At 67.8% G+C, this 44,479-nt stretch carries 50 protein-coding genes; 24 read left to right on the top strand and 26 right to left on the bottom strand.

Annotation, left to right across the window (positions count from 1 at the left end):
* The 4 genes from AC1DXX_RS23885 to AC1DXX_RS23870 all read right to left on the bottom strand — a co-directional run.
* Positions 1-163: beta-ketoacyl synthase N-terminal-like domain-containing protein (locus AC1DXX_RS23885; protein ID WP_478136694.1), on the bottom strand; the 163-nt coding region annotated here is incomplete at its 3' end.
* Positions 160-402 carry an acyl carrier protein gene (locus AC1DXX_RS23880; RefSeq protein ID WP_478136691.1) on the bottom strand — a complete coding sequence of 81 codons (243 nt, stop codon included), beginning with the start codon at positions 400-402 and terminating at the stop codon, positions 160-162. The genes AC1DXX_RS23885 and AC1DXX_RS23880, both read right to left, overlap by 4 nt.
* Before the next feature lie 96 nt (positions 403-498).
* On the bottom strand, positions 499-1,209 hold the full coding sequence (locus tag AC1DXX_RS23875) for a phosphatase PAP2 family protein (protein WP_478136690.1): 711 nt from the start codon (positions 1,207-1,209) through the stop codon (positions 499-501).
* Positions 1,210-1,281: 72 nt separating this feature from the next.
* On the bottom strand, positions 1,282-2,121 hold the full coding sequence (locus AC1DXX_RS23870; protein WP_478136689.1) for an AraC family transcriptional regulator: 840 nt from the start codon (positions 2,119-2,121) through the stop codon (positions 1,282-1,284).
* A gap of 89 nt (positions 2,122-2,210) precedes the next feature.
* Between AC1DXX_RS23870 and AC1DXX_RS23865 the strand changes: the two genes are divergently transcribed.
* Positions 2,211-3,461 (top strand): MFS transporter, encoded by a 1,251-nt coding sequence (locus AC1DXX_RS23865; protein ID WP_478136688.1) that lies wholly within the window; start codon positions 2,211-2,213, stop codon positions 3,459-3,461.
* Positions 3,462-3,515: 54 nt separating this feature from the next.
* Entirely contained in the window at positions 3,516-4,265 is a 750-nt protein-coding gene (locus tag AC1DXX_RS23860; RefSeq protein ID WP_478136687.1) for a sulfite exporter TauE/SafE family protein, read from the top strand.
* Between the two features lies 1 nt (position 4,266).
* Here AC1DXX_RS23860 and AC1DXX_RS23855 read toward each other — a convergent pair whose 3' ends face one another.
* Positions 4,267-5,184 carry an AEC family transporter gene (locus AC1DXX_RS23855; RefSeq protein WP_478136686.1) on the bottom strand — a complete coding sequence of 306 codons (918 nt, stop codon included), beginning with the start codon at positions 5,182-5,184 and terminating at the stop codon, positions 4,267-4,269.
* Between the two features lie 107 nt (positions 5,185-5,291).
* Here AC1DXX_RS23855 and AC1DXX_RS23850 point away from each other — a divergent pair, with 107 nt between their 5' ends.
* The 6 genes from AC1DXX_RS23850 to AC1DXX_RS23825 all read left to right on the top strand — a co-directional run bounded on the left by AC1DXX_RS23850 (position 5,292) and on the right by AC1DXX_RS23825 (position 10,624).
* Positions 5,292-6,266 carry a tripartite tricarboxylate transporter substrate binding protein BugE gene (locus tag AC1DXX_RS23850; protein WP_478136685.1) on the top strand — a complete coding sequence of 325 codons (975 nt, stop codon included), beginning with the start codon at positions 5,292-5,294 and terminating at the stop codon, positions 6,264-6,266.
* A gap of 67 nt (positions 6,267-6,333) precedes the next feature.
* Complete coding sequence (gene xerD, locus AC1DXX_RS23845) at positions 6,334-7,245, top strand: site-specific tyrosine recombinase XerD (protein ID WP_478136684.1); 912 nt, start codon at positions 6,334-6,336, stop codon at positions 7,243-7,245.
* A gap of 48 nt (positions 7,246-7,293) precedes the next feature.
* Complete coding sequence (locus tag AC1DXX_RS23840; protein ID WP_478136683.1) at positions 7,294-8,250, top strand: Bug family tripartite tricarboxylate transporter substrate binding protein; 957 nt, start codon at positions 7,294-7,296, stop codon at positions 8,248-8,250.
* A 43-nt stretch (positions 8,251-8,293) separates the two neighbouring features.
* A complete protein-coding gene (locus AC1DXX_RS23835) occupies positions 8,294-8,884 on the top strand; it encodes a TetR/AcrR family transcriptional regulator (protein ID WP_478136682.1) in 591 nt (196 codons plus the stop codon).
* Between the two features lie 94 nt (positions 8,885-8,978).
* Positions 8,979-10,112, top strand: coding sequence for a thiolase family protein (locus AC1DXX_RS23830; protein ID WP_478136681.1), 1,134 nt, complete (start codon positions 8,979-8,981; stop codon positions 10,110-10,112).
* Positions 10,113-10,150: 38 nt separating this feature from the next.
* Entirely contained in the window at positions 10,151-10,624 is a 474-nt protein-coding gene (locus AC1DXX_RS23825; protein WP_478136680.1) for a MaoC family dehydratase, read from the top strand.
* A gap of 9 nt (positions 10,625-10,633) precedes the next feature.
* Here AC1DXX_RS23825 and AC1DXX_RS23820 read toward each other — a convergent pair whose 3' ends face one another.
* The gene (locus tag AC1DXX_RS23820) at positions 10,634-11,446 is read right to left on the bottom strand and encodes a ferritin-like domain-containing protein (protein ID WP_478136679.1); all 813 of its coding nucleotides are present in this window, start codon (positions 11,444-11,446) and stop codon (positions 10,634-10,636) included.
* A 37-nt stretch (positions 11,447-11,483) separates the two neighbouring features.
* Here AC1DXX_RS23820 and AC1DXX_RS23815 point away from each other — a divergent pair, with 37 nt between their 5' ends.
* Both AC1DXX_RS23815 and hslO read left to right on the top strand, forming a co-directional pair.
* Complete coding sequence (locus AC1DXX_RS23815) at positions 11,484-12,008, top strand: gamma carbonic anhydrase family protein (RefSeq protein ID WP_478136678.1); 525 nt, start codon at positions 11,484-11,486, stop codon at positions 12,006-12,008.
* Positions 12,009-12,042: 34 nt separating this feature from the next.
* Entirely contained in the window at positions 12,043-13,041 is a 999-nt protein-coding gene (gene hslO / locus AC1DXX_RS23810) for an Hsp33 family molecular chaperone HslO (RefSeq protein ID WP_478136677.1), read from the top strand.
* Here the strand turns inward: hslO and AC1DXX_RS23805 are convergent.
* Together AC1DXX_RS23805 and AC1DXX_RS23800 are read right to left on the bottom strand one after the other, a co-directional pair.
* On the bottom strand, positions 13,035-13,922 hold the full coding sequence (locus tag AC1DXX_RS23805; protein ID WP_478136676.1) for an NAD(P)-dependent oxidoreductase: 888 nt from the start codon (positions 13,920-13,922) through the stop codon (positions 13,035-13,037). The two genes, hslO and AC1DXX_RS23805, sit on opposite strands and share 7 nt — an antisense overlap.
* A gap of 43 nt (positions 13,923-13,965) precedes the next feature.
* Positions 13,966-14,733 carry an SDR family oxidoreductase gene (locus AC1DXX_RS23800; protein WP_478136675.1) on the bottom strand — a complete coding sequence of 256 codons (768 nt, stop codon included), beginning with the start codon at positions 14,731-14,733 and terminating at the stop codon, positions 13,966-13,968.
* Positions 14,734-14,872: 139 nt separating this feature from the next.
* Between AC1DXX_RS23800 and AC1DXX_RS23795 the strand changes: the two genes are divergently transcribed.
* A complete protein-coding gene (locus AC1DXX_RS23795; protein ID WP_478136674.1) occupies positions 14,873-15,703 on the top strand; it encodes an AraC family transcriptional regulator in 831 nt (276 codons plus the stop codon).
* Positions 15,704-15,709: 6 nt separating this feature from the next.
* Here AC1DXX_RS23795 and AC1DXX_RS23790 read toward each other — a convergent pair whose 3' ends face one another.
* The 8 genes from AC1DXX_RS23790 to AC1DXX_RS23755 all read right to left on the bottom strand — a co-directional run bounded on the left by AC1DXX_RS23790 (position 15,710) and on the right by AC1DXX_RS23755 (position 22,543).
* Entirely contained in the window at positions 15,710-16,684 is a 975-nt protein-coding gene (locus tag AC1DXX_RS23790) for a hypothetical protein (RefSeq protein WP_478136673.1), read from the bottom strand.
* Between the two features lie 32 nt (positions 16,685-16,716).
* A complete protein-coding gene (locus AC1DXX_RS23785) occupies positions 16,717-17,388 on the bottom strand; it encodes an AAA family ATPase (RefSeq protein WP_478136672.1) in 672 nt (223 codons plus the stop codon).
* Positions 17,385-18,005, bottom strand: coding sequence for a nicotinamide riboside transporter PnuC (pnuC, locus tag AC1DXX_RS23780; RefSeq protein WP_478136671.1), 621 nt, complete (start codon positions 18,003-18,005; stop codon positions 17,385-17,387). The genes AC1DXX_RS23785 and pnuC overlap by 4 nt, the downstream gene beginning before the upstream one ends.
* Before the next feature lie 22 nt (positions 18,006-18,027).
* Positions 18,028-18,306, bottom strand: coding sequence for a cell division protein FtsB (gene ftsB, locus AC1DXX_RS23775; protein ID WP_478136670.1), 279 nt, complete (start codon positions 18,304-18,306; stop codon positions 18,028-18,030).
* Positions 18,307-18,395: 89 nt separating this feature from the next.
* The gene (gene eno, locus AC1DXX_RS23770; protein WP_478136669.1) at positions 18,396-19,679 is read right to left on the bottom strand and encodes a phosphopyruvate hydratase; all 1,284 of its coding nucleotides are present in this window, start codon (positions 19,677-19,679) and stop codon (positions 18,396-18,398) included.
* A 43-nt stretch (positions 19,680-19,722) separates the two neighbouring features.
* A complete protein-coding gene (locus tag AC1DXX_RS23765; protein ID WP_478136668.1) occupies positions 19,723-20,013 on the bottom strand; it encodes a DUF1330 domain-containing protein in 291 nt (96 codons plus the stop codon).
* Positions 20,010-20,867 (bottom strand): 3-deoxy-8-phosphooctulonate synthase, encoded by an 858-nt coding sequence (gene kdsA / locus AC1DXX_RS23760; protein WP_478136667.1) that lies wholly within the window; start codon positions 20,865-20,867, stop codon positions 20,010-20,012. The genes AC1DXX_RS23765 and kdsA overlap by 4 nt, the downstream gene beginning before the upstream one ends.
* Positions 20,864-22,543, bottom strand: coding sequence for a CTP synthase (locus AC1DXX_RS23755; protein WP_478136666.1), 1,680 nt, complete (start codon positions 22,541-22,543; stop codon positions 20,864-20,866). The genes kdsA and AC1DXX_RS23755 overlap by 4 nt, the downstream gene beginning before the upstream one ends.
* A gap of 124 nt (positions 22,544-22,667) precedes the next feature.
* Between AC1DXX_RS23755 and coaBC the strand changes: the two genes are divergently transcribed.
* The 4 genes from coaBC (at position 22,668) to AC1DXX_RS23735 (ending at position 25,470) form a co-directional block, all read left to right on the top strand.
* A complete protein-coding gene (coaBC, locus tag AC1DXX_RS23750) occupies positions 22,668-23,891 on the top strand; it encodes a bifunctional phosphopantothenoylcysteine decarboxylase/phosphopantothenate--cysteine ligase CoaBC (RefSeq protein ID WP_478136665.1) in 1,224 nt (407 codons plus the stop codon).
* Complete coding sequence (locus AC1DXX_RS23745; RefSeq protein WP_478136664.1) at positions 23,891-24,349, top strand: hypothetical protein; 459 nt, start codon at positions 23,891-23,893, stop codon at positions 24,347-24,349. Before coaBC ends, AC1DXX_RS23745 begins: the two co-directional genes overlap by 1 nt.
* On the top strand, positions 24,350-24,796 hold the full coding sequence (dut, locus tag AC1DXX_RS23740; protein ID WP_478136663.1) for a dUTP diphosphatase: 447 nt from the start codon (positions 24,350-24,352) through the stop codon (positions 24,794-24,796).
* A 173-nt stretch (positions 24,797-24,969) separates the two neighbouring features.
* Positions 24,970-25,470, top strand: a complete 501-nt coding sequence (locus AC1DXX_RS23735) for an outer membrane lipoprotein (protein ID WP_478136662.1) — start codon at positions 24,970-24,972, stop codon at positions 25,468-25,470.
* An 81-nt stretch (positions 25,471-25,551) separates the two neighbouring features.
* On the opposite strand, the gene AC1DXX_RS23730 is transcribed toward AC1DXX_RS23735, so the two are convergent.
* Positions 25,552-26,076, bottom strand: a complete 525-nt coding sequence (locus tag AC1DXX_RS23730; protein ID WP_478136661.1) for an FKBP-type peptidyl-prolyl cis-trans isomerase — start codon at positions 26,074-26,076, stop codon at positions 25,552-25,554.
* 14 nt (positions 26,077-26,090) lie between these two features.
* Between AC1DXX_RS23730 and AC1DXX_RS23725 the strand changes: the two genes are divergently transcribed.
* The 3 genes from AC1DXX_RS23725 to AC1DXX_RS23715 all read left to right on the top strand — a co-directional run bounded on the left by AC1DXX_RS23725 (position 26,091) and on the right by AC1DXX_RS23715 (position 28,057).
* Entirely contained in the window at positions 26,091-27,233 is a 1,143-nt protein-coding gene (locus AC1DXX_RS23725; protein ID WP_478136660.1) for a JmjC domain-containing protein, read from the top strand.
* The gene (locus tag AC1DXX_RS23720) at positions 27,223-27,723 is read left to right on the top strand and encodes a hypothetical protein (RefSeq protein WP_478136659.1); all 501 of its coding nucleotides are present in this window, start codon (positions 27,223-27,225) and stop codon (positions 27,721-27,723) included. Before AC1DXX_RS23725 ends, AC1DXX_RS23720 begins: the two co-directional genes overlap by 11 nt.
* A gap of 94 nt (positions 27,724-27,817) precedes the next feature.
* Positions 27,818-28,057 (top strand): hypothetical protein, encoded by a 240-nt coding sequence (locus tag AC1DXX_RS23715; RefSeq protein ID WP_478136658.1) that lies wholly within the window; start codon positions 27,818-27,820, stop codon positions 28,055-28,057.
* A 62-nt stretch (positions 28,058-28,119) separates the two neighbouring features.
* On the opposite strand, the gene AC1DXX_RS23710 is transcribed toward AC1DXX_RS23715, so the two are convergent.
* The 8 genes from AC1DXX_RS23710 to AC1DXX_RS23675 form a co-directional block, all read right to left on the bottom strand.
* A complete protein-coding gene (locus AC1DXX_RS23710; protein WP_478136657.1) occupies positions 28,120-28,896 on the bottom strand; it encodes an MBL fold metallo-hydrolase in 777 nt (258 codons plus the stop codon).
* Positions 28,897-28,901: 5 nt separating this feature from the next.
* The gene (gene bamC, locus AC1DXX_RS23705; RefSeq protein ID WP_478136656.1) at positions 28,902-29,996 is read right to left on the bottom strand and encodes an outer membrane protein assembly factor BamC; all 1,095 of its coding nucleotides are present in this window, start codon (positions 29,994-29,996) and stop codon (positions 28,902-28,904) included.
* 142 nt (positions 29,997-30,138) lie between these two features.
* The gene (gene dapA, locus AC1DXX_RS23700; protein WP_478136693.1) at positions 30,139-31,065 is read right to left on the bottom strand and encodes a 4-hydroxy-tetrahydrodipicolinate synthase; all 927 of its coding nucleotides are present in this window, start codon (positions 31,063-31,065) and stop codon (positions 30,139-30,141) included.
* Between the two features lie 43 nt (positions 31,066-31,108).
* Entirely contained in the window at positions 31,109-31,681 is a 573-nt protein-coding gene (locus AC1DXX_RS23695) for a class I SAM-dependent methyltransferase (RefSeq protein WP_478136655.1), read from the bottom strand.
* 25 nt (positions 31,682-31,706) lie between these two features.
* Positions 31,707-31,835, bottom strand: a complete 129-nt coding sequence (locus tag AC1DXX_RS23690; RefSeq protein WP_478136654.1) for a hypothetical protein — start codon at positions 31,833-31,835, stop codon at positions 31,707-31,709.
* Between the two features lie 29 nt (positions 31,836-31,864).
* Positions 31,865-33,088 (bottom strand): MFS transporter, encoded by a 1,224-nt coding sequence (locus AC1DXX_RS23685; RefSeq protein WP_478136653.1) that lies wholly within the window; start codon positions 33,086-33,088, stop codon positions 31,865-31,867.
* Between the two features lie 110 nt (positions 33,089-33,198).
* A complete protein-coding gene (locus tag AC1DXX_RS23680) occupies positions 33,199-34,410 on the bottom strand; it encodes an MFS transporter (protein WP_478136652.1) in 1,212 nt (403 codons plus the stop codon).
* A complete protein-coding gene (locus tag AC1DXX_RS23675) occupies positions 34,403-35,611 on the bottom strand; it encodes a serine hydrolase domain-containing protein (RefSeq protein WP_478136651.1) in 1,209 nt (402 codons plus the stop codon). The genes AC1DXX_RS23680 and AC1DXX_RS23675 overlap by 8 nt, the downstream gene beginning before the upstream one ends.
* Before the next feature lie 90 nt (positions 35,612-35,701).
* On the opposite strand from AC1DXX_RS23675, the gene AC1DXX_RS23670 reads away from it, so the two are divergent.
* The 6 genes from AC1DXX_RS23670 to AC1DXX_RS23645 all read left to right on the top strand — a co-directional run bounded on the left by AC1DXX_RS23670 (position 35,702) and on the right by AC1DXX_RS23645 (position 43,403).
* Positions 35,702-36,610 carry a LysR family transcriptional regulator gene (locus tag AC1DXX_RS23670; RefSeq protein ID WP_478136650.1) on the top strand — a complete coding sequence of 303 codons (909 nt, stop codon included), beginning with the start codon at positions 35,702-35,704 and terminating at the stop codon, positions 36,608-36,610.
* 75 nt (positions 36,611-36,685) lie between these two features.
* A complete protein-coding gene (locus AC1DXX_RS23665) occupies positions 36,686-38,674 on the top strand; it encodes a DNA topoisomerase IV subunit B (RefSeq protein ID WP_478136649.1) in 1,989 nt (662 codons plus the stop codon).
* 23 nt (positions 38,675-38,697) lie between these two features.
* On the top strand, positions 38,698-39,582 hold the full coding sequence (locus tag AC1DXX_RS23660; protein ID WP_478136692.1) for a lytic transglycosylase domain-containing protein: 885 nt from the start codon (positions 38,698-38,700) through the stop codon (positions 39,580-39,582).
* Positions 39,583-39,623: 41 nt separating this feature from the next.
* Positions 39,624-40,745: a Kelch repeat-containing protein gene (locus AC1DXX_RS23655; RefSeq protein ID WP_478136648.1), complete on the top strand. Its 1,122-nt coding sequence runs from the start codon at positions 39,624-39,626 to the stop codon at positions 40,743-40,745.
* Positions 40,746-40,794: 49 nt separating this feature from the next.
* Complete coding sequence (parC, locus tag AC1DXX_RS23650) at positions 40,795-43,212, top strand: DNA topoisomerase IV subunit A (RefSeq protein WP_478136647.1); 2,418 nt, start codon at positions 40,795-40,797, stop codon at positions 43,210-43,212.
* Positions 43,212-43,403 carry a hypothetical protein gene (locus AC1DXX_RS23645; RefSeq protein WP_478136646.1) on the top strand — a complete coding sequence of 64 codons (192 nt, stop codon included), beginning with the start codon at positions 43,212-43,214 and terminating at the stop codon, positions 43,401-43,403. Before parC ends, AC1DXX_RS23645 begins: the two co-directional genes overlap by 1 nt.
* 4 nt (positions 43,404-43,407) lie before the next feature.
* On the opposite strand, the gene AC1DXX_RS23640 is transcribed toward AC1DXX_RS23645, so the two are convergent.
* Positions 43,408-44,479 (bottom strand): MBL fold metallo-hydrolase (locus tag AC1DXX_RS23640; protein WP_478136645.1); only part of this gene is annotated, 1,072 nt, incomplete at its 5' end.

Here is a 44,479-nt window from a genome sequence, read left to right as displayed (position 1 = left end):
CGTCAAAGGCCAGCGTGGCCGCCGCGGCCAGCTTGGGCAGTTCGGGAAAAACGGGCTGGATGGCCGAGCGGCCCTGCAGCAGCGCCTGGAAGAGGGCGTCATGCGCGTCGCCGTGCGGCGCCATGACGCCCAGCCCGGTGACGGCAACCTCGTGGCGGTTCACGCTGGCTTCGCGGTCCGGACCTTGTCGACCAGCAGTGCAAGCTCGGCCAGGGTGTCGATGCTCGCGTCCTCGTCGGGCATGGTGATGCCGAAGTGGTCTTCGATGGCAAACAGGAATTCGGCCAGCGCCARCGAATCGAGACCGCCGGTTTCACGCATCGAGGCGTGAGGGTCGAGCTTCGACGGTTCGATGCCGTACTTCTCGTGGATCAGGTCCTGCAATTCCTTCAGCGAACTCATCGTGCGATGCCTGTCGTCTTGTGCCGCCGTTGATCGATTGGCACCCATTCGGGGTGCGCCATTGGATCGATCCCTTCCTCGCTCGGCCTGTGGTGGTCAATGATGGCCAATGATATCCGCTCCCACGAGAGGGGCATCCTCTCGCAAACGCTTCCTCGGCCGCCAGCGCAGCGAAGGCAGTGCGAACGCCATGCCGAGCAGCGCGCCCGCCACCACGTCCAGCACCACGTGCTGCTTGACCGCCAGCGTCGAGTAGGCGATGGCCAGGAACCAGGCCCCGTTGAGCATGCGCAGCAGGACGGGCGTGCGCGCCTGGCGCAGCAGGTGTTCGATCCAGAGGGCGGTGAAGATCGCGACAGCCACGTGCATCGAGGGGCAGGCATTGCCCGCCGCGTCCACGCCCTGCAGCATCGCAAAACCGGGGAAGCCCGAGACGTCCATGGCCAAAGGCGGTATCTGGGTCGGCCAGAAGTAGAAGAGGCCCAGGCCGGTGATGCACAGCGCGCCGATCCACAGCCCGTAGGCCACCAGCTCGCGAAAGGTGAGCTGCAGGCCGGGCGCGATGCCGACGTAGACCCAGAGCGAGAGGTAGGCGCCCAGCGTGGAGGGCTGGAACGCGATCAGGTGGTCCAGCGCCGTCAGCGGCATCACCGCGACCGGGTAGGTCGGGTTGCGCAGCAGGTGGAAGTAGCCGATGAAGAACAGCCAGGTGAAGGCCGTGGTCCCGACCGCCTTCAGCAGGAAATGGCGGCGAATGCGCAGGCCGATGTCGGCGGTCCAGGTCTGCGGTCGGGGAGGGGTTGCCATGGGCAAGTCGATGGGAGGTCCGTGGTTCTTCGCAACCGCCGATCTTGCCAGAGCGCCATGACGCCCGAACGGTCAGACGGCGACCGACCGCTTCTTGTGCTGGAACGAAGTCGGCGACCGGCCCGTGGCCGCCTTGAACATCGCGCAGAAGGCGCTGTCGGTGGCGTAGCCGCTGGCCGCCGCCACCTGGCTCACCGCCATGCCGCGTGCCAGCAGCGGCAGCGCATGCGCCATCACGGCCTGCTGGCGCCATTGCTGCCAGCTCATGCCGAGCTGGTCGCGGAACAGCCGCGCCACCGTGCGTTCGCTGGCGCCGATGGCGGCGGCGCGTTCGGCCAGCGTGGACCGGTCGGCCGGATTGCGCAGCAGCGACTCGCAGAGCTGGCGCAGCCGCTTGTCGGTGGGCAGCGGCACGTCGATGCGGATCTGCGTGGCGCGCTCGATCTCGTCGACCAGCAGCGGGGCGATCATGCGTTCGCGCTGCGGCGCCTGCGGGTCGGTGGGCGGCAGGCCGTCGGGCGTGGTGTCGAGCGCGAGCATCAGGGCGCGCATCAGCGGGCTGATCTCGAGCACCTCGCATTTCTCCCAGGCCGGTGCGAGCCAGGCATGCAGGTAGATGGTGCGAAGCTCGGCGTCCTCGATCAGCATGATGCTGTGCGGCATGTTGGCCGGCACCCACAGCGCGCGCGAGGGCGGCACGATGTAGCTGCCGTCCTGCGTGCTGAGGCGGATCACGCCGCGGGTCGAGAAGGTGAGCTGCGGCCACGGGTGCTGGTGCAGCTCGACGAAGGTGTCGGCACTCAGAAAGTGTTCCTTGGCGCGCAGCGGCCGCACCGCGTCGGGCGCATAGAGGTGCGGCGTGAGCGAGGCAACGCTGGTGACCGGGGAGGGGAGGGAAACGGCGCGTGGCATGGTTTCGACAAATGTTGTCGCTGTATCGCCATTCTGCCGCGTCCTGGGGACATAGCATCGGTGCCTGCCCCGGTTTTTTGTAGCAATCCATGTCTTCCACAGCGACCACCACTCCCCCTGCCACCACCCTGCGCAACGACGCCCAGTTGATCGGCCTCGTCGGCCTGGCCCACGCGATCAGCCATTTCAGCCAGCTCATCCTCGCGCCGTTGTTCCCCTGGCTCAAGGATGCGTTCAACGTGAGCTACACCGAGCTGGGCGCGGTGCTGACGGTGTTCTTCGTGGTCTCGTGCGTCGTGCAGGCCGCCTCGGGTTTCATCGTCGACAAGCTGGGTCCGCGGCCGGTGCTGTTCGTCGGGCTGGGCGCGCTGGGGCTCGCCGCCTTCGGCTATGCCATGGCGCAGAGCTACTGGATGCTGCTGGTGTGCGCCGTGGTCGGCGGCATCGGCAACGGCGTGTTCCATCCGGTCGACTACACGCTGTTCAACCGCAAGGTCGCGCCGACGCGCCTGGGCCATGCCTACAGCGTGCACGGCATCACCGGCAGCCTGGGCTGGGCGCTCGCGCCGGCCTTCGTGGTGCCGATCGCCATCGCCTTCTCGTGGCGCGTGGCGCTGGCTTCGGCGGGTGTGGTGGCCATCGTGGTGCTGCTGGTGCTGTGGGCCTACCGCAGCGTTCTGTCGCTCGACGTCGCGGCCGTGCACAGGGCCACGGGGCAGGGCGAGCCGGCGCCGGTGGGCGGCGAGTTCGACTTCCTGCGCATCCCGGCCGTGTGGATGTGCTTCGGATTCTTCTTCTTCTATGCCGCGGTGATCAGCGTGGTGCAGACCTTCGCGCCGGTGGCCGCGGGCCATCTGCATGCGGTGCCGGTGGCACTGGTGGCCGTGTGCCTCACGGTCTACATGGTGGCGAGTGCGGCCGGCATGGTGGTGGGGGGCTTTCTCGCCTCGGACCCTTCGCGCTGCGAGCGCATCGTGGGCGCGGGCTTCGGCATCGCGGCTGCGCTGGCGCTGGTGCTCGCCTTCGCCCAGTTCCCGCCGATCCTGGTGCCGGTGCTGTTCGGTGCGATGGGGTTCGTCTCGGGCGTTGCCGGGCCGTCGCGCGACCTGCTGGTCAAGCGCTCGACGCCGCCCAATGCCACCGGGCGCGTCTACGGTGTGGTGTATGCCGGGCTCGACATCGGGCAGGCGCTGGCGCCGCTGGTGTTCGGCCGCCTGATGGACCATGGCCAGTACACGAGCGTGATCGTCGGCCTGGCGCTGGTGCAGGGCGTGCTGATTGCGAGCGCCTTCAACGTCACGCGGGTGCGCCGCACGGCGCTGGTGCCGGCTTCGGCCTGACCGGTCTTGTGGCCCGCCGAGGCGGGCGCGGCGGCGGCTTCTATCATCGGCCGCATGCAAGCCCTGTATGTCCATGTGATCGTTGGCGCCGCGCTGGCGGGTTTCGTGCAGGGCCTGTCGGGCTTTGCGTTCGGTCTGGTCGCGATGTCGGTCTGGGCCTGGACGCTGGAGCCGCAGCTGGCCGCGGTACTGGCACTGTTCGGCGCACTCACGGGGCAGGTGATCGCGGCCGTCACGGTGCGACGCGCCTTCGACAAGCGCCTGCTCTGGCCTTTCGTGCTCGGCGGCCTGGTCGGCGTGCCGTTCGGCGTCTGGCTGCTGCCGCATCTGGATCTCGTGGTCTTCAAGGCATGCCTCGGCGTGCTGCTGGTGCTCTGGTGCCCGGCCATGCTGATGTCGCAGCATCTGCCGAAGATCGCTTTCGGTGGTCGTGTCGTCGACGGCGTTGTCGGCGCCATCGGCGGTGCGATGGCCGGCATCGGCGGCTTCTCGGGGACCATTCCCACGCTCTGGTGCACGCTGCGAGGCTTCCAGCGCGACACGCAGCGCGCGGTGATCCAGAACTTCAATCTCTCGATGCTGATGGTCGCGTTCGCGATCCATCTCGCGAGCGGCAGCATCGGGCGCTCGATGGTGCCGCTGCTGGGCCTGGTGGCACTGGCTGTCGCGGTGCCGGTGCTGCTGGGCGCGCGGCTCTACATCGGCATCAGCGAGATGGCGTTTCGAAAACTGGTGTTGAGCTTGCTCACGGCTTCGGGCATCGCGATGCTGGCGTCGGCGGTGCCGGCGCTGTTGCAGCGCTGAGTCATCGCGGCAGTGCCAGCGCGAACGGCAGGCTCACAATCCCCAACATGGTGGACAGCGTCACCAGCCCCGCCACATACGGTCCGTTGTAGCCCATGCGCGCCGCGAGCACATAGGCACTCGACGCCGTAGGCACCGCGGAGAAAGCCATCAGCACCGAGGCCTGCACCCCATCGAGCCGCAGCGCGCGCGCCAGCCCCCATGCGATCAACGGAAGGACCAGGTGCCGTATCGCCAGCACCGACACCGCGAGCACCTTGCCGCGCCCCAGCGTCGCGAACTGCATCCCCGCGCCCGCCGCCAGCAGCCCCAGTGCGAGAGAGGCTGCACCGATGCGCGTGAGCGTCGGCGTCAGCCAGGCCGGCACGGTGAAGCCCAGCACATTTGCGAGCAGCCCGGCCACCGTGGCCACGATCAGCGGATTGCGCACCAGCTGCCGCACGAAGCCGGTCTGCGCATGCCGCGTCATCGGCCACACGGCCGCGATGTTGAACATCGGCACGCACACGCCGATCAGCACCGCGATCAGCAGCAGGCCCTCGGGGCCCGCGAGCCGGTCGGCCAGCGCGAGGCAGATGAAGGAGTTGAAGCGGAACGCGACCTGTGCGCTGGCCGCGTGGTCGCGCCGGTCGATGTGCGAGCGCAGGCCCGGCGTGAAGGGCAGGGCGTACGCCAGCGCGATGCCGCACAGGCCGACGCCGACACCCGCGGTCAGCAGGCTCGACGTGGCGCCAAAGTCGAGCGGGCTGCGCACGATCGAATGGAACAGCAGTACAGGAAAAAGAAAGTAGTAAACCAGGCTCTCGACCTGGTCCCACACGCGGCGGTCGAGTGCGGTGTAGCGGCAGAGCAGCCAGCCGATGGCGATGAGGGAGAAGTCGGGGAAGAGCAGCTGCGCGTAGTTCACCGCTTCGAGCATAAACCGGCATGACCATGGGTAATCCACAGCAACGGGGGCGCTCTGGAACCGCTAGCATCCGGGCTTCGCTTTTTTCGACATCCGTCAGTCAGATCAAGGAGTTATCGATGCAACGTCGTCAATGGAGCGCCCTTGTCGGGGCCGCCGCGCTGGTCGCGGTCGCAGGCCAGAGTTTTGCGCAGGGCTATCCCAACAAGCCGGTCGAACTGAGCGTGCCGTTCGCTCCCGGCGGCACGACGGACATCGTGGCGCGCGTGATCGCCGATCCGCTGGGCAAGGTGCTGGGCCAGCCCGTGGTGGTGATCAACCGCGCCGGCGGCGGCGGCATCGTCGGCGCCGCGGAAACCGCGCGCGCTGCGCCCGACGGCTACAAGCTCGGCGTTGCCACGGTGTCGAGCACGGCGGCCAACCCGGCCATCAACCCCAAGGTGCCGTACGACCCGATCAACGACTTCACGCCGATCATCAACATCGCGGCCACGCCCAACATCATTGCGGTCAACCCGAGCTTCCCGGCGAAGAACTACGCCGAGTTCATCGCCGAGATCAAGAAGAACCCCGGCAAGTACTCGTACGCCTCGTCGGGCACGGGCGGCATCGGCCACCTGCTGATGGAGCTCTACAAGAGCCTCACCGGCACCTTCGTCACGCACATCCCCTACCGCGGCGCCGGCCCGGCGCTGAACGACGTGGTGGCCGGCCAGGTGCCGATCATCTTCGACAACATCCCGTCGGCCATGCCCTTCATCACGAGCGGCCGCCTGATTCCGATCGTGGTGTCGGCGCCGCAGCGCCTGGCCGCGCTGCCCAACGTGCCGACCTTCAAGGAAGTCGGCCTCGAGCCGGTCAACCGCATGGCCTACTACGGCATCCTCGGCCCCAAGGGCCTGCCGAAGGAAGTGGTCGACAAGATCAGCGCAGGCGTGAAGAAGGCGGTCGAGGAACCGGCCGTGCGCAAGCGCATCGAGGACACGGGCTCGCTGATCGTGGCCAACACGCCCGAGCAATTCGCCGCGCAGATCAAGGCCGAGTACGAGGTCTACAAGCAGGTCGTGAAGAAGCAGAACCTGAAGCTCGACTGATCGATTTTTCTTTCGACGAAAGCCGCCCGTGCCACGGGCGGCTTTTTCTTTTGTTATCTTGCAACGCATGACCGAGGCCACCGCCGTCCCCACGCCCGATATCGACGACTTCATCGACGCCCTTTGGCTGGAGGATGGGTTGTCGAAGAACACGCTGGCCGCCTATCGCCGCGACCTGGCGCTGTTCGCGCAGTGGCTGGGCCGGCAGCGCAGCGGCGTCGCGCTCGACACCGCGCAGGAGTCCGACCTGCAGGCCTACATGGGCGTGCGGCTCTCGACCAGGGGCAAGGCGACCTCGGCCAACCGGCGGCTCACCGTGTTCAAGCGCTACTACCGCTGGGCGCTGCGCGAGCGGCGCATCGCGGCCGACCCGAGCATCCGGCTCGCGCCCGCGCGGCAGATGCCGCGCGCCATCAAGACGCTGTCGGAGAAGCAGGTCGACGACCTGCTGGCCGCGCCCGACGTCGAATCGCCGCTCGGCCTGCGCGACCGCGCGATGCTGGAGCTGATGTATGCGAGCGGCCTGCGCGTGAGCGAGCTGGTGGCGCTGAAGGTCATCGACATGAGCCTCAACGATGGCGTGCTGCGCGTGCTCGGCAAGGGCAGCAAGGAGCGCCTCGTGCCGTTCGGCGGCGAGGCGCGGCGCTGGATCGAGCGCTACCTCGAGGAGTCGCGCCCCGTCATCCTCGACGGGCAGCAGACGCCCGACCTGTTCGTGACCGCGCGTGGCGCGGGCATGACGCGCGTGATGTTCTGGATCATCGTGAAGAAGCAGGCCACCGCGGCCGGCATCCATGTGCCGCTGTCGCCGCACACGCTGCGGCATGCCTTCGCCACGCACCTGCTGAACCACGGCGTGGACCTGCGCGCGGTGCAGTTGCTGCTGGGGCATGCCGACATCTCGACGACCACCATCTACACCCATGTGGCGCGCGAGCGGCTGAAGCAGCTGCATGCGCAGCACCACCCGCGCGGCTGAAGGCGCGGTGTTCGTTCACTTCAACCAAACAGCAAAGAGACTTCGTTCATGCAGAAAAGAATCTGGGTCGCGGCGGCATTGCTCGCAGYCGGCGGCGCACAGGCCCAAGCCATTCCCAAGACCATCCGCCTCATCGTCGCGTACCCCGCAGGCGGCGTCAGCGACGTGGTCGCGCGCGCGCTCGGCGACAAGCTCGCCGCGCAGCTGGGCACCACGGTGGTGGTCGACAACAGGGCCGGCGCAAGTGGCGCCATCGGCATGGACGCGGTGGCCAAGGCCGCGCCCGACGGCGCGACGCTGGGCTTCTCGGCCATCAGCCCGCTGGTGCTGAGCCCGCACCTCGGCAAGCTGCCTTTCGATCCGCTGAAGGACATCGCGCCGGTGGCGAGCGTGATGTATTCGCCGGTGCTGCTGATCGCCACGCCGGCCAGCAAGGCGAAGGATTTCCGCGCACTGATCGCCGACGCCAAGGCGCAGCCCGGTGCGGTGCGCTGGGCCACGTCGGGCCCGGCATCGCTCGGCCATATCGTGCTCGAGCAGGTGAGGGCATCGACCGGTGTCGAGATCACGCACGTGCCCTACAAGGGCGGTGGCCAGCAGCTCAACGATGCGCTGGGCGGGCAGTTCGAGATCCTCTCGACCAACGCGAGCCCGACGCTCTCTTCGCACATCCAGTCGGGCAAGCTGCGGCCGCTGGCCGTCGGTGCGCCGGCCCGGCTCGAGAGCCTGCCGCAGGTGCCCACGCTGGGTGAGCTGGGCTACAGCGCGGCGAACATCAACTCGCTGTTCGGCGTCTTCGCGCCCGCCGCGACACCGCCCGCATTGATCGCGAAATACAACGCCGAGATCAACAAGGCCCTGGCCAGCCCCGAGCTGCGCGCCAAGCTCACGGCCACCGACAACGTGCCGACCGGCGGAACCCCCGCAGCCTTCGCCAGGGAGATCGCCTCGGAGTTCGAGGGCAATGGCCGCATCGTGAAGGCCGCGAACATCAAGGCCGATTGACCTGCGGCTTGCAGTTCGAATTTCCCTACCTTATAGTAGGTAGATGACCAGCGCCACCGCCACACCTGCCGCGCTTGCCACCGGCGGCACCCGAGAGCAGATCCTCGGGGTGGCGCGCAGCCTGATCGAAACGCGCTCGTACCTGGGCTTCAGCTTCCAGGACGTGGCCGATGCGGTCGGCATCCGCAAGGCGAGCCTGTACCACCACTTTCCGACCAAGGAAGCGCTCGGCATCGCGGTGATCCGCCAGGCGACCCAGCTCTTCAAGGACTGGGATGCGGCCAGAGTGCGCACGCCGAAGGACGCGCTCGAATCCTATTTCCGCATGTACCGCAACACGTTGAAGGCCGGCTCGGGCATGTGTCCCGCAGGGGCGCTGACGCCGGGGTGGGACTGCATCAACGACGAATTGCGGCAGGCCGTGCAGGAGCTGCGCAACACCCAGGTGCTGTGGCTCACCGGTGTGCTGGGCGCGCTGGCGCCGGCCCGGCAGAAGAAGGGCGCATCGGTCGCATCGCAGGCGGCCTACGTGTTCTCGGTGTGCCAGGGCGCGCTGCTCGCATCGCGCATGACGGGGCGTGTCGAGGACTTCGACGAAGCCATCGCACAGCTCAGGAGTTCATTGCCCGGCTGATGGCCGGGCGGTGTCGCAGGCACGCAGCGCGTGCTTATTTTTTGACCTCGTTGCCTACCGATTGGATGGTAGGTTTGCCTCAAGGAGTGTTTTCATGAAAGCCGTCATTTCCGCCTACGCCCGCTCGCCCTTCCATTTCGCCAAGAAGGGTGCACTCGCCGAAGTGCGCCCCGACACGCTGGCCGCGGGCGTGGTTCGCGGCCTGCTGCAGCGCACCGACCTCGACCCCGCGCTGCTCGAAGACATCATCCTCGGCTGCGCCTACCCCGAAGCCTCGCAGGGCAACAACGTCGCGCGCATTGTCGGCCTGCTCGCAGGGCTGCCGCATGAAGTGGGCGGCATGACGGTGAACCGCTTCTGCGGCTCGTCGATGCAGGCCGTGCACATTGCCGCCGCGCAGATCGAGGCGGGCATGGGCGAGGCCTTCCTGTGCGTCGGCGTGGAGTCGATGACGATGGTCCCGCAGGGCGGCTTCAACTTCTCGCCCAGCCCCGAGCTGCTGGCCGGCACCGACGCCTACATCTCGATGGGCGAGACCGCCGAGAACGTCGCGCAGCGCTGGAACGTGAGCCGCGCCGACCAGGAGACGTTCGCGGTCGAGTCGCACCGCAAGGCCGCCGCCGCGCGCGCAGAAGGCCGCCTGGCCGGCGAGATCGTGCCGGTGCGCCTCGCGTCGGGCGACGTGGTCGATGCCGACGGCTGCATCCGCCCGACGACTTCGGCCGAGGCGCTCGCGGGCCTCAAGCCGGCGTTCCGTCCCGATGGCGTGGTGACGGCCGGCACCTCGTCGCCGCTCACCGATGGCGCGGCCGTCGTGCTCGTGACCAGCGATGCATTCGCCGCAAAGCATGGCCTGCAGGCGCTCGCGCGCATCCGCTCCTTCGCGACCGTGGGCGTCGACCCCGCGATCATGGGCATCGGCCCGATTCCCGCGACGCGCAAGGCGCTGGCGCGCGCCGGCCTCAGCGCCGCGGACCTCGATGTGATCGAGATCAACGAGGCCTTCTCGTCGCAGGCGCTGGCCTGCATCCGCGATCTCGGCCTCGACTCGGCGAAGATCAATCTCGACGGCGGCGGCCTCTCCATCGGCCATCCGCTGGGCGCGACCGGCGCGCGCATCACGGGCAAGGCGGCGTCGCTGCTGGTGCGCGAGAAGGGCCGCTACGCGCTGGCCACGCAATGCATCGGCGGCGGGCAGGGCATCGCAACCATCCTCGAGCGCATCTGAAAGTTCGAGAATGCGCACAGGCACAACAAGGAACTCCCATGTCGGCACTCCCTGACACTGGCGCGAAGCGCGCGCTGTACCTCGAAGACCTGTCGGTCGGCGACCGTTTCCAGAGCGGCGAGCACCTGCTCGACGTGGCGCAGATCAAGGCCTTTGCGCTGCAATTCGATCCGCAGCCCTTTCACACCGACGAAGAGGCTGCGAAGAACACCTTCTTCGGCGGCCTCGCGGCGAGCGGCTGGCACACGGCGGCGCTCACGATGAAGCTGCTGGTGGACAGCGGCATCCCGCTGGCCGACGGCATCATCGGCTCGGGTGGCGAGCTGCAATGGCCCAAGCCCACGCGGCCCGGCGATGTGCTGCACGTGGTGAGCGAGGTGTTGGACATCACGCCCTCGCGTTCCAAGCCCGGCCGCGCGATGGTGACGATGCGCTGCCAGACGCGCAACCAGCGCGGCGAGGTGCTCCAGTACTTCACGCCGAAGCTGGTGGTGCACGCCAGGCCTGCGTAGGCCGCCAATTCAGTCCTTGCCGCCGGCCGAGAGCGCGCGCAGTTCCTCGGCGCTGAAGCCGGCGCGCCCGCGGGCTTCGAGGTTGAACGGCGGCTTGAGCCGCGGCGCTTCGTAGCGCGCCACGAGAGCAGAGTAGGTTGTCTCGGGGTCGAGGCCCGCGCGCGCGCACAGCCAGCGGTACCAGTGGTTGCCGATGGCGACGTGACCTACTTCGTCGCGCAGGATGATGTCGAGGATCTCGACCGCACGCAGCGCATCGGGCGTGTTCACGCGCTTCAGCTTGGCCTGGATCAGCGGCGTGGCATCGAGCCCGCGCGCCTCCAGCGTGCGCGGCACCAGCGCCATGCGCGCGAGCACGTCGTCCTTCGTCTTCTCGCACATGTTCCAGAGCCCGTCGTGGCCCGGGAAGTCGCCGTAGCGCCAACCCATGTCCTGCAGATGCGCATGCAGCAGCGTGAAGTGCTGCGCCTCCTCGTCGGCCACGCGCAGCCAGTCGCGGTAGTAGGCCTCGGGCATGCCGTCGTAGCGCCAGACCGCATCGAGCGCGAGGTTGATCGCGTTGAACTCGATATGGCAGATCGAATGGATCAGCGCGGCGCGGCCTTCGGGCGTGAAGGGCGAGCGTTTCTGCACGGCGGTGGCGGTCACGCGCAACGGCCGCTCGGGGCGGCCCGGCACGCCAAGGTCGTCCCCCTCGATGCGCAGGGGTTCAATTGCTATGGAATCGGTAGCGGCCGGCGCAGCAGTGGCGCGTGTTGCCGCCACCTTTGCTTCAGGGTCGGTCAGTCGCAGCGCGGCCAGCGCGCTCAATCGGGGGTGCATCCCTACAATTCTAGTTTTTGCCCCCGGAGACTCCACGATGGCCCTCTATGAACTCGACGGCGTTGCGCCGCAACTCGGCACCGGCGCATGGGTCGCCGACAGCGCGCAGGTGATCGGCAACGTGCAGCTGGGCGACAACGCAAGCATCTGGTTCGGCGCCGTGCTGCGCGGGGACAACGAGACGATGACGATCGGGCGCAACAGCAACGTGCAGGACCAGTCGATGCTGCATTCCGACCCCGGCAGCCCGCTCACTGTCGGCGAGAACGTCACCATCGGCCACCAGGTCATGCTGCATGGCTGCACCATCGGCGACAACTCGCTGATCGGCATCCAGGCCGTGGTCTTGAATAACGCGAAGATCGGCCGCAATTCGATCGTTGGCGCCGGCAGCGTGGTCACCGAGGGCAAGGAGTTTCCCGACAACTCGCTGATCTTCGGCTCGCCCGCCAAGGTGATGCGCACGATCAGCGACGAAGACGCCGCCCGCCTGCGCCACGGTTCCGAGCACTATGTAGAAAATGCCATTCGCTATGCGAAGGGGCTCAAGAAAATCGCCTGACCCCGCGCAGGCCCAACAGAAAGAAGAATCCGTTTTGAGCGAGCTGCACAAATTCCTGTTCGATGGCCTGCCGGTGCGCGGCATGATCGTGCGCCTGACAGATGCGTGGCAGGAAATCCTGGCGCGGCGCGCCTCCAACACCACCACCGGCGCGTACCCGCCGCCCGTGGCCGAGCTGCTCGGCGAGATGACGGCCGCGGCCACGCTGATGCAGGCCAACATCAAGTTCAATGGCGCGCTGATCCTGCAGATCTTCGGCGACGGCCCCGTCAAGGTCGCCGTGGCCGAGGCCAAGCCCGACCTCAGCCTGCGCGCCACCGCCAAGGTGATCGGCGACCTGCCGGCCGATGCGCACCTGCCCGACATGGTCAACGTGAACAACAAGGGCCGCTGCGCCATCACGCTCGACCCCAAGGACAAGCTGCCCGGCGCCACGCCGTACCAGGGCGTGGTGCCGCTCTTCGGCGACGAGGGCGAGAAGCTCGGCAAGCTCAGCGACGTGCTGCAGCACTACATGCTGCAGAGCGAGCAGCTCGACACCACGCTGGTGCTCGCGGCCGACGACAAGGTCGCGGCCGGCCTGCTGATCCAGCGCCTGCCAGTCAAGGGCGAGGGCAACCTCGAAGGCACGTCCGACAAGGACCACGACCAGGCCAACCAGGACCAGATCGGCCTCAACGAGGACTACAACCGCATCTCGATCCTCGCATCGAGCCTGACGCGCGACGAGCTGCTCACGCTCGACATTGAGACCATTCTTCGCCGCCTGTTCTGGGAAGAAAAGCTGCTGCGCTTCGAACCGCAGGCCGGCCTGCTCGGCCCGCACTTCGCCTGCACCTGCGGCCGCGAGCGTGTGGCCCAGATGATCCGCGGGCTCGGTGTGGAGGAGGCCGAGGACATCCTCGCCGAGCGCGGCGATATCGAGGTGGGTTGCGATTTCTGCGGCAAGCAGTACCGCTTCGACGCCGTCGACACGGCGCAGCTTTTCAAGCCGCTGGGCGACCAGATTCCGGGCAGCCCCGTGGTTCAGTAAGCCGCGGCGGGGCCACCGGGCTCGGGCTGGCGCAGCACCTTGACCATCGCGGCCAGGCGCTCGTTGGCAAAGCCGGCGTCCAGCGCACGATCGAACAGACCCATCAGGAAATCCGGAAAGCTCGCATCGAGCTTCGCCTCGCGCGCCTGCTTCACGAAGAGCCGGCCCGAGCCCGCGCAGGTGGCCATCGAGCTCTCGGGCTCGCCGTAGCGGTTGGCGTGGATGGCCTCGCCCTCGGCGCTGATCATCTCGCCGAGCACCGGCGAGATCGCACCGATCATCTGCGCGAACGCGTTCACCTTCAGCCCTTCGGATTCGCAGATGCGCACGCCGTGGAAGAAGCCGCTCATCGCGCCGAACATGCACGAAAGCGTGGCCAGGTCCCAGGCGGCCGCGTTGCCGATGGGCTCGCCCATGTACTGGATGTTGCCGGCGATGGCTTCGAGCACCGGGCGGCAGGCGGCGAGGGCGCGTTCTTCGCCCGAGATGAAGAGCGGCGTGTCGGGCCGGCCGATCTGGCCGGGCGTGGCGAGCAGGGCGCCGTCGAGGTACGCCACGCCGCTCAGGGCAGCCCAGTCCTCGCGCGCGTCCTGCGGGGTGCCGGTGCTCAGCTGCACCAGCACCTTGCCGCGCAGCGCGTCGGTCACGCCGGGCGTGGCGAGGATCGCGCGGGATGCCGCGTAGTCGGCCACGCAGATCAGCACCACCGGGCTGGCCTGCACTGCAGCGAGCGCATGGGCCGCGAGCACCGTGCCCTGGTTCAGCAGGGGCTTTGCACGCTCGGCTGTGCGGTTCCACACCGTCAGCGTGTATGTCGATTGAAGGGCGCGCGCGAGCGCGATGCCCATGGGGCCGAGGCCGATGAGGGAAACGTCGGTCATGTGGGTTGCTCCTTGGTATCTTGGTCTCTTGGTATTGCGGATTTCAGGCGGCGGCCGGCGTGAGCTTCTGGCCCAGCCCGCCATCGACGGTGAGCCGCGCGCCGGTCGTGAAGGTCGCCTCGAAGGCGAAGAAGAGCACTGCGCGCGCCACTTCGGCGGCCGTGCCGTGGCGCCGCATCGGCGTGATCTGGTCGCCCACGCGGATGAATTCGGCGCGCTCGGTGGCCGTCGCATCGGCGATGCCGAGCGTCGGCGTGTCGATGAAGCCGGGGCTCACCACGTTGACGCGGATGCCGCGCGCCACGAGCTCCGTCGCAAAGCCGGAGGCGAAGGAGCGCAGCGCCGCCTTGGTGGCGCTGTAGACGCTCATGTCGTGCATGCCGCCTTCGTCCGCGATGGACGAGGTGACGACGATCGCGCTGCCCGGCCGCATCAGCGGCGCGAGGCGCTGCACGGTGAAGAACGGGCCCTTGGTGTTGACCGCGAAGGCGCGGTCGTAGCCTGCTTCCGTTACCTGCTCGAAAGGCTCCAGCGTCGCGATGCCTGCGTTGATATGCAGCAGGTCGATGCGGCCGAAGCGCTCGCGCACCGTGGCGGCGAGGGCGTCGATGTCGGCCAGCGAGGCCGTGTCGGACGCCAGCACATGGGCGCGCGGCCCGAGCGTGTGGCGTGCCGCCTCGAGGTTCTCGGGATTGCGCCCGGTCACCAGCACCTCGGCGCCGCCTTCGCGCAGTGCCTGTGCCGTGGCCAGGCCCATGCCGATGGTGCCGCCGGTGATGACGGCTTTCCTGCCAGCGTAGGTATCGTTCATGATTTGCATGCCTTGAAATGAGTGAAGTTCATGGCTGCGAATGATCGGGATTGCTGCTCGAACGGTCGCGCACGTTCGGCCATGCCGGAGCACAAACGGACGACGACACGCGGCGCCGTCGCGGCCGATAATGTTTGGCATGAGCTCTTCCGACCTGGCGCTGACGGCCGACAGCTTCGTGGCGCCCGCACCCACTGGCCTGCGCGTCGACATTCGCCAGACCCCGGCCGGCGTGGTCGGCTACGAAGCATTGCCCGACCACCGCATCAAGCTCCACGCGGGGGCGCCGGTGGCCGGTGCCTGCCGTCTCCACAAGTTCCTCTACACGCGCGGCGACCTCGACATCCTGCCGGCCGGTGCCACCGATGTCTGGCACGAGGAAGCGCCCAGCACTTCGATCGTCGTGCGCATGGCGCCCTCGCTGCTGCAGCGCGCCGCCGACGAGATGGGGCTGCCGGCCGAGCGTGCGCGGCTCGACGAGCGCCACCAGTTCCGCGACGCGCAGATCGAGCACATCGCCTGGGCGCTCGACGCCGAGCGGCGCGCGGGTTTTCCGAACGGCACGCTGTACACCGACAGCCTGGGCACCGCGCTGGCGGTACACCTCATTGCTGCGGGGCAGCGGATCGATGCGGCGCCGGTGCAGGGGCTCGCACGGCCGCAACTGCGCCGCGTGATGGAATACATCGAGGCGAACCTCGACGGCGATCTTTCTCTGTCGACGCTGGCCGCCATCGCAGGCCTGAGCACCTCGCACCTGAAGACGCAGTTCAAGCGTTCCACCGGCCTGCCCGTGCATGAGTACGTGGTGCACCGGCGCGTGGACCGCGCGCGCGGCCTGCTGCTGCGCAGCGAGATGCCCGCAAGCCTCGTGGCACTGGAAAGCGGCTTCTCGCACCAGAGCCACATGGCGCGCTGCATGCGCCGCGTGCTGGGCGTGACGCCGGGCGAGGTGCGGCGCGCGGGGTAGTTCCGCTCAGCGGGCCTGGTCGTCGAAGCCGCCGAACGCGATGTCGGGTGCGCTCGTGTTGTGCTTCGACGGCAGGCTGCGGCCGAAGCGCACCTGCGTTGCGTTCAACGTCTTCACCTCGGGCAGTGGCCTGGCCTGCGATGCGGCATTCGGGGCTTCCTGCCAGCGCACTTCGCTCATGTCGGCGTTGTCGGATGTGACGTACATCGAGCGCAGCACGGCAAAGGGCTGCGCGTTCGCGGTGGGCTTGGACAGTGTCACGTCGAGCGCAGTCCGCGCCCGGCTGATCTCGTCCACCCGCGCCACGGCGCTGCCGCCATTCGTGAACCGAAGGTGAATCGCCAGCGGCTTCGGCACGACGCGGATCGACGCGATGTTCACCACCGGCCGCACGGCCTGCTCGACCGGGCCGAGCAGGAACGACGAGCCGTACACGCCATCGCCGAAGCCCGCTTCGGGCAGCGGCTTGAGGCGCCAGTAGCCATCGGAGGGGTAGAGCACGATGGCCTCGAGCGCCTTGCCGTTTTCCTTCTTGAACACCTGCAGCAGATGAAAGCCGCGGTCGCTGCGCGCACCCACCTGCACCGGCACGCGCTGCGGCCGCCAGAAGGTGGGCAGCGTCATGCCGACGATGCGCCACTGGGCGTTGTCGAGCAGCACCACGGTGCGCTTCCTGAAGCGGTGCGCCGGGTCGGTGGGATGGGCGCCGCCGTCGAAGTTGCAGCCCGAAAAGTCGGGCGCCGTGACGTCGTTGCCGATCTTGCCGAGGTAGTCGGGCTGCAGCGCCTCGATGCGCATGCGGCGGATGCCGTCGCCGCGCAGCACCATCGAGACGTTGTCTTCTTCGGCACAGGCCGTGGTGGTGGTGCCGTTCTCGACGGTCGCGGCGACAGGGGCCGCGATGGCGGCGCCGGCTGCCAGCAGCGTGGCGATGAAGGTGAACGAGATAAAAGCGGTGCGCGAGGCGTGGTGCAGGGGCATCAGGTCTCCATGGAGGAAAGTCGGCGGGCTGCCTACTCGCGCCGCCCGATCAGGTCGCTGAAAAGCCGATGTTCGCATTCCGGGTCGGAGCACTTCTCGCATGGCCATGACCACGAGGCGGGCTTCGCTTCGGCTTGCCCGCGCGTTCGCGCGCGGCTTTCGCTGCCGGCGATCGAATTGATGGCGTTCCACGCATTGGCCAGCCGCTCGCCGCCGGTGCCGTGCACCACGGCGTACGACAGCCCGGCCCCTGCCAGTGCGGCGCGCACCAGCGTGTCCGTCGGTTGGCGCGCATGCGGGCCGTCGCGCAGGTCGTCGGCCGTCCAGGGAATGTCGAGCGCGGTGAGCAGCGTGATGGCGTAGCGGCGCTGCGCGGCGAGCGCATCGGCGTAKAGCGAGCGCTCGTCGAACAGCTGCTCGCTGTAGACCGCGGTCATGAGCGCGGTGGTGTCGGCCACCACGACGCCCGTTGCCGCGGCAACGCCGATCCGGCGGGTCTGCTCGTCGGCAATGGCCTGCTGCTCGTCCGGACGGGGCGTGCGGCCTTCGCGCTCGCACCATTCGCGCAGGTATTCGCCCACCAGCGTGGTCGGCGTGCCGCGCTCCTGCAGGCGCCGTGCGATCGCGCGTGCCAGCTCGGTCTTGCCGGTGCTCTCGGCGCCCAGCACCGCGATGACGCAGCCGGTCGGCAGCGTGGGCGTCATGCGCGTGCCGCCTCGGGCATGCGCTGCCGCCATGCCAGGTAGCCGGCCACGCTGAGCACGGCAAATACCGCGTAGAGGCCGACGGTGAGCCACAGCCCCTTGTGGACGAACAGGCCCACGCTCACGACGTTCACGGCCAGCCAGATGAGCCAGTTCTCGATGAACTTGCGTCCGAGCAGGAACTGGCCGACCAGGCTCAACCCGGTGGAGAAGCCATCCCACCACGGCACGTCGGTGTCGGTGAAGCGGCGCAGGAAGAGGGCGACGGCGGGCCATGCGAAGGCGCAGGCCGCGAGCGTGAGCGCGAGGCCGCGCGGCGAAAGCCGGCTGACCCGCAGTGCACTGCCGTCGGCCCGGTGACCGCGCAGCCATTGCGACCAGCCCCACAGCGCGACGAAGGCAAAGAAGACCTGGAGCGAGGCGTCGCCGTAGATGCGCGCCTTGGCGAACACCACCACGTAGAGCAGCGAGCTGACGATGGCGAGCGGCCAACCCCAGTGGATTTCGCGCATGTTGCAGCCGACCATGGCAAGCGCCAGGACAGCGGCTACCAGTTCAAGCCAGCTGACGGGGGAGCCCCAGAGCGCAAAGGCGGGGGCCGAGAGAAGCTCGGGCATCAGCGGACGGGAGGGTGAAGGTTCAGTGCGCGATTTGCACAAAGACTTCGTTCGGCTTGACCATGCCGAGTTCCGCCCGTGCGCGCTCCTCGACCATTTCGAGACCGTCCTTGAGGTCGTTGACCTCCGACGAGAGCCGTTCGTTGTTCAGTGCGGCCTTGGCGTTGGCGTCCTTCTGGTCGGCCAGCTTGGTCTGCAACTGCTGCACATCGCGCACGCTGCCGCGCCCGTTCCAGAGCTGCCACTGAAGGACGACCAGCAGGAGCAGAAGGACGAGAGGGGGAACGAGGCGCGCGCGCATGGTCTACGCCACCCGCAGGCCGCTGCCGCCGCGCAGCCGCTCCGGGTGGAACGGCGAAGCGCGCGGCCTGGCGGGCCGGGTGGCTGGCATCACTTGAGGTTGTAGAACGCGCCGCGGCCCGGGTAGACGGCGATGTCGCCGAGGTCTTCTTCGATGCGCAGCAGCTGGTTGTACTTGGCGATGCGGTCCGAACGCGAGAGCGAGCCGGTCTTGATCTGGCCGGCGTTGGTGCCCACTGCGATGTCGGCGATGGTGCTGTCTTCGGTTTCGCCCGAGCGGTGCGAAATGACGGCCGTGTAGCCTGCACGCTTGGCCATCTCGATGGCGGCGAAGGTCTCGGTCAGCGTACCGATCTGGTTGATCTTGATCAGGATCGAGTTGGCGATGCCCTTGTCGATGCCTTCCTGCAGGATCTTGGTGTTGGTGACGAACAGGTCGTCGCCCACCAGCTGCACGCGCTTGCCGAGGCGGTCGGTCAGCAGCTTCCAGCCGTCCCAGTCGCCTTCGTGCATGCCGTCTTCGATGCTGATGATCGGGTACTTGTCGACCCAGGTTGCCAGCATGTCGGCCCAGTTGCCGGCCGAGAGGGTGAGGTTCTCGCCGGAGAGCACGTAGTTGCCATCCTTGTAGAACTCGCTGGCCGCGCAGTCGAGGCCGAGGGCGATCTGTTCGCCCGCGGTGTAGCCGGCCTTGTCGATGGCTTCGAGGATCAGCTGGATGGCGGCTTCATGGCTTTCGACGCTGGGGGCAAAGCCGCCTTCGTCGCCGACCGCCGTGCTGATGCCGCGGTCGCCCAGGATCTTCTTCAGGGCATGGAACACTTCGGCGCCGTAGCGCACGGCCTCGCGGAAGCTCTTGGCGCCCACGGGGATGATCATGAACTCCTGCAGGTCCAGGCTGTTGTTGGCGTGCGCGCCGCCGTTGATGACGTTCATCATCGGCACCGGCAGCTGCATGCCGCCCATGCCGCCGAAGTAGCGGTACAGCGGCAGGCCCGACTCTTCGGCCGCGGCGCGTGCCACGGCCATCGAGACGGCGAGGGTGGCGTTGGCGCCCAGGCGGGCCTTGTTGTCGGTGCCGTCGAGGTCGATCATCGTGCGATCGAGGAAGGCCTGTTCGCTGGCGTCGAGGCCGAGCACGGCTTCCGAGATCTCGGTGTTGATGTTCTCCACCGCCTTGMGCACGCCCTTGCCGAGATAGCGGCTCTTGTCGCCGTCGCGCAGCTCGATGGCTTCACGCGAACCGGTCGATGCGCCCGAGGGCACGGCCGCGCGGCCCATGGTGCCCGATTCGAGCAGCACGTCGCACTCGACGGTGGGGTTGCCTCGGCTGTCGAGAATTTCGCGGCCGACGATGTCAACGATTGCACTCATCTTCTGTCTTTCTCTTTCTGGTCTCTTTGGCGAATAAAGGGGATCACAAACCTTCGACCGCGATCATGCGCATGACCGCGGCGCCCGCACGCGCTTCGCGCGCCTTCAGGTATTCGGGCGTTTCGTAGAAGGCCTTGGCCTTCTCGAAGCTGGGGAACTTCAGGATGACGATGCGCGAGGGCGCCCAGTCGCCCTCCAGCGTTTCGATCTGGCCGCCGCGCACGCACACTTCTGCGCCGTGCGCCTGCATCGCGGCGCTGGACCACTTCTTGTATTCCTCGTACTGCGTCGGGTTCGTGACCTCGACGTGGGCGATGACGTATCCGCTGCTCATGCTTGAAAACTGTCCTCTAGGAAAGCGTTTTTCTTGGTGACCTGGTCGAGCGCCAGCAGCGTTTCGAGCAGGGCCTTCATGTGCTTGAGGGGGACGGCATTGGGGCCGTCGCTCAGTGCCTTGGCGGGGTCGGGGTGCGTCTCCATGAAGAGGCCGGCCACGCCGACCGCCACCGCCGCGCGCGACAGCACCGGCACCATCTCGCGCTGGCCGCCCGAGGTCGTGCCCTGGCCGCCGGGCAACTGCACCGAGTGGGTGGCGTCGAACACCACGGGCGCCTTGGTCTCGCGCATGATCGCGAGCGAGCGCATGTCCGACACGAGGTTGTTGTAGCCGAAGCTGGCGCCGCGTTCGCAGGCCATGAAGTTGTCTTCGGGCAGGCCGGCTTCCCTGGCCGCCGCACGCGCCTTGTCGATCACGTTCTTCATGTCGTGCGGCGCGAGGAACTGGCCCTTCTTGATGTTGACCGGCTTGCCCGACTGCGCCGCGGCGTGGATGAAGTCGGTCTGGCGGCACAGGAAGGCGGGCGTCTGCAGCACGTCGACCACCTTGGCGGCCTCGGTGATGTCCTCGTGGGTGTGCACGTCGGTCAGCACGGGCAGGCCGAGTTCGCGCTTCACCTTGGCGAGGATCTCCAGGCCCTTGTCGCGGCCCGGGCCGCGAAAGCTGGTGCCCGAGGAGCGGTTGGCCTTGTCGAAGCTGCTCTTGAAGATGAACGGAATGCCGAGCGCGCTGGTGATTTCCTTCAGCGTGCCGGCGGTGTCCATCTGCAGCTGTTCGGATTCGACCACGCAGGGGCCGGCGATCAGGAAGAAGGGCTGGTCCAGCCCGATGTCGAATCCGCAGAGTTTCATGCCACAGCCTTCAGGTTCTTTGCACCGCCCGCGCTCTGGGCCTTGTGATCGAGCGCTGCCTTGATGAAGGCGTTGAAGAGCGGGTGGCCGCCCCACGGCGTCGACTTGAACTCGGGGTGGAACTGCACGCCCATGAACCAGGGGTGCAGGTCCTGCGGCAGTTCGACGATTTCGGTCAGGTGCTCGCGCTGCGTGAGCGCCGAGATCACGAGGCCGGCGGCGCGCAGCTCGTCGAGGTAGTTGACGTTGGCTTCGTAGCGGTGGCGGTGGCGCTCGGTGACCACGTCGCCGTAGATGCTGTGCGCCAGCGTGCCGGGCGACACGTCGGAGCTTTGCGCGCCCAGGCGCATGGTGCCGCCGAGGTCGGACTTCTCGTCGCGCGTCTTGACGGTGCCGTCGCGGTCCTTCCATTCGGTGATCAGCGCGATCACGGGGGTGGGGGTCTCGGGGTCGAACTCGGTGCTGTTGGCGTTCTTGAGGCCCGCCACGTGGCGGGCGTACTCGATGGTGGCCACCTGCATGCCCAGGCAGATGCCGAGGTAGGGCACCTTGCCTTCGCGGGCGAAGCGGGCGGCGGAAATCTTGCCTTCGACGCCGCGTTGGCCGAAGCCGCCGGGCACCAGGATCGCGTCGTACTTGGCGAGGCGCGACACGTCCTGCGCGGTGATGGTCTCGGAGTCGATGTAGTCGATCTTCACGCGGGCATGGTTCTTCATGCCGGCATGGCGCAGCGCCTCGTTGAGCGACTTGTAGCTGTCCGACAGGTCGACGTACTTGCCGACCATGGCGATCGACACTTCCTGCTGCGGATGCTCGACTTCGTAGACCAGGTCGTCCCAGCGCTGCAGCTTGGCGGGCGGGGTGTTGATGCGCAGCTTGTCGCAGATCAGGCCGTCCAGGCCCTGTTCGTGCAGCATGCGGGGCACCTTGTAGATGGTGTCCACGTCCCACATCGAGATCACGCCCCATTCGGGCACGTTCGAGAACAGCGAGATCTTGGCGCGCTCGTCGTCGGGGATCGGACGGTCGGCGCGGCACAGCAGGGCGTCGGCCTGGATGCCGATGGCGCGCAGTTCCTTGGCGGTGTGCTGCGTGGGCTTGGTCTTGAGCTCGCCGGCGGCGGCGATCCAGGGCACGTAGCTCAGGTGCACGAAGGCCGAGTTGTTCGGGCCCATGCGCAGGCTCATCTGGCGCACGGCCTCGAGGAAGGGCAGCGATTCGATGTCGCCCACGGTGCCGCCGATTTCGACGATGGCCACGTCCACCTCGTGCGCCGTGCCGATGCCGGCGCCGCGCTTGATGTATTCCTGGATTTCGTTGGTGATGTGCGGAATCACCTGCACCGTCTTGCCGAGGTAGTCGCCGCGGCGTTCCTTCTCGAGCACGGTCTTGTAGATCTGGCCGGTCGTGAAGTTGTTGGCCTTGCGCATCCGCGTGTTGATGAAGCGCTCGTAGTGGCCGAGGTCAAGGTCGGTCTCGGCGCCGTCATCGGTGACGAACACCTCGCCATGCTGGAAGGGCGACATCGTGCCGGGGTCGACATTGATGTACGGATCGAGCTTGATGAGGGTGACTTGGAGGCCGCGCGATTCGAGGATCGCGGCGAGCGAGGCGGAGGCGATTCCCTTGCCAAGGGAAGATACGACACCACCGGTGACGAAGACAAATTTGGTCATGCCAGTTCCGGACGCTGTGAATCCGGGCAGTGGGAAATTGCGATTATAGGTGTGCCCTTCGCGACACCTTCGGCCAAGGACTTCCTGTCACTGACTTGTCGGCATGTGAGCAACAATACGCTCCATGCAAGATCTCGCCGGCAAACACATCGTTCTGGGGCTCACTGGCGGCATCGCCTGCTACAAATCGGCCGAACTGTGCCGCCTTCTCGTGAAGGCGGGCGCGACCGTCCAGGTGGTGATGACCGAGGCTGCGGAACAGTTCATCACCCCGGTGACGATGCAGGCGCTCTCGGGGCGCACGGTCTACACCTCGCAGTGGGACACCCGCGAGCCCAACAACATGCCGCACATCAACCTGAGCCGCGAGGCCGATGCGATCGTGCTGGCGCCCTGCAGTGCCGACTTCGTGGCGCGGCTGGTGCAAGGCAGGGCAGACGACCTGCTGAGCCTGATGTGCCTGGCCCGCCCCATGGACCGCGTGCCGCTCCTGATTGCCCCGGCCATGAACCGCGAGATGTGGGCCCATCCGGCCACCCAGCGCAACCTGATGCAGGTGTCGGCCGACGGCGCGGTCGTGCTGGGCGTGGGCAGCGGCTGGCAGGCCTGTGGCGAAACCGGCGACGGGCGCATGCTCGAGCCGGCGCAGCTGCTCGAAGACATCACGGCCTTCTTCCAGCCCAAGCTGCTGGCCGGCCAGAAGCTGCTGGTCACCGCGGGCCCGACCTTCGAGGCACTCGATCCGATTCGCGGCATCACCAACCATTCGTCCGGCAAGATGGGCTTCGCCATCGCGCGGGCTGCCCGCGAGGCCGGCGCCGAAGTCACCCTGGTGGCCGGGCCGGTGCACCTGCCGACGCCGCGCGGGGTGAAGCGCATCGATGTACTGTCGGCGCAGGACATGCTGGAAGCGACCACCCGTGCTGCGCAGGGTGCTAGCATTTTTGTAGCAACGGCGGCCGTGGCCGACTGGCGTCCGGCGACCCATAGCGACCAGAAGATCAAGAAGGACGGCAGCGGCAAGACGCCGGTGCTGAACTTCGTCGAGAACGCCGACATCCTGCTCACCGTGGCGAAGAGCGAGCGGGCCCAGGCCAGGAAGCTGTTTTGCGTCGGCTTCGCGGCCGAGAGCGAAAACCTCGCCGAACACGCCAAGGCCAAGCGCGAGCGCAAGGGCATTCCGCTGCTGGTCGGCAACATCGGCCCCCTGACCTTCGGCCAGGACGACAACGCGCTGCTGCTGGTGGATGCCAAGGGCGTGCGCGAATTGCCCCGTGCACCCAAGCTCACGCTGGCGCGCGAACTGATGACGGAGATTGCCGCACGACTTCCCGACTGGAGGGTCTGATGAATCCCCAATGGAACACGCCACCGAATGGCGACTTCGCCCGCTACGTGGAGCAGCTCGCGGCCCGGGCCGCCTTGCCCGCACGCGCGCCGAAGGAGGGCGAGCACGGGCTCGACGTCGGCATGACGCCATCGCCCGGCCAGCAGGTCCCCGCGGCGGCGGCCGCGAAACGGCGCGAGTCGTCGAATGGCGAGGTGAAGAAGGCGGAGCTCGGTGGCGCCTTCGGCTCGTTGCCGCTCAAGGTGCTCGGCGCGGTGGGCGCGCTGGTGTTCATCGCGCTGTGGCTGGCCGGCGTGCCTTTCGGCGTGCTGATCCTGGTGTTGGGCGCGGCACTCTGGTTCGGCAAGAATTTTTTCAAGGGTTTGAAGCTGACACCTGGCGTTGCCAAGTGGCAGCAGGTGCTCGAAGAGGCCGCCCGCAAGCAAAGAGAACAGCAACAGAAGCAAGGCAGCAAGTAAGTGAAAGTCGACGTTCGTATCCTCGATCCGCGCATGGTGGATCAATTGCCCGCGTATGCCACCCCCGGAAGCGCCGGCCTCGACCTCCGGGCCTGCATCGATGGCCCCATCACGCTGGAGCCCAACGGCTGGCAGCTGGTGGGCACCGGCATCGCGATCCACCTGGCGGACCCGGCCTATGCAGCGCTGATCCTTCCGCGTTCAGGCCTGGGCCACAAGCACGGCATCGTGCTGGGCAACCTCGTCGGCCTGATCGACAGCGACTACCAGGGTGAACTCAAGATCAGCGCCTGGAACCGCAGCGACACGCCTTTCGTGCTGCAGCCGATGGAGCGGCTCGCGCAACTGGTGATCGTGCCGGTCGTACAGGCGCAGTTTCGGGTGGTCACGGAATTTGCAGCTTCGCAACGCGGCGAAGGCGGCTACGGCTCCACGGGCAAGCACTGAGCAGCGAAAGCTGAGGAGAGCCTGAGTATCCGAGGCGTAAAGAACGGAACTGCCGGAGGGTACCGCGCTCGAAAGTTTCAGCATGTGTCCTGCGTCATCGCAGCGAAGGCTGCGGCGTTAGGCACAGGCAGGCGCATTTCCCGTGCGCAGTTCTATCCGAGGAGCATCTCAACATGAAAATCTCAATGCGCTTCGCATCCGTCACCGCATCCGTGCTGGCCCTGGCCACGCTCACGGCGTGCGTTGCACCGGCACCGGTCTACCAGACCTCGCGCTATCCCTACCAGGCGCCGCCGCAGGCCATCCAGTACCGCGAGGCGTCCTACGTCGAATACGGCCATGTGGCCAACATCGAAGTGCTGCGCAGCGAAACCGCAGGCGCCGGCACCACGGGCGGCGGTGCCGTGGCCGGTGGTGTCATCGGCGGCGTGGTGGGCAACCAGTTCGGACGCGGCAACGGCCGTGCCGCGGCGACCGCGCTGGGCATCGTGGGCGGTGCCTTGCTGGGCAACACCATCGAGGCCCAGCAGAACGGGCCGCGCGCCTATGAAAGCTATCGCGTGTCGGTGCAGACCGACAACGGCGGCTTCCGTGCCTTCGACGTCCAGAGCCCGGGCGACCTGCGCATCGGCGACCGCGTGCGCATCGACAACGGCCAGATCTCGCGCATGTAGCCATGCTTGCCCCTTGTGGGGCGGCGCACAGCAAAAAGCCGGGCTCTGCCCGGCTTTTCATTGGGGCTCGCTCGTCGGTCCTCAGTGGAGCATATGGTTGCCGGGTGCCATCGGCGGCACCTTGAAGAAGGCCGTACCCGCGGTGCCGCGGCCGACTTCCTCTTCCGTTGCCTCGCGCACCGAGCGCACGGTGATGTCGAGCCGGATCGCGATGCCGGCCAGCGGGTGGTTGCCGTCGAGCACCAGGTGGTCGGGATAGATTTCGGCCACGGTGTAGAGCGCGTCTTTCGGGATGCTGTCGCTCACGCCCTCCGGCAGGGCAGAGCCCTCGAAGGTCATGCCTTCTTCCGTGCCTTCGGGAAACAGCGAACGCGGCTCCAGGAAGAGCAACTGGTCGTTGAAGTCGCCGAAACCCTGTTCGGGTTCGACCTGCAATTGCACCCGGGCGCCCGGCTCATGCCCTTGCAGGGCCGCCTCGATGACATCGAAGAGATCGTCGCCACCCACCATGAATTCCACCGGCTCGTCGAGCACGTCCAGCACGTCGCCGAGCGTGTCTTTCATCGTCCAGGTCAAGCCGACCACGCATTGTTCAGAGATTTCCATTGCAGAATTCTCCCATGGAGATTACACAACCGCTGCCGTTGCTCGGCGGCCTGAGCGCCGCGCAGTTCATGCGGCGGTATTGGCAGAAAAAGCCCTTGCTGGTCCGCCAGGCGATTCCCGCCATGGTGCCACCGATCGATCGCAGCGCGTTGTTCGCGCTGGCCGAGCGCGAGGAGGTGGAGTCGCGCCTCATCCGCCACGGCAAGGCCGGCTGGTCGCTGAAGCACGGCCCGTTGCAGCGGCGCGCCTTGCCGCCGCTGAAGCAGCCCGCCTGGACCTTGCTGGTGCAGGGCGTCGACCTGCACCACGAGGGCGTGCACGAGCTGCTGCGGCAGTTCCGCTTCCTGCCCGACGCCCGGCTCGACGACCTGATGATCAGCTATGCGAGCGACACGGGCGGTGTCGGCGCGCATTTCGACAGCTACGACGTGTTCCTGCTGCAGGCGCAGGGCCGCCGCCGCTGGTCCATCGGCAAGCAGAGCGACCTGCGCCTGCAGCCGGGCGTGCCACTCAAGATCCTCGAGAACTTCGAGCCGGAGCAGACCTTCGTGCTCGAGCCGGGCGACATGCTGTACCTGCCGCCGAAGTACGCCCACGACGGTGTCGCGGTGGGCGACGACTGCATGACCTGCTCCATCGGCCTGCGCTCGTCCGCCGTGGGCGAGCTCGGTGCCGATCTGCTTGCGCGCATGGCGCAGGCCTACTCGGAAGACCTCGAAGACGCAGGCCCTGCGGAGCTCGCGCGCTATCGCGATCCGATGCAACCCGCGGTCGACGCACCGGCCGAGATGCCGGCCGCATTGCAGGGCTTCGCGCGCAAGGCCGTCGAAGCTGCGTTGCGCGACCCCGACGCCATCGACCGGGCGCTTGGCGAATCGCTCACGGAGCCCAAGGCCAACATCTGGTTCGACGAAGGCGGCGAGGTGCCCGATGCGCTGCAGCGCGTGGCGCTCGACCGCCGCACACGCATGCTCTACGACACGCGGCACGTCTACATCAACGGCGAGAGCTTTCGCGCAGGCGGTGCCGATGCGACGTTGATGCGCCGGCTGGCCGACCAGCGCGCACTCGGCCCGCGCGAACTGGCCCGGGCCAGCGAGGGCGCCCTGGCGCTGCTGGGCGAGTGGTGCGAAGCGGGTTGGGTCCATGCCGGATGACGCCATCCTGTCGCTGGCCGAAGGCCGCTTCGACGGCAGGGAGGACTTCGGCGTCATCGTTCGAAACGCGTTGTCGGCCGCTGCGCAACAAGGCTGGAAAGAAATTGTCTTCAGCGACTCCGACTTCGCCGACTGGCCTCTGGGCGAACGCGCCAGCATCGAAGCGCTGCAGGCCTGGTCGGCCAGCGGCCGCCGCTTCGTGCTGCTGGCGCAGCGCTTCGATGTGATCGAACGGGGTCATGCGCGCTTCATCCCGTGGCGCCGCATGTGGGACCACATCATCGAATGCCGCGCGACCGGCAAGGCGGTGGGTTCCGAGGTGCCGAGCGCCATCTGGACGCCCACATGGTTCGCGCATCGCATCGACCCCGAGCGCAGCCGGGGCGTCTGCGGCGTCGATGCGCGCGCGCGCCGCGAGTTGCGCGAAGCCATCGACGCGTGCTGGCGCCTGGGGCGGCCCGCATTTCCGGCATCGACGCTCGGCTTGTAAGCCAATGCCGCGAATGCGGCCGCGGGACACATTCGAGCGGGAATGCGGGTCTAGAATTTTTTCATTCCAGACCTTCATTGCCAAAGGAGTCCTCATGAAGAAGTCGTCGTCCGTCCTGATTGCCTCGCTGATCGCCGCTGCCGCACTCGTTGCCTGCGGCAAGAAAGAGGACGCCGCCCCTGCGGTCGTGACACCGCCGCCCGCTCCCGTGACCGAGCCTGCAACGCCGCCTGCCGCAGCTGCTCCGACACCCTCGCCCGGCGCTTCGTCGGCGCTGGATGCGGCGAATGCCGCGACAGAGGCTGCAAAGAAGAACGAGGCGCCCAAGCAATAAGCCCCTCCGCCACAAAGCAGAAAGCCGCCCCAGGGCGGCTTTTCTACTGGGGCAGGGCGCGGTCAGACATCCAGCCAGGGCGAGCCCTCGGCAGCCGTGGCGGTGAGCATTTCCGCCTCATGGCCGCCCAGGGCCTCGGCCATCATGCGCCGCACGATGTCGGGCCGGTTGTTCTGTTCGCTCAGGTGCGCCGCGACCACATGGCGCAGGCCGTCGTGATGTACCGCGCGCGCGATATCCGCCGCTGCCGCATTCGACAGGTGCCCGTAGTTGCCGCCGACGCGCAGCTTGAGGAACGGCGGATAGGCCGAGTTGGCCAGCAGGTCGCTGTCGTGGTTGAACTCGAGCAGCAGCGCATGCACGCCGCTCAGGCGATTCAGCACGTGGGCCGTGGCGTGCCCCAGGTCGGTCAATACACCCAGCGTGCGCGCGCCGTCGGTGCAGCGCAGTTGCAATGGCTCGCGCGCATCGTGCGGTACGGTGAAGGGCTGCACGGCAATGTCGCCGACGGCAAACTCCGCATCGTCGCGTGCCAGGTGCAGCCGGCCTTCGAAGTCGCGGCCACCCGTGGCGAGCCAGGTGCCTTCGCTCATCCAGACGGGAATGCGGTCGCGCCGCGACAGCGAGTGGGCGCAACCGATGTGGTCGCCGTGCTCGTGGGTGACGAAGATGGCGTCGATGTCGGCGGCGGCGAGGCCCGCCTGGGCCAGCCGCAGGTCGAGCTGCCTGAGGCCGAAGCCGCAGTCGATCAGGAGTCTGGAGGTGCGGCCGCCGCTGGTTGCTTCGACCAGCGCGGCGTTGCCCGTGCTGCCGCTGCCGAGGCTTCGGAAGCGGAGCATGCGGGTTACTTCAAGTCGTCGGCAATGACCTTGACGATGCGGTCGGCGTTGGCCGAGGTTTCGGGCGCACCGGTTTCGTTCATCACCGAGACCGTGCTGGCTTCGCCCTGGCTCTTGACCAGGATGCGGAACTTGATCGGCGCTTCGTTCTTGCTCGAACTGCTGCTGAACAGCTTGCTGAAGAAACCGGGTTCCTTCTTGTCGGGGTTCGGCGTCACGTAGCGGACGTAGTAGATGCCGGCGCTGCGGTCGCGGTCTTCCACGGTGAAGCCGGTGCGGTCGAGGGCGAGGCCGACACGGCGCCATGCGCGGTCGAAACCTTCGCTGATCTGCACCACAGGCTGGTTGCCTACCTTGCTCACGGTGGCGGTCTTCGACGGTGCGGTGGTCGCTGCCAGCAGCTTCGATTGTTCTTGCGACACGCCGAGCTTGACCATCAGGCGGCGCAGGAATTCGGTTTCGAGTTCAGGGTCGCTGGGACGCGGCTGCCAGACGGTCTGGTCCTGGCGCGAGTTGTTGTAGACCTCCTGCATGCCGCGGTGGCTGACGAAGATCTCGGTGCCGGTGGTCGTGCGTTCCAGGCGGGTGCGGAAGCGGTCGAGTTCGCCGGTCGAGTAGACCGAGTCGACCAGCTTGCCCAGCGTGCCGCGGATGATGTCCTGCGGCAGCTTGGCGCGGTTCTCGGCCCAGTCGGTTTCCATGATGCCGAGGTTGCGCTGCTCGGTGGTCAGCAGGAAGCCGCTTTCCTGCCAGAAGTCTTTCACCGGGTCCCAGAGCTGGTCGGGCGAGCGGTTGACGACGATCCAGCGCTGCGTGCCCGAGCGTTCCATGCGGACGTCGCCCAGGTTGGACACGGCGGTGGGAACACCCGGTGCATTGGCGATGCCGGCCTGGTAGGCATTGGCGGTGACTGCGCCGCCGGGCACCGCATAGCGGTTGTCGCGCGAGAGCTGCGACAGGTCGGGCGGGACCTCGAGCGTCGGGGCCTTGCCTGCGCTCTTGTAGTCGATCTTGTCGCTCTCGAGGACGGAGCAGGCGGCGAGGCTGGCAACGAGGGTGGCCAGCAGTGCATATCGCGAAAGGTGCGAAAGGTTCTTCAACGTCGTCTTCCTTGTTGGAATGGTTCGGTCAATCTATGGGCCGCAGTGCCCGCCATCTCTGAGCACGGTTCTGGCAAAAGGTTGCTTAACCCTGTTGCGGCCGGGGGAAAGAGGATCGGAGGAGGTATGGAGGGGTTGAGGCTCAGCCCTTGAGCAGGCCGGTGGCGCGCAGGGCGCCCTCGACCGCCGGACGGCTCGCTTCGCCGAGTTCGGTGAGCGGCAGCCGCAGGGTGCCGCCGCACAAGCCGAGCCTGGACATGGCCCACTTGAGCGGGATCGGGTTGGGCTCGACGAACAGGTTGCGGTGCAGCGGCATGAGCTCGAACTGGATCTGCATTGCACGCTTCACGTCGCCCGCCAGCGCGGCCACGCAGAGTTCATGCATCTTGCGCGGCGCGATGTTGGCCGTGACGCTGATGTTGCCCTGGCCGCCGCAGAGCATGAGCGCGACCGCGGTCGGGTCGTCGCCGGAGTAGACGGCAAAGTTCTTGGGCAGGTCGCGAATGAGCCACTGGGCCCGTTCGATGTTGCCGGTGGCTTCCTTGATGCCGATGATGCCGGGCACCTGCGCGAGCCGCAGCACGGTGTCGTGCGCCATATCGGCGACGGTGCGGCCGGGCACGTTGTAGAGCACGATGGGCAGGTCGCCCACGGCCTCGGCGATGGCCTTGAAGTGCTGGTACTGGCCCTCTTGCGTGGGCTTGTTGTAGTAGGGCACGACCTGCAGCTGCGAATCGGCGCCCACGCCCTTGGCGAACTTGGCGAGCTCGATCGCTTCCTTGGTCGAGTTGGCGCCGCAGCCGGCCATCACGGGCACGCGGCCCTTGGCCTGCTCGACCGCGACGCGGATGATTTCGCAGTGCTCTTCCACATCGACCGTCGGCGATTCGCCGGTGGTGCCGACCACGCCAAGGCAGTCGGTGCCTTCGTCAATGTGCCAGTCGATAAGCCGCCGCAGGGCGGGGTAGTCGACACTGCCGTCGTCGTGCATCGGCGTGACGAGCGCGACGATGCTGCCTGTCAGTTGCTCCAAGGGGGAATCTCTTTGTCGGTGGACGAAAGCGCCGATTCTACTTACTCCGGCAGCCCCGAAGGCAGCCGGCCCGCCCCCTTCAGTTTCCCTCAAGGAACGGGCGCATGGGATGGCCGGGCGCCGGCTCCCGGGGGCGGATGGCGGCAATACGCTGCACGAAGCGCGCCGGTTCGGGCAGGAACCCGTCTTCGTAGGCCACCACGCGCAGATCCGAACAGGCGGCCAGCAGCTCGCCGGGCTGCAGCAGGAAGTCGGCGCGCGAGGGCTTGCCGACGGTTTCGTTGCCGGCGGCAAAGGTTTCGTAGAGCAGCACGCCACCTGGCGCCACGGCGGCCACGATGTCCGCCATGCGGGGGCGCCACAGGTAGTTGGTGACGACCACCGCGCCGAAGGTCTGGCCGGCGAAGGGCCAGGGGCCGGACTCGATGTCGGCGGTGACGGTGCGACCGTAGGCGCCTGCGGCTTGTGTGGCTTCCGGCGACCGGTCGACGCCGGTGGCCGGGTGACCGCGCCCCGCGAACCATTGCATGTGCCGCCCGGGCCCGCAGGCCACATCGAGCACGCTGGCGTCAGCCGCCAGCAGATGCGACCAGCGGACGATCCATTCCGAGGGCGCACCAGTGCCGTGCGGTAGGACCCTGTCTTCTTTCATGGCCGATCATGCCCGGCAGGCGGGCTCAAAAACAAGACCACACCTGATCGACCAGCGTCACCAGAAAGTCCGGACGCGTATAGAGCGCGAACACGCTGCCCAGCACCGCCGTGGCCGCGGCGAGCCAGCCGGCATGCAGGAGGTGTTGGCGCATTGGCGGTGTCATGGCGTCATTGTCCGCAATCAGCCGGGCATCGCCGCCGGCCGCACCGCGCGGGCGATGGCGTGTTCCTTGACCGGCAGGTTGATCAGCGCCGCGAACACGCCCAGCGCAATCGAGATGTACCAGACCACGTCATAGCTGCCGGTCGTGTCGTACAGGTAGCCGCCGAGCCACACGCCCAGGAACGAGCCGACCTGGTGGCTCAGGAACACGAAGCCGCTGAGCATCGACAGATGCGCCACGCCGAAGATGCCCGCCACGATCGCGTTGGTCGCGGGCACCGTCGAAAGCCAGAGGAAGCCCATGGCCGCCGAGAAGATGTAGACGCTGATCGGCGAGATCGGCACCACCAGGAACAGCGCGATCGATGCCGCCCGGGCGAAGTAGATCGCCGCGAGGATCTTGCGCTTGGCGAGTCTCTGGCCCAGCAGGCCGACCGTGTAGGTGCCGAACACGTTGAAGAGCCCGATCAGCGCCAGCGCGTAGCCGGCCACGTCGGCCGACAGGCTTCTGTCGCGCAGATAGGTCGGCATGTGGATCCCGATGAACGCCAACTGGAAGCCGCAGACGAAATAGCCCGCCATCAGCAGCCCGAAGCTCGGATAGCGGAAGGCTTCGCCCACCGCGTGCACCACCGACTGCTCGCGGTGCCCGGCCAATGCCGCGGTTTTCGGTTCGCGCAGGCCGAAGGCCAGCGGGATGATCACCAGCACCACCACCGCCAGAACCGTCAGCGCTGTCTGCCAGCCCAGGTGCCCGATCAGGCGCCCCTCGATGGGCGCCATCAGGAACTGTCCGAACGAGCCGGCCGCCGCCGCCACGCCCATCGCCCACGAGCGCCGCTCGGCCGGAATCTGCCGGCCGATCACCCCGTAGATCACCGCATAGGTCGAGCCCGCCTGGGCTGCGCCGATCAGCACGCCGGCGCTCAGCGTGAACAGCAAGGGCGTTGGCGAATGCGCCATTCCGAACAGGCCCAGGGCATAGAACACCGCGCCGCCGACCAGCACGCGGAAGGCGCCGAAGCGGTCGGCCAGCATGCCGGCGAACACGCCGAAGATGCCCCATGAAAGGTTCTGGATCGCGAGCGCGAACGAGAAGGTCTGCCGGCTCCAGTCCTGGGCCTGCGTGATCGGCTGCAGCCAGAGGCCGAAGCCGTGGCGGATGCCCATCGAGAGCGTGACGATCATGGCGCCGCAGAGCAGCACCTGCTTGATCGAGAGGGTGGGGGCGGGGGCTTGCATGGCGTCGAATGTAGCCATTTGCGTGCTGTGGCAGGTGCCATGGCGGCCAAAGCCATTGATGATTTATCGGGGCCGATTCAATGCGCTCCGGTCATCAAAGCCCCGGGGCTTCAACGTGCTGTCGCCGCCGCGACAGCACGCGAGCCCGGAAAGCCATGTGCGCAGGCTCGCCAGGCCAGCATCAGCGCCGGCACCAGCAGCACGATCAGCGACCACGGCAGCACGCCCGCGCCGCGGCCCTGCAGCAGCACGCCGCCGATCAGCCCACCGCCCGCGATGGCCACGTTCCACGCCGTGACCACCATCGACTGCGCCACGTCGGCCGAGTCGCCCGCCGCTTGCGCCGAAGCGGTCTGGAACAGCGTGGGCGCGCAGCCGAACGCAACGCCCCAGACCACCACGCCCAGGTAGATCGCCGCCGGCAAGCCCGCGGCCGTGCCCAGCAGCAGCGCTGCCAACCCAAAGGCGGCGGTACTCGCCAGCACCAGCTCGCGCAGCCAGCGGTCGATCAGGACGCCCGTGACCCAGATGCCGACCAGCGACGCCGCGCCGAAGACCAGCAGCACCAGGTCGATCCGCGCACCCATGCCGGCGTGCGTGAGGAAAGGTGCGATGTAGGTGTAGAGGATGTTGTGCGCCAGCACGAAGGCCAGCATCACCGCCAGCACCGGACGCACGCCCGGCATCAGGAACACGCGGCGTACGCTTTGCTGCCGTTCGGCGGCCTGGCCCGGAAAGTCGGGCACCTTCCAGCGAACCCAGCCGAGCAGCGCCACCGACAGCGCCGACATGATCAGGAACGCCGGACGCCAGCCCACGGTGGCGCCCAGCAGCGCACCCGCCGGAATGCCCAGCGACAGCGCCAGCGGCCCGCCCAGCATCGCCACCGCGATGGCGCGCCCCTGCATCGACGGCGGCACCATGCGGGCCGCATGCCCGGCCACCAGTGCCCAGAGCAGCCCGGCGAACACGCCGGCAAAGAAGCGCGCGACCAGCGTCAGCGGATAGCTGTTCGACAGCGCCGTGACCGTGTTGACGATGACAAAGCCGCCGATCGCCATCATCAGCAGCGGGCGCCGCCGCCAGCCGCGCGTGAAGGCCACCAGCGGAATGGCCGCCACCAGCGAACCGATGGCGTACACCGTGACGAGCTGGCCGACCAGCGCGGGCGAAACGGCGAGGCTGGCGCCGATCTGCGGCAGCAGGCCCGCCGGCATGGCTTCGGTCAGGACCGTGATGAAGCCGGCCGTTGCCAATGCGAGCAGGCCGGACAGGGGCAACCTTGTCCGACTGCCCGCCTGGTGTTGCGTGTGCTCATGCATAGACAGCATCCCGCAGGTCGGCCACGAAGCGGCCCGACATGCCTTCGTACAGCGTGTTGCTGAAGGCCACCACGCTGAGTTCGCGGGAGCGGTCGACAAACCACGAATGCCCGTACGCGCCGCCCCATCGCCAGGTGCCCTCGGACTCCGGCGAATTGGCCGCCTTCGGGTCGTGCAGCACCGAGAAGCCGAGGCCGAAACCGCTGCCCGGCGCGTCGGCGGGGCCCCAAGCACCCGTGTGGTTGCGGCCCATCTCGTCCACCCAATTGGCGGGCAGCAGCGGCGCACCGCCGCCACGCAGGCTTTCGAGCAGGCGCATGAAATCGCCCGCGCTCCCGACCATGCCCGCGCCGGCCGAAGGAAAGGCCGTCGCGTCGAAAGCCCGCGCCGGGTCGAAGCGGATGCCCACGGTGTCTTCGAAGGGCGGGGCGATGGTCAGGCCCTCCATCCGTTGCGGCGCGCAGCCCTCGGCGCCGTTCACATAAGGCGTAGCCAGCCGGCCGTCGCGCGGCGCGAAGAACGCGGTGTCGTGCATCTGCAGCGGTCCGGTCACCAGGGTGCGCACCGCATCGCCCAGCGGAACGCAGCAGACCGCCTCGACGACACCGCCCAGCACGTCGGTGGCCAGCGAGTAGCCCCATCCCGTGCCCGGCGCGAACAGCAGCGGCACCTGCGCGATGCGCCGCAGGTTCTCGGCCAGCGTGAGGCGGCTGTCGTCCATGCCGTCGGAAACGCCGGCCTGCGCATACGGCCCGTCTTCCGATGTCTCGAAGAAGCGGTAGCCCAGCCCGGCGGTGTGCGTCAGCAACTGCCGCAGCGTGATCGTGGCTTCACCGCCGCCGCCATGGCTGTCAAGCAGGCGAGGGCGGAAGTCCGGCAGCCAGCGGGTGACCGGGTCCTCCAGCGTGAGCCGGCCCTGCGCGACGAGCACCATCACGGCGGTCGACACGATGGGTTTCGAGACCGAGGCCAGCCTGAACAGCGCGTCTTCGCGCATCGGCAGGCCGGCCTCGCGGTCCGCCAGGYCGGCGGTGCGGCGGTGCACGACGCGCCCGCCATGGGCGACCAGCACCACCGCGCCGACCAGCCGTTGATCGGCCAGCGCACGGTCGACGACGCCGTCGATGCGCGACGGGTCCGGGCCGCGCCAGCCCTGTGCCGCCGCGGAAGAAAGGGGAGAAATTTCAGTGAGGAATGACATGCCGCCAACGATAGGAAGAAGGCGACTGCGGAAAAAGGGGGATACAGTTCCGCTCAATACGGACATCGATGTCCGCAATGGAGCCTTGCCATGGACAGCCTCAGCGGCTTCACCGTCTTCATCCAGGTTGCCGAGACCCGCAGCTTCGTCACCGCCGGCCGCGCGCTCGGCGTGTCCGCTTCCGCCGTGGGCAAGCGCGTGGCCCGGCTCGAAGAGCGGCTGGGCGTGCGCCTGTTCCACCGCAGCACACGCAGCATCACGCTCACCGCCGAAGGCGCACTGTTCCTGGCGCGCAGCCGCCGCGTGCTGGCCGAGATCGAGGCCGCCGAGCAGGAGCTGTCGCACTCTGCCGAAGCGCCGCGCGGCAAGCTGCGGGTGAGCCTGCCGCTGGTCAGCTCGCTCGTGCTGCCGGTGCTGGCCGACTTCATGCGCGACCACCCGGCCATCGAGCTCGACCTGGACTTCAGCGACCGCCTCGTCGACGTCATCGAGGAGGGGTTCGATGCCGTGGTGCGCACCGGCGAGCCCGCCGATTCGCGGCTTTCGGCGCGCCGGCTCGGCGAGTTCTCGCAACTGCTCGTGGCCTCGCCCGACTACCTGGCAGTCCACGGCACGCCGGCATCACTGGCCGATCTGGCGAGCCACTTCTGCCTGCACTACCGCTACCCGGCCACCGGCAAGGTCGAGGTCTGGCCGCTCCTGCAGGGGCCCGACGGCAGCGAGGCCAAGCCGCCGGTCTCGATGATCTGCAACAACATGGAAACCCGCCTGTGCTTCGCGCTGCGCGGCCGCGGCATCGCCTGCCTGCCCGATTTCAGCGTGCGCGAGGCCCTGGCCGCGGGCCGGTTGCGCAGCGTGCTGGCCGACCACGTGAGGCCGCATACCATCGGCCTCAGCGTGCTGTGGCCTTCGGGGCGCTACCCTTCGCCCAAGCTGCGGGCCTTGATCGACTTCCTGGGCGCCCGCATGTTCAAGCCGCAGGCTGCGGAAAGTTCCTGAATTTCGCGGCGCCGCCGGAACGATGCCTGTATGGGTATCCAGTTATTCCAAGACCACTGACTACAATCCGCCCCCATGGCGACTCCCCCCAAGACCTCCTCAGATTCCGCTTCCGGCTATTCGGAAGGCTCCATCCGCGTGCTCAAGGGCCTCGAGCCCGTGAAGCAGCGCCCGGGCATGTACACCCGGACCGACAACCCCCTGCACATCATCCAGGAAGTGCTCGACAACGCCGCCGACGAGGCGCTCGCGGGCTACGGCAAGAAGATCAAGGTCACCCTGCACACCGACAACTCGGTCAGCATCGAAGACGACGGCCGCGGCATTCCGTTCGGCCTGCACCCCGAAGAAAAGGCCCCGGTGGTCGAGCTGGTGTACACCCGGCTGCACGCAGGCGGGAAGTTCGACAAGGGCTCGGGCGGCGCCTACAGCTTCTCGGGCGGCCTGCACGGCGTGGGCGTGTCGGTGACCAATGCGCTGTCGAAGCGGCTCGAGGTCGCCACGCACCGCGAAGGTTCGGTGGCCAGGCTGGCCTTCAGCGCCGGCGACGTGATCGAGGCGCTCGAAATCCGCAAGCTCGAGGCCGGCGAGCGCCGCCAGGGCACCACGGTGCGCGCCTGGCCCGACGCCAAGTACTTCGAGACCGCCGCATTGCCGATGAGCGAACTCACGCACCTGCTGCGCAGCAAGGCCGTGCTGATGCCCGGCGTCAGCGTCACGCTGACGGTCGAGAAGACCAAGGAAACGCAGCAGTGGCTCTACAAGGGCGGCCTGAGCGACTACCTGATGCAGACGCTCAACGGCGACCCGGTGATCCCGCTGTTCGAAGGCAGCGGCCATGCCGACAAGAACGCCGACAACTTCGCCGAAGGCGAGGGTGCCGACTGGTGCGTGGCCTTCACCGAAGACGGCCAGCCGGTGCGCGAGAGCTACGTCAACCTGATTCCCACCAGCGCCGGCGGCACGCACGAAAGCGGCCTGCGCGACGGCCTCTTCACCGCGGTGAAGGGCTTCATCGAACTGCATTCGCTGCTGCCCAAGGGCGTGAAGCTGCTGCCCGAGGACGTGTTCGCGCGCGCCTCGTACGTGCTGAGCGCCAAGGTGCTCGACCCGCAGTTCCAGGGCCAGATCAAGGAGCGCCTCAATTCGCGCGACGCGGTGCGGCTGGTGTCGAGCTTCGTGCGCCCCGCACTCGAGCTCTGGCTCAACCAGCACGTCGACTACGGCAGGAAACTCGCCGAACTCGCCATCAAGGCTGCGCAGACGCGCCAGCGCGCCGGCCAGAAGGTCGAGAAGCGCAAGGGCTCCGGCGTGGCCGTGCTGCCCGGCAAGCTGACCGATTGCGAGAGCAAGGACATCGGCCACAACGAAGTCTTCCTGGTCGAGGGCGACTCCGCCGGCGGCAGCGCCAAGATGGGCCGCGACAAGGAAAGCCAGGCCATCCTGCCGTTGCGCGGCAAGGTGCTCAACACCTGGGAGGTCGAGCGCGACCGCCTGTTCGCCAACACCGAAATCCACGACATCTCGGTGGCCGTGGGCGTCGATCCGCACGGCCCCAACGACACGCCCGACATGAGCGGCCTGCGCTACGGCAAGATCTGCATCCTGAGCGATGCCGACGTCGACGGCTCGCACATCCAGGTGCTGCTGCTCACGCTGTTCTTCCGGCACTTTCCGAAGCTCATCGAAACCGGCCACGTGTATGTCGCAAAGCCGCCGCTGTTCCGGGTCGATGCGCCTGCGCGCGGCAAGAAGCCGGCCTCCAAGGTCTACGCGCTCGACGAGGGCGAATTGACCGCCACGCTCGACAAGTTGCGCAAAGATGGCGTGCGCGAAGGCGCCTGGAGCATCAGCCGCTTCAAGGGCCTGGGCGAAATGAGCGCGGAACAATTGTGGGAAACCACGCTCAATCCGGACACCCGGCGCCTGATGCAGGTACAACTGGGACGCTTCGACTTCACGTCCACCCAGGGCGAGATCACCAAGCTCATGGGCAAGGGCGAAGCAGCCGCCCGGCGCGAGTTGATGGAACTGCGTGCCGACGATGTCGACATCGATGTTTGACCCTCGTGACCCTTTCAGATTTCATGCGTCCGTTGCTGTTGGCTTTCCTGCTGTGCATGCAGCAGGGGCTGGCGCACGCCGCTGAGATCTACGGGTACATCGACAGCAAGGGCGTGGCGCACTTCGCCTCCGAGAAGATCGACGAGCGCTACCAGGTCTTCTTCCGCGGCGGCCAGAGCTTCGACACGGCGCAGGGCCTCTCGCCGCTCGGGCGTGGCGCGCGCAAGCTCGACGGCAAGGTGCCGCCGGCATCGCAGACCTTGCTCGCGCTGTTCGAGGCCTCGCCGAGCTACAAGACCGCCAAGGCCGCACTGCGCGACGCGTCGAACAAGCATTCCATCGACTACGAATTGCTGCAGGCGCTGATCGCCACCGAATCGGGCTTCGACGCGCAGGCCGTCTCGCCCAAGGGCGCGATGGGTCTCATGCAGCTCATGCCGGCGACCGCGCAGCGCTACGGCGTCGCGGCGGACAAGCGCAGCACCATCGAGAAAAAGCTGTTCGACCCGCGCATCAACATCGCCGCCGGCTCGCGCTACCTGGGCGACCTGATCGCCATGTTCCCGGGCCAGATCGAACTGGCGCTCGCGGCCTACAACGCGGGCGAGGGCGCGGTGCAGCGCGCGGGCAACAAGATCCCGAACTACAAGGAAACGCAGAACTACGTGCAGACGGTGCTGCAGCTCTATGCCTACCTCAAGCCGTCGGTCGCGACGGGCGGCGGTGGAGGTGGTGGGCGCAGCGGCAAGGCGCTGGGGCGCATCCGCATGGAGCTGGTGGTGCCGAAGGGCGGCGCCCTGGGCCGTGGCAACTTGCCGCCCGATTCGCCGGGCCGCATGCCGGCCATGCCCGACGTCCCCGAGCAGCCGGTGGTCCCGGCGAGCGCGGCGGAAACGCCGGTGTCCTGATGGCCCGGCCCCGCCTTTTGCCATCGCTGAAGGAGCCCTTCATGCACCGTCGAAGCTTCGTCCTCGCGACCGCCGCCTGCGCGGTCGCAGGCACAGCGCGCGCGCAGCATGCGGCCACGCACGACACGCTGCCGGCGGCGCCTTCGTCGGCCGAGCCCTATGCGCGTTTGCAAGGCGGCGTTCCGCACCACATGACGCCCGAGCAGGAGGCCCAGCGCGTCACCGACAGCCCGGCACCGGCCGGCCCGGCCGGGCGCTGGGTGCCGCGCGCAGCCTTGCCGATCCCGCGCAGCGAGATGGCCTGGGCCACCGCCGCGCAAGGGCGCATGCATGTGGTCGGCGGCTATGGCGAGGGCGCGGTCAATCGCGACTACCACCACATCTACGACCCCAAGGCCGACCGCTGGCTCGACGGCGCGCCGCTGCCGCGCGGCGCCAACCACGTCGCGGTGACGGCCGAAGGCGGCCGCGTCTATGCGCTCGGCGGCTTCGTCGAGCAGAACCGCCGCTCGGACACCAACGCCTACCTCTACGACATCGCAGCCAACCGCTGGAGCGCCATCGCACCCTTGCCGCGCCCGCGCGGTGCCGCGGCGGCCGTGATGCTCGACGGTTCGCTGCACCTGATCGGCGGCGCATCGGAGCCCGCGGCCGAGCGCGCCAGCGTCGGCTGGCACGAGGTCTACGACCCCAAGGCCGACCGCTGGTCCGGCCGCAAGCCGCTGCCCGGCGCGCGCGACCACGTGGGCTGTGTCTCGCACGGCAACCAGATCCATGTGATCGGCGGCCGCTTCAACACCTTCGAATACAACACCGACCTGCACCACGTCTACCTGCCCACGCGCGACACCTGGGAGCTGCGTTCGCCGCTGCCCACCGCGCGCTCGGGCCACGGCCTCGTGGTCTACCGCGGCCGCTTCTTCGCCATGGGCGGGGAGGGCGGCTTCCTGGTGGGCGGCGTGCCGCGCCAGGCCAAGGTGTTCGGCCAGATGGAAAGCTACGATCCCGTGGACGATGTCTGGCAACGCCATGCGCCGATGCGCACGCCGCGCCACGCTGTCGGTGCCGCGGCGATCGGCGACTGGATCTACGTGGCCGGCGGCGGCGCGGTGCTCGGCGGCGCCGTGCAGTCCGCGGTGCACGAGGCTTTCACTTTAGGTTGAGCGCGAACGCGCACGGCCTGCAGCAACTGTTTTTCTTTTCTTCTTCTTCATGGACGATTCCCAACCCCCGCTCGATCTCCAGGGTCCCACCGACGGCGACACCACCCTCACGCTGGCCGACTACGCACAGACCGCCTACCTCGAATACGCGCTCAGCGTGGTCAAGGGCCGCGCGCTGCCCGATGTGTCCGACGGCCAGAAGCCGGTGCAGCGGCGCATCCTCTATTCGATGTCGCGCATGGGCCTCGGCTTCGGCGGCACCAACGGCACCGTGGGCGCCAAGCCCGTCAAGAGCGCACGCGTGGTCGGTGACGTGCTCGGCCGCTTCCACCCGCACAGCGACCAGGCCGCCTACGACGCGCTGGTGCGCATGGCGCAGGACTTCTCGCAGCGCTATCCGCTGGTCGACGGCCAGGGCAACTTCGGCAGCCGCGACGGCGACGGTGCCGCCGCCATGCGCTACACGGAAGCGCGCCTCGCGCGCATCACCAGCCTGCTGCTCGACGAGATCGACGAAGGCACGGTCGACTTCATTCCCAACTACGACGGCAGCACCGAAGAGCCGCGCCTGCTGCCCGCGCGGCTGCCCTTCACGCTGCTGAACGGCGCGAGCGGCATCGCGGTCGGCCTGGCCACCGAGATTCCGAGCCACAACCTGCGCGAGATCGCCGACGCCTGCGTGGCGCTGATCAAGTCGAACGGCAAGCTCAGCGAGGAAGAACTCTTCGCCATCGTGCCCGGCCCTGACTATCCGGGCGGCGCGCAGATCATCAGCGGCCCGAGCGACATCGCCGATGCCTACCGCACCGGCCGCGGCTCGCTCAAGGTGCGCGCGCGCTGGAAGATCGAAGACCTCGCGCGCGGCCAGTGGCAGCTCGTGGTCAACGAGTTGCCGCCGGGCGTCAGCACGCAGAAGGTGCTCGAAGAAATCGAGGAAATCACCAACCCGAAGGTCAAGGCCGGCAAGAAGGCCCTGAGTGCCGACCAGACGCAGCTCAAGGCCGCAATGCTCTCGGTGCTCGACGTGGTGCGCGACGAGTCCAGCAAGGACGCCGCGGTGCGCCTGGTGTTCGAACCCAAGACCTCGCGCATCAGCCAGGACGAGTTCATCACCACGCTGCTCGCGCAGACCTCGCTCGAGACCTCCTCGCCGATCAACCTCACGATGGTCGGCATCGACGGCAAGCCCACGCAGAAGTCGCTGCGCCAGATGCTCAACGAGTGGATCGCGTTCCGCGAGATCACCGTCGAGAAGCGCTCGCGGCATCGGCTCAACAAGGTGCTGGAGCGCATCCACATCCTCGAAGGCCGGCAGCTGGTGCTGCTCAACATCGACGAAGTGATCGCGATCATTCGCACGGCCGAGGACCCGAAGGCTGCGCTCATCGCGCGCTTCAACCTCAGCGAACGTCAGGCCGAGGACATTCTCGAAATCCGCCTGCGCCAACTGGCGCGGCTCGAGGCCATCAAGATCGAACAGGAGCTCAAGGGCCTGCGCGACGAGCAGAAGAAGCTCGAAGACATCCTCGGCAGCCCGGCCACGCTGCGCCGTCTGCTGATCAAGGAAATCGAGGCCGACGCCAAGACCTTCGAAGACCCGCGCCGCACGCTGATCCAGGCCGAGAAGCGCGCCGTCGCCGAAGTGAAGGTGGTCGACGAACCCGTCACCGTGATCGTGTCGCAGAAGGGCTGGGTCCGCGCGCAGAAGGGCTGGGCCAGCGAGAAGGCCGCAGCGGCGAACGGCGCGAATGGAGAAAAGGGCAGCGCAACGCCCGAATACAGCTTCAAGTCCGGCGACGCGCTCTACGGCGCCTTCGAATGCCGCAGCGTCGACACGCTGCTGGTGTTCGGCTCCTCCAAGGACAAGACCGTGCGCGTCTACACCGTGCCCGTGGCCTCGCTGCCCGGCGCGCGCGGCGACGGCCAGCCGGTCACCACGCTCATCGAGCTCGACGCCGGCACGCATGTCACGCATTTCTTCGCGGGCCCGGTGAGTGCGGGCGTGCTGCTTTCCAACACCGGCGGCTATGGCTTCATCGCGACCGTCGAGAACATGATGTCGCGCCAGCGCGGCGGCAAGGCCTTCATCGATGTGGGCGAGGGCGAGCAGCTCTGCCGTCCCTCGCTGGTGGGCGGCGCGAGCGGTGCCGAGCCGATGCCGGCCGCCACGCATGTGGCCTGCGCCTCGACCGGCGGCCGCATCCTGACCTTCGACATCACCGAACTCAAGAGCCTGCCGAAGGGCGGTCGTGGTTTGACACTGATCGACCTCGAAGCCAAGGACACGCTGGCGGGCGCCGCGGCCTACACGCGCAGCGTGAAGATCGAAGGCATCGGCCGCGGCGGCAAGGAGCGCGAAGAAACGCTGGAAATCCGCACGCTCAACAACGCGCGCGGCACCCGGGCGCGCAAGGGCAAGGCGGCCGACCTGGGCTTCAAGCCGGCCAGCATCGTGCGGGTGTTGTGATGGGCGGCATCGACATCAGTGTCATCGGCATCTTCATCGCGGTGGTCACCGGCCTCGGCAGCTATGTGTTCGGCCGGCGCATGCGCGAGAAGCGCGCGGCCAAGCGCCGCGAGAAGGACCGCATCGCGGCGCAGGCCAACGAGACCCGGCAGGTGCGCCGGGCGCGCGAGCGGCGCGAAAGCGGCAAGTAACCGGCTAGCGCAGCCCCTGCCACCAGCGCGCATTGGTCCGCGCCTGCCCCACCGTCAGCACCTCCCCGATCACCGGCGTCGCCAGCTCGATCTTCTTCGCCGCCGTCAGGTCCGCGATGCGGTCCAGCGGGTCGTGCCAGGTGTGGAAGGCGAGGTCGAAGGTGCTGTTGTGCACTGAATAGAGCACCTTGCCGCGCAGGTCTTCGAAAGCCTGCACGCTCTGCTCGGGCGTCATGTGCACGGCGGGCCAGTAGGCGTCGTAGGCGCCGTTTTCCATCAGCGCCAGGTCGAAGCCGCCGAAGCGTTCGCCGATCTGCTTGAAGCCCGGGAAGTAGCCCGAGTCGCCGCTGTAGAAGATGCGCTGGTCGCCGCTCTGCACCACCCATGAAGCCCACAGCGTGCGGTCGCGGTCGGTGAGGGTGCGGCCCGAGAAGTGTTGTGCGGGCGTGGCCGTGAGTTTCACGCCGTCGTGCTCGCCGCCCTGCCACCAGTCGAGCTCGGTCACGCGCTCGGCCGGCACGCCCATGTCCACCAGCCGTGCGCGCACGCCCAGCGGCACGAAGTAGCGCTGCACCCGCTGCGCGAGGTACTCGATGGTCGCGACGTCGAGGTGGTCGTAGTGGTCGTGCGAGAGGATCACGCCCTCGATCGGCGGCAGCTGCTCGAGCCTGAGCGGCGGTTTGTGAAAGCGCTTCGGCCCCACCCACTGGAACGGCGAGGCGCGCTCGCTGAACACCGGGTCGATCAGCCAGTACTTGCCCTGCAGCTTGAGCAGGTGCGACGAGTGGCCGAGCCGCACCACGTGGTTGGCCTTGAGGTYCAGCGCGTCCAGTTCCTTGGTGCTGAGTTCATGCACCGGGATCGGGTCGACCGGCATCGTGTCAACCTTGCTGCCGACGATGAAGCGCGACCAGATGCGCCACGCGCTCGCCGAGGGCTGGGCCTCGGGGTTCGCCATGTTCCGGAAGCCGCCGTCCTTGAACTGCGGCGAGCTTTCGTAGCGTGTTTCGCCGCCGCCGGCGGCACTGCAGCCCGCGACGAATGCGCAGCCGGCTGCGGCGAGCACGGTGCCGCGG

The sequence above is a fragment of the Variovorax sp. P4_B10 genome, from assembly GCF_056402375.1.
Note: the sequence above shows the minus strand (reverse complement) of the source record. Positions and strands in the feature narration are given on the sequence as shown.

Coding starts and splice junctions, on each gene's coding strand:
- AC1DXX_RS23690 (WP_478136654.1), bottom strand. CDS start 31,835: ATGCGCCAACACCTCCTGCATGCCGGCTGGCTCGCCGCGGCCACGGCG.
- AC1DXX_RS23825 (WP_478136680.1), top strand. CDS start 10,151: ATGTCGGCACTCCCTGACACTGGCGCGAAGCGCGCGCTGTACCTCGAA.
- AC1DXX_RS23685 (WP_478136653.1), bottom strand. CDS start 33,088: ATGCAAGCCCCCGCCCCCACCCTCTCGATCAAGCAGGTGCTGCTCTGC.
- AC1DXX_RS23875 (WP_478136690.1), bottom strand. CDS start 1,209: ATGGCAACCCCTCCCCGACCGCAGACCTGGACCGCCGACATCGGCCTG.
- AC1DXX_RS23800 (WP_478136675.1), bottom strand. CDS start 14,733: ATGAACGATACCTACGCTGGCAGGAAAGCCGTCATCACCGGCGGCACC.
- AC1DXX_RS23815 (WP_478136678.1), top strand. CDS start 11,484: ATGGCCCTCTATGAACTCGACGGCGTTGCGCCGCAACTCGGCACCGGC.
- AC1DXX_RS23765 (WP_478136668.1), bottom strand. CDS start 20,013: ATGAGCAGCGGATACGTCATCGCCCACGTCGAGGTCACGAACCCGACG.
- AC1DXX_RS23830 (WP_478136681.1), top strand. CDS start 8,979: ATGAAAGCCGTCATTTCCGCCTACGCCCGCTCGCCCTTCCATTTCGCC.
- AC1DXX_RS23730 (WP_478136661.1), bottom strand. CDS start 26,076: ATGGAAATCTCTGAACAATGCGTGGTCGGCTTGACCTGGACGATGAAA.
- AC1DXX_RS23645 (WP_478136646.1), top strand. CDS start 43,212: ATGGGCGGCATCGACATCAGTGTCATCGGCATCTTCATCGCGGTGGTC.
- AC1DXX_RS23655 (WP_478136648.1), top strand. CDS start 39,624: ATGCACCGTCGAAGCTTCGTCCTCGCGACCGCCGCCTGCGCGGTCGCA.
- AC1DXX_RS23835 (WP_478136682.1), top strand. CDS start 8,294: ATGACCAGCGCCACCGCCACACCTGCCGCGCTTGCCACCGGCGGCACC.
- coaBC (WP_478136665.1), top strand. CDS start 22,668: ATGCAAGATCTCGCCGGCAAACACATCGTTCTGGGGCTCACTGGCGGC.
- AC1DXX_RS23660 (WP_478136692.1), top strand. CDS start 38,698: ATGCGTCCGTTGCTGTTGGCTTTCCTGCTGTGCATGCAGCAGGGGCTG.
- AC1DXX_RS23735 (WP_478136662.1), top strand. CDS start 24,970: ATGAAAATCTCAATGCGCTTCGCATCCGTCACCGCATCCGTGCTGGCC.
- AC1DXX_RS23680 (WP_478136652.1), bottom strand. CDS start 34,410: ATGCATGAGCACACGCAACACCAGGCGGGCAGTCGGACAAGGTTGCCC.
- AC1DXX_RS23715 (WP_478136658.1), top strand. CDS start 27,818: ATGAAGAAGTCGTCGTCCGTCCTGATTGCCTCGCTGATCGCCGCTGCC.
- parC (WP_478136647.1), top strand. CDS start 40,795: ATGGACGATTCCCAACCCCCGCTCGATCTCCAGGGTCCCACCGACGGC.
- AC1DXX_RS23860 (WP_478136687.1), top strand. CDS start 3,516: ATGCAAGCCCTGTATGTCCATGTGATCGTTGGCGCCGCGCTGGCGGGT.
- AC1DXX_RS23850 (WP_478136685.1), top strand. CDS start 5,292: ATGCAACGTCGTCAATGGAGCGCCCTTGTCGGGGCCGCCGCGCTGGTC.
- pnuC (WP_478136671.1), bottom strand. CDS start 18,005: ATGCCCGAGCTTCTCTCGGCCCCCGCCTTTGCGCTCTGGGGCTCCCCC.
- AC1DXX_RS23795 (WP_478136674.1), top strand. CDS start 14,873: ATGAGCTCTTCCGACCTGGCGCTGACGGCCGACAGCTTCGTGGCGCCC.
- AC1DXX_RS23710 (WP_478136657.1), bottom strand. CDS start 28,896: ATGCTCCGCTTCCGAAGCCTCGGCAGCGGCAGCACGGGCAACGCCGCG.
- AC1DXX_RS23725 (WP_478136660.1), top strand. CDS start 26,091: ATGGAGATTACACAACCGCTGCCGTTGCTCGGCGGCCTGAGCGCCGCG.
- AC1DXX_RS23670 (WP_478136650.1), top strand. CDS start 35,702: ATGGACAGCCTCAGCGGCTTCACCGTCTTCATCCAGGTTGCCGAGACC.
- AC1DXX_RS23720 (WP_478136659.1), top strand. CDS start 27,223: ATGCCGGATGACGCCATCCTGTCGCTGGCCGAAGGCCGCTTCGACGGC.
- AC1DXX_RS23755 (WP_478136666.1), bottom strand. CDS start 22,543: ATGACCAAATTTGTCTTCGTCACCGGTGGTGTCGTATCTTCCCTTGGC.
- AC1DXX_RS23820 (WP_478136679.1), bottom strand. CDS start 11,446: ATGCACCCCCGATTGAGCGCGCTGGCCGCGCTGCGACTGACCGACCCT.
- AC1DXX_RS23665 (WP_478136649.1), top strand. CDS start 36,686: ATGGCGACTCCCCCCAAGACCTCCTCAGATTCCGCTTCCGGCTATTCG.
- AC1DXX_RS23865 (WP_478136688.1), top strand. CDS start 2,211: ATGTCTTCCACAGCGACCACCACTCCCCCTGCCACCACCCTGCGCAAC.
- AC1DXX_RS23790 (WP_478136673.1), bottom strand. CDS start 16,684: ATGCCCCTGCACCACGCCTCGCGCACCGCTTTTATCTCGTTCACCTTC.
- AC1DXX_RS23870 (WP_478136689.1), bottom strand. CDS start 2,121: ATGCCACGCGCCGTTTCCCTCCCCTCCCCGGTCACCAGCGTTGCCTCG.
- AC1DXX_RS23745 (WP_478136664.1), top strand. CDS start 23,891: ATGAATCCCCAATGGAACACGCCACCGAATGGCGACTTCGCCCGCTAC.
- xerD (WP_478136684.1), top strand. CDS start 6,334: ATGACCGAGGCCACCGCCGTCCCCACGCCCGATATCGACGACTTCATC.
- kdsA (WP_478136667.1), bottom strand. CDS start 20,867: ATGAAACTCTGCGGATTCGACATCGGGCTGGACCAGCCCTTCTTCCTG.
- AC1DXX_RS23855 (WP_478136686.1), bottom strand. CDS start 5,184: ATGCTCGAAGCGGTGAACTACGCGCAGCTGCTCTTCCCCGACTTCTCC.
- AC1DXX_RS23695 (WP_478136655.1), bottom strand. CDS start 31,681: ATGAAAGAAGACAGGGTCCTACCGCACGGCACTGGTGCGCCCTCGGAA.
- AC1DXX_RS23805 (WP_478136676.1), bottom strand. CDS start 13,922: ATGACCGACGTTTCCCTCATCGGCCTCGGCCCCATGGGCATCGCGCTC.
- ftsB (WP_478136670.1), bottom strand. CDS start 18,306: ATGCGCGCGCGCCTCGTTCCCCCTCTCGTCCTTCTGCTCCTGCTGGTC.